59 protein-coding genes and 2 tRNA genes (2 of these 61 only partly in view) are annotated in these 55,712 nt (G+C 69.1%); 27 read left to right on the top strand and 34 right to left on the bottom strand.

Translation table 11 applies throughout. The annotated features are described in order from the left end of the window. Position 1: a 1-nt sliver of a TetR/AcrR family transcriptional regulator gene (locus tag N1032_RS03215; protein WP_259537397.1), read on the top strand. 587 nt of this gene lie to the left of the window's left edge; just 1 of its 588 coding nucleotides falls inside the window; its start codon lies off the left edge, out of view; the stop codon is cut by the window's left edge — 1 of its three bases falls inside, at position 1. A 33-nt stretch (positions 2-34) separates the two neighbouring features. Here the strand turns inward: N1032_RS03215 and N1032_RS03210 are convergent, their stop codons facing one another. Beyond that, the gene (locus tag N1032_RS03210; RefSeq protein ID WP_259537395.1) at positions 35-1,306 is read right to left on the bottom strand and encodes a GNAT family N-acetyltransferase; all 1,272 of its coding nucleotides are present in this window, start codon (positions 1,304-1,306) and stop codon (positions 35-37) included. Positions 1,307-1,341: 35 nt separating this feature from the next. Beyond that, a complete protein-coding gene (locus N1032_RS03205) occupies positions 1,342-2,961 on the bottom strand; it encodes a hypothetical protein (RefSeq protein WP_259537394.1) in 1,620 nt (539 codons plus the stop codon). 182 nt (positions 2,962-3,143) lie between these two features. Here N1032_RS03205 and N1032_RS03200 point away from each other — a divergent pair, with 182 nt between their 5' ends. Next, on the top strand, positions 3,144-3,554 hold the full coding sequence (locus tag N1032_RS03200; protein WP_259537393.1) for a nitroreductase family deazaflavin-dependent oxidoreductase: 411 nt from the start codon (positions 3,144-3,146) through the stop codon (positions 3,552-3,554). A gap of 87 nt (positions 3,555-3,641) precedes the next feature. Here the strand turns inward: N1032_RS03200 and N1032_RS03195 are convergent, their stop codons facing one another. Next, entirely contained in the window at positions 3,642-3,926 is a 285-nt protein-coding gene (locus N1032_RS03195) for a GNAT family N-acetyltransferase (RefSeq protein WP_259537390.1), read from the bottom strand. 50 nt (positions 3,927-3,976) lie between these two features. Then, positions 3,977-4,282 carry a hypothetical protein gene (locus N1032_RS03190; protein WP_259537388.1) on the bottom strand — a complete coding sequence of 102 codons (306 nt, stop codon included), beginning with the start codon at positions 4,280-4,282 and terminating at the stop codon, positions 3,977-3,979. A gap of 113 nt (positions 4,283-4,395) precedes the next feature. On the opposite strand from N1032_RS03190, the gene N1032_RS28245 reads away from it, so the two are divergent. After that, positions 4,396-6,180 carry a helix-turn-helix transcriptional regulator gene (locus N1032_RS28245; RefSeq protein ID WP_310795912.1) on the top strand — a complete coding sequence of 595 codons (1,785 nt, stop codon included), beginning with the start codon at positions 4,396-4,398 and terminating at the stop codon, positions 6,178-6,180. On the opposite strand, the gene N1032_RS03180 is transcribed toward N1032_RS28245, so the two are convergent. The 5 genes from N1032_RS03180 to N1032_RS03160 all read right to left on the bottom strand — a co-directional run bounded on the left by N1032_RS03180 (position 6,177) and on the right by N1032_RS03160 (position 9,435). Then, positions 6,177-6,878, bottom strand: a complete 702-nt coding sequence (locus N1032_RS03180) for a hypothetical protein (RefSeq protein ID WP_259537387.1) — start codon at positions 6,876-6,878, stop codon at positions 6,177-6,179. The two genes, N1032_RS28245 and N1032_RS03180, sit on opposite strands and share 4 nt — an antisense overlap. Before the next feature lies 1 nt (position 6,879). Beyond that, positions 6,880-7,524: a hypothetical protein gene (locus N1032_RS03175; RefSeq protein ID WP_259537386.1), complete on the bottom strand. Its 645-nt coding sequence runs from the start codon at positions 7,522-7,524 to the stop codon at positions 6,880-6,882. A 91-nt stretch (positions 7,525-7,615) separates the two neighbouring features. Beyond that, positions 7,616-9,064 (bottom strand): pyridoxal phosphate-dependent decarboxylase family protein, encoded by a 1,449-nt coding sequence (locus tag N1032_RS03170; RefSeq protein ID WP_259537385.1) that lies wholly within the window; start codon positions 9,062-9,064, stop codon positions 7,616-7,618. Between the two features lie 17 nt (positions 9,065-9,081). After that, complete coding sequence (locus tag N1032_RS03165; protein WP_259537384.1) at positions 9,082-9,315, bottom strand: hypothetical protein; 234 nt, start codon at positions 9,313-9,315, stop codon at positions 9,082-9,084. Between the two features lie 48 nt (positions 9,316-9,363). After that, positions 9,364-9,435: transfer RNA gene (locus N1032_RS03160), tRNA-Arg, on the bottom strand. 90 nt (positions 9,436-9,525) lie between these two features. On the opposite strand from N1032_RS03160, the gene N1032_RS03155 reads away from it, so the two are divergent. Together N1032_RS03155 and N1032_RS03150 are read left to right on the top strand one after the other, a co-directional pair. Beyond that, entirely contained in the window at positions 9,526-9,924 is a 399-nt protein-coding gene (locus N1032_RS03155; RefSeq protein WP_259537383.1) for a PPOX class F420-dependent oxidoreductase, read from the top strand. Next, positions 9,908-10,519: a TetR/AcrR family transcriptional regulator gene (locus N1032_RS03150; RefSeq protein ID WP_259537382.1), complete on the top strand. Its 612-nt coding sequence runs from the start codon at positions 9,908-9,910 to the stop codon at positions 10,517-10,519. The genes N1032_RS03155 and N1032_RS03150 overlap by 17 nt, the downstream gene beginning before the upstream one ends. Positions 10,520-10,571: 52 nt before the next feature. Here the strand turns inward: N1032_RS03150 and N1032_RS03145 are convergent, their stop codons facing one another. The 3 genes from N1032_RS03145 to N1032_RS03135 all read right to left on the bottom strand — a co-directional run bounded on the left by N1032_RS03145 (position 10,572) and on the right by N1032_RS03135 (position 13,347). Continuing rightward, positions 10,572-11,069, bottom strand: a complete 498-nt coding sequence (locus N1032_RS03145) for an HNH endonuclease (RefSeq protein WP_259537381.1) — start codon at positions 11,067-11,069, stop codon at positions 10,572-10,574. Positions 11,070-11,413: 344 nt separating this feature from the next. Continuing rightward, complete coding sequence (locus tag N1032_RS03140) at positions 11,414-12,430, bottom strand: C40 family peptidase (RefSeq protein ID WP_259537380.1); 1,017 nt, start codon at positions 12,428-12,430, stop codon at positions 11,414-11,416. Between the two features lie 224 nt (positions 12,431-12,654). Beyond that, positions 12,655-13,347, bottom strand: a complete 693-nt coding sequence (locus tag N1032_RS03135; protein WP_259537378.1) for a metal-dependent transcriptional regulator — start codon at positions 13,345-13,347, stop codon at positions 12,655-12,657. Between the two features lie 91 nt (positions 13,348-13,438). Here N1032_RS03135 and serC point away from each other — a divergent pair, with 91 nt between their 5' ends. Next, a complete protein-coding gene (gene serC, locus N1032_RS03130; protein WP_259537377.1) occupies positions 13,439-14,557 on the top strand; it encodes a phosphoserine transaminase in 1,119 nt (372 codons plus the stop codon). A 94-nt stretch (positions 14,558-14,651) separates the two neighbouring features. On the opposite strand, the gene N1032_RS03125 is transcribed toward serC, so the two are convergent. Next, on the bottom strand, positions 14,652-16,028 hold the full coding sequence (locus tag N1032_RS03125) for a DUF3027 domain-containing protein (RefSeq protein ID WP_259537376.1): 1,377 nt from the start codon (positions 16,026-16,028) through the stop codon (positions 14,652-14,654). After that, positions 16,028-16,408 carry a cold-shock protein gene (locus tag N1032_RS03120; protein ID WP_259537375.1) on the bottom strand — a complete coding sequence of 127 codons (381 nt, stop codon included), beginning with the start codon at positions 16,406-16,408 and terminating at the stop codon, positions 16,028-16,030. The genes N1032_RS03125 and N1032_RS03120 overlap by 1 nt, the downstream gene beginning before the upstream one ends. 77 nt (positions 16,409-16,485) lie before the next feature. Between N1032_RS03120 and N1032_RS03115 the strand changes: the two genes are divergently transcribed. The 5 genes from N1032_RS03115 to N1032_RS03095 all read left to right on the top strand — a co-directional run bounded on the left by N1032_RS03115 (position 16,486) and on the right by N1032_RS03095 (position 23,000). Next, positions 16,486-16,749, top strand: a complete 264-nt coding sequence (locus tag N1032_RS03115; RefSeq protein ID WP_259537374.1) for a hypothetical protein — start codon at positions 16,486-16,488, stop codon at positions 16,747-16,749. Continuing rightward, positions 16,746-18,767 (top strand): helicase-associated domain-containing protein, encoded by a 2,022-nt coding sequence (locus N1032_RS03110; protein WP_259537372.1) that lies wholly within the window; start codon positions 16,746-16,748, stop codon positions 18,765-18,767. Before N1032_RS03115 ends, N1032_RS03110 begins: the two co-directional genes overlap by 4 nt. A gap of 27 nt (positions 18,768-18,794) precedes the next feature. Then, the gene (locus N1032_RS03105) at positions 18,795-20,438 is read left to right on the top strand and encodes a DNA repair helicase XPB (protein WP_259537371.1); all 1,644 of its coding nucleotides are present in this window, start codon (positions 18,795-18,797) and stop codon (positions 20,436-20,438) included. A 116-nt stretch (positions 20,439-20,554) separates the two neighbouring features. After that, complete coding sequence (locus tag N1032_RS03100) at positions 20,555-21,244, top strand: response regulator transcription factor (protein WP_022897448.1); 690 nt, start codon at positions 20,555-20,557, stop codon at positions 21,242-21,244. Between the two features lie 37 nt (positions 21,245-21,281). Next, the gene (locus tag N1032_RS03095; protein ID WP_259537370.1) at positions 21,282-23,000 is read left to right on the top strand and encodes a sensor histidine kinase; all 1,719 of its coding nucleotides are present in this window, start codon (positions 21,282-21,284) and stop codon (positions 22,998-23,000) included. A gap of 415 nt (positions 23,001-23,415) precedes the next feature. Here N1032_RS03095 and groL read toward each other — a convergent pair whose 3' ends face one another. The 6 genes from groL to N1032_RS03065 form a co-directional block, all read right to left on the bottom strand. Then, positions 23,416-25,035 carry a chaperonin GroEL gene (groL, locus tag N1032_RS03090; RefSeq protein WP_259537369.1) on the bottom strand — a complete coding sequence of 540 codons (1,620 nt, stop codon included), beginning with the start codon at positions 25,033-25,035 and terminating at the stop codon, positions 23,416-23,418. Positions 25,036-25,146: 111 nt separating this feature from the next. Next, the gene (locus N1032_RS03085; RefSeq protein ID WP_259537368.1) at positions 25,147-26,211 is read right to left on the bottom strand and encodes a DUF3048 domain-containing protein; all 1,065 of its coding nucleotides are present in this window, start codon (positions 26,209-26,211) and stop codon (positions 25,147-25,149) included. Positions 26,212-26,304: 93 nt separating this feature from the next. Further along, on the bottom strand, positions 26,305-26,508 hold the full coding sequence (locus N1032_RS03080; RefSeq protein ID WP_259537366.1) for a cold-shock protein: 204 nt from the start codon (positions 26,506-26,508) through the stop codon (positions 26,305-26,307). Positions 26,509-26,703: 195 nt separating this feature from the next. Further along, the gene (locus N1032_RS03075) at positions 26,704-27,276 is read right to left on the bottom strand and encodes a LytR C-terminal domain-containing protein (protein WP_259537364.1); all 573 of its coding nucleotides are present in this window, start codon (positions 27,274-27,276) and stop codon (positions 26,704-26,706) included. 16 nt (positions 27,277-27,292) lie between these two features. After that, a complete protein-coding gene (locus tag N1032_RS03070; RefSeq protein ID WP_259537363.1) occupies positions 27,293-27,595 on the bottom strand; it encodes a DUF3263 domain-containing protein in 303 nt (100 codons plus the stop codon). Between the two features lie 64 nt (positions 27,596-27,659). Beyond that, a complete protein-coding gene (locus N1032_RS03065; protein ID WP_259537362.1) occupies positions 27,660-28,133 on the bottom strand; it encodes a GNAT family N-acetyltransferase in 474 nt (157 codons plus the stop codon). Positions 28,134-28,188: 55 nt separating this feature from the next. Here N1032_RS03065 and msrB point away from each other — a divergent pair, with 55 nt between their 5' ends. From msrB to N1032_RS03035, 6 genes are all read left to right on the top strand, one after another. After that, positions 28,189-28,590 carry a peptide-methionine (R)-S-oxide reductase MsrB gene (msrB, locus tag N1032_RS03060; protein WP_259537361.1) on the top strand — a complete coding sequence of 134 codons (402 nt, stop codon included), beginning with the start codon at positions 28,189-28,191 and terminating at the stop codon, positions 28,588-28,590. A 2-nt stretch (positions 28,591-28,592) separates the two neighbouring features. Continuing rightward, positions 28,593-29,144 (top strand): nitroreductase family protein, encoded by a 552-nt coding sequence (locus N1032_RS03055; RefSeq protein WP_259537360.1) that lies wholly within the window; start codon positions 28,593-28,595, stop codon positions 29,142-29,144. Positions 29,145-29,267: 123 nt separating this feature from the next. Beyond that, positions 29,268-30,449: an MFS transporter gene (locus N1032_RS03050; RefSeq protein WP_259537966.1), complete on the top strand. Its 1,182-nt coding sequence runs from the start codon at positions 29,268-29,270 to the stop codon at positions 30,447-30,449. Between the two features lie 69 nt (positions 30,450-30,518). Then, positions 30,519-30,965 carry a GNAT family N-acetyltransferase gene (locus N1032_RS03045; protein ID WP_259537359.1) on the top strand — a complete coding sequence of 149 codons (447 nt, stop codon included), beginning with the start codon at positions 30,519-30,521 and terminating at the stop codon, positions 30,963-30,965. A 369-nt stretch (positions 30,966-31,334) separates the two neighbouring features. Then, positions 31,335-31,982 (top strand): hypothetical protein, encoded by a 648-nt coding sequence (locus N1032_RS03040; protein ID WP_259537358.1) that lies wholly within the window; start codon positions 31,335-31,337, stop codon positions 31,980-31,982. 135 nt (positions 31,983-32,117) lie between these two features. Next, positions 32,118-32,531 carry a tyrosine-type recombinase/integrase gene (locus N1032_RS03035; protein WP_259537356.1) on the top strand — a complete coding sequence of 138 codons (414 nt, stop codon included), beginning with the start codon at positions 32,118-32,120 and terminating at the stop codon, positions 32,529-32,531. 40 nt (positions 32,532-32,571) lie between these two features. On the opposite strand, the gene N1032_RS03030 is transcribed toward N1032_RS03035, so the two are convergent. Both N1032_RS03030 and N1032_RS03025 read right to left on the bottom strand, forming a co-directional pair. Next, positions 32,572-32,647, bottom strand: a tRNA-Thr gene (locus tag N1032_RS03030). A gap of 57 nt (positions 32,648-32,704) precedes the next feature. After that, positions 32,705-33,616, bottom strand: coding sequence for a DsbA family protein (locus tag N1032_RS03025; protein ID WP_259537355.1), 912 nt, complete (start codon positions 33,614-33,616; stop codon positions 32,705-32,707). 186 nt (positions 33,617-33,802) lie between these two features. Here N1032_RS03025 and N1032_RS03020 point away from each other — a divergent pair, with 186 nt between their 5' ends. The 3 genes from N1032_RS03020 to N1032_RS03010 all read left to right on the top strand — a co-directional run bounded on the left by N1032_RS03020 (position 33,803) and on the right by N1032_RS03010 (position 37,369). Beyond that, positions 33,803-34,903 (top strand): ABC transporter ATP-binding protein, encoded by a 1,101-nt coding sequence (locus tag N1032_RS03020; RefSeq protein WP_259537354.1) that lies wholly within the window; start codon positions 33,803-33,805, stop codon positions 34,901-34,903. 99 nt (positions 34,904-35,002) lie between these two features. Next, the gene (locus N1032_RS03015; RefSeq protein WP_259537353.1) at positions 35,003-36,304 is read left to right on the top strand and encodes a DUF4032 domain-containing protein; all 1,302 of its coding nucleotides are present in this window, start codon (positions 35,003-35,005) and stop codon (positions 36,302-36,304) included. 33 nt (positions 36,305-36,337) lie between these two features. Continuing rightward, complete coding sequence (locus tag N1032_RS03010; protein ID WP_259537352.1) at positions 36,338-37,369, top strand: methionine synthase; 1,032 nt, start codon at positions 36,338-36,340, stop codon at positions 37,367-37,369. An 11-nt stretch (positions 37,370-37,380) separates the two neighbouring features. Here the strand turns inward: N1032_RS03010 and rlmB are convergent, their stop codons facing one another. The 4 genes from rlmB to N1032_RS02990 form a co-directional block, all read right to left on the bottom strand. Beyond that, a complete protein-coding gene (gene rlmB, locus N1032_RS03005; protein WP_259537351.1) occupies positions 37,381-38,436 on the bottom strand; it encodes a 23S rRNA (guanosine(2251)-2'-O)-methyltransferase RlmB in 1,056 nt (351 codons plus the stop codon). Next, positions 38,429-39,847, bottom strand: a complete 1,419-nt coding sequence (cysS, locus tag N1032_RS03000) for a cysteine--tRNA ligase (RefSeq protein WP_259537350.1) — start codon at positions 39,845-39,847, stop codon at positions 38,429-38,431. The genes rlmB and cysS overlap by 8 nt, the downstream gene beginning before the upstream one ends. Positions 39,848-39,908: 61 nt before the next feature. Next, complete coding sequence (gene ispD / locus N1032_RS02995; protein WP_259537348.1) at positions 39,909-41,099, bottom strand: 2-C-methyl-D-erythritol 4-phosphate cytidylyltransferase; 1,191 nt, start codon at positions 41,097-41,099, stop codon at positions 39,909-39,911. Between the two features lie 22 nt (positions 41,100-41,121). Continuing rightward, entirely contained in the window at positions 41,122-41,604 is a 483-nt protein-coding gene (locus tag N1032_RS02990) for a CarD family transcriptional regulator (RefSeq protein WP_066040922.1), read from the bottom strand. 126 nt (positions 41,605-41,730) lie between these two features. Here N1032_RS02990 and N1032_RS02985 point away from each other — a divergent pair, with 126 nt between their 5' ends. Further along, positions 41,731-42,309: a hypothetical protein gene (locus tag N1032_RS02985; protein ID WP_259537347.1), complete on the top strand. Its 579-nt coding sequence runs from the start codon at positions 41,731-41,733 to the stop codon at positions 42,307-42,309. A 47-nt stretch (positions 42,310-42,356) separates the two neighbouring features. Here the strand turns inward: N1032_RS02985 and N1032_RS02980 are convergent, their stop codons facing one another. Further along, complete coding sequence (locus N1032_RS02980) at positions 42,357-43,037, bottom strand: response regulator transcription factor (protein WP_259537346.1); 681 nt, start codon at positions 43,035-43,037, stop codon at positions 42,357-42,359. Next, on the bottom strand, positions 43,034-44,110 hold the full coding sequence (locus N1032_RS02975) for a sensor histidine kinase (protein ID WP_310795911.1): 1,077 nt from the start codon (positions 44,108-44,110) through the stop codon (positions 43,034-43,036). The genes N1032_RS02980 and N1032_RS02975 overlap by 4 nt, the downstream gene beginning before the upstream one ends. Positions 44,111-44,398: 288 nt before the next feature. Here N1032_RS02975 and phoU point away from each other — a divergent pair, with 288 nt between their 5' ends. Then, complete coding sequence (gene phoU / locus N1032_RS02970) at positions 44,399-45,058, top strand: phosphate signaling complex protein PhoU (protein WP_259537343.1); 660 nt, start codon at positions 44,399-44,401, stop codon at positions 45,056-45,058. Between the two features lie 81 nt (positions 45,059-45,139). Here the strand turns inward: phoU and N1032_RS02965 are convergent, their stop codons facing one another. Next, positions 45,140-45,895, bottom strand: a complete 756-nt coding sequence (locus N1032_RS02965) for a phosphoglyceromutase (protein WP_259537342.1) — start codon at positions 45,893-45,895, stop codon at positions 45,140-45,142. Between the two features lie 44 nt (positions 45,896-45,939). Between N1032_RS02965 and N1032_RS02960 the strand changes: the two genes are divergently transcribed. Next, positions 45,940-46,770, top strand: coding sequence for a class I SAM-dependent methyltransferase (locus tag N1032_RS02960; protein ID WP_259537341.1), 831 nt, complete (start codon positions 45,940-45,942; stop codon positions 46,768-46,770). 32 nt (positions 46,771-46,802) lie between these two features. Here N1032_RS02960 and N1032_RS02955 read toward each other — a convergent pair whose 3' ends face one another. The 5 genes from N1032_RS02955 to N1032_RS02935 form a co-directional block, all read right to left on the bottom strand. Continuing rightward, positions 46,803-47,231: a hypothetical protein gene (locus N1032_RS02955; protein WP_259537340.1), complete on the bottom strand. Its 429-nt coding sequence runs from the start codon at positions 47,229-47,231 to the stop codon at positions 46,803-46,805. Between the two features lie 37 nt (positions 47,232-47,268). Beyond that, positions 47,269-48,366, bottom strand: a complete 1,098-nt coding sequence (locus N1032_RS02950; protein WP_259537339.1) for an FUSC family protein — start codon at positions 48,364-48,366, stop codon at positions 47,269-47,271. Positions 48,367-48,368: 2 nt separating this feature from the next. Then, positions 48,369-49,571 carry a CAF17-like 4Fe-4S cluster assembly/insertion protein YgfZ gene (gene ygfZ / locus N1032_RS02945; protein WP_259537338.1) on the bottom strand — a complete coding sequence of 401 codons (1,203 nt, stop codon included), beginning with the start codon at positions 49,569-49,571 and terminating at the stop codon, positions 48,369-48,371. A gap of 8 nt (positions 49,572-49,579) precedes the next feature. Beyond that, positions 49,580-50,281, bottom strand: a complete 702-nt coding sequence (locus N1032_RS02940; RefSeq protein WP_259537337.1) for a nitrobindin family protein — start codon at positions 50,279-50,281, stop codon at positions 49,580-49,582. Positions 50,282-50,399: 118 nt separating this feature from the next. Beyond that, complete coding sequence (locus tag N1032_RS02935; protein ID WP_259537336.1) at positions 50,400-50,666, bottom strand: hypothetical protein; 267 nt, start codon at positions 50,664-50,666, stop codon at positions 50,400-50,402. Positions 50,667-50,732: 66 nt separating this feature from the next. Between N1032_RS02935 and N1032_RS02930 the strand changes: the two genes are divergently transcribed. The 4 genes from N1032_RS02930 to N1032_RS02915 all read left to right on the top strand — a co-directional run. Beyond that, entirely contained in the window at positions 50,733-51,425 is a 693-nt protein-coding gene (locus tag N1032_RS02930) for a response regulator transcription factor (RefSeq protein WP_259537335.1), read from the top strand. Then, complete coding sequence (mshD, locus tag N1032_RS02925; protein WP_259537334.1) at positions 51,394-52,293, top strand: mycothiol synthase; 900 nt, start codon at positions 51,394-51,396, stop codon at positions 52,291-52,293. The genes N1032_RS02930 and mshD overlap by 32 nt, the downstream gene beginning before the upstream one ends. A gap of 118 nt (positions 52,294-52,411) precedes the next feature. Further along, complete coding sequence (locus tag N1032_RS02920; protein WP_259537332.1) at positions 52,412-54,673, top strand: glycosyl hydrolase family 8; 2,262 nt, start codon at positions 52,412-52,414, stop codon at positions 54,671-54,673. 123 nt (positions 54,674-54,796) lie between these two features. Continuing rightward, positions 54,797-55,712 carry the beginning of an RNA degradosome polyphosphate kinase gene (locus N1032_RS02915; protein WP_259537330.1) on the top strand. It continues 1,265 nt past the right edge of the window, so the window shows 916 of its 2,181 coding nt (coding positions 1-916); the start codon lies at positions 54,797-54,799; its stop codon lies off the right edge, out of view.

Raw genomic sequence — 55,712 nt, 5'->3', positions numbered from 1 at the left:
AGGGCGCGGCATCCGCTGCTCGGCGGAGCCGGCGTCAGAAGTGCGTGATGCCGTAGACGGGTCCGGATGCCGCCAGCAGCACACGCAGGCGCAGCGCCGCTCCCGGCGTGAGCTCGACCAGTTGGCCGGCCGCGGCGAGCACGACCGGGTCGGCGCCGCCGAGATAGAGCGATCCGAGCACGGAGGCGTCGAGACGCACGTCGGCGGCCGCGTCGGGGTCGCGTTCGACCGAGGCTCGGCCGCCCGACACGGTGAGCCGGAACGTGCCCTCGGCGTGCCCGAGCGCATCGTCGACGGAGAACACGATCTGGCCGTCGTTGACGTAGCCGCGCGCCTCGAACGCCGCCACCACGTCGAGCACCCGCAGCCACAGCCAGTCGTCGACGCTCGTGGTGGAGACCAGCCGCCAGTCGCCGACCGCCCAGCGCAGCGGGTCGTCGGCGGGCGCGGCGGCGTAGGTCACGATCTCGGTGAGGTCGATCGCGCCGAGCAACTGCCAGAGGCCGAGGTAGGCGTCGTGGTTCTGCGCCACGAGATCGACGATCTCGAGCCGGTGCGGCGTGGCGTCCCAGCCGGAGTGCTTGTAGGTGACGTAGCCGTCGATCGCGCCGTCGTCGTCGTAGTGCAGCGCGCCGCGAATCGTCGCGTCGGGCTCGCCCTTCTCGCCGTCGACCCCCGAGATGCGGCCCCAGTAGCGGGCGTGGCGGTCGACCGAGCCGATCTGGCGCTCATGGAAGCCGGCGAAGATCGCCGGGCCGAGGGTCTGCAGGTCGCGGGCGTCGACGAGCTCGCATCGCCCCTTCGGCTCGGTCAGCAGGCGGAACCGCTGGTCGGTCGCCACCGAGACGGAGTGCACCCAGGTCGCCACGCCGAAGCCGAACCGGCGGTAGATGGTGGCTTCGGAGACGGTCAGAATGGCCACGGCATACCCGGCGGCCCGCGCGCGTTCGAGGTCGTCGGTCATCATGCGGCGCAGGATGCCCCGCCGCCGATGGGTCGGCCGCACCGTGACCGCCGAGATGAGGTGGGCGGGGAGCAGTTCTGGCCCGCCCACGTTGAGCGTGCGCTCGAACGACGCGAACGTCGCCACCGGGTAGTCGGCCCCGAGCGATTCGGCCGGGCGATCGACGGCGTAGACCCCGGTGAGCTGCTGGGCATCGTTCACCATGTTGGCGATCGACACGTCGACCGTCTTGTCGCCGAGGCGTGGCTCGTGGAACCCCTGCGTCTCGGCCTGAAGCCAAGCGCGGGTGGCCGCGTCGTCAGCGGCGGGAAAAGTGCGGTGTTCGTAGTCGGTGGTGCCCATGCCTCCACGCTAGGGGATGGCACCGACGCCCGGCGTCAGACCCCGTTCGCGGTGTCGCGGCCGGGCTCCGTCGCCGTCGCGTCCGCTGCCTCTGCGTCGTGTACTGCGCCCACCTCGTCGGCCGAGTCTGCTGCGCCTGCCGCGTCGGCCAGGTCTGCCCCCTCCGCGGTCTCTGCTGTCTCTGCCGTCTCTGACAGGGCTAGCACCTCCGCGGCTTCGGCGGCCTCGGCTTCCTCCGCCGCCTGAGCCGCCTCCGCGGCATCCGCCACCTCCGCCCGCACGCGACGAGCCTTCGACACCCACCCCGCGACCGAGCCGATCGGCACCCGCAACGCGTTCGCGACCCGCTCGACCGTCTTGCCGCCGTCGAGCACCGCGGCGACGGCGAGCTGTTCCACCGACGAGAATCGCGCGTGCGAGGGCGCTCCGGATGCCGCGGCGGCAGTCGTCCCGGCCCCACCGCCGTCGGCCTTCCCGGCCCCGGCCTTGTCCACCACCGTGTCGTCGGCCCGGTCTCGTCCACCAGCGACCCGCGCGCCTCCCCCACCGCCGGCTTTGCCCGCGACCGAGCCTCGCCCACCACCGCCGCCGATGTCGCCCGCGACCGAGTCTCGCCCGTTGCGAATGTTCGTCACGACAGCGCCCTCTCCGCCACGGATGTCACTGACGACAGCGTCTTCCCCGCCGGCGATGTCGCTGATCAGAGCGCCTTCGTCGGCGCCGCTCTGAGTCGGGCTGTCGCCATCGGCGCTCGCGCTGGCTTCCTCGTCACCGTCCACGCGAGCCGTGCCACCGGCAGTCGCCCGTGCCAGAGCCGCCCGGCGTGCCCGCGTCTCGCGGTCGGCGCCTCGAGTCCAGGCCCCCAATCCGATCCGCGCCCGTCGTCGCGCCGCCCGCGAGGCGTCCCCGAGCGCGACGCCCCCGGCCGCCCCACCCGCGCCCACCTCGTCGTCAGCCACACCACCCTGGGTCACCCCGAGCTCGCTCACATCACCATCGGCCTCGCCGCCGAGCTCCACCCCGCCGACGGCCGCATCCGAGCCGACCACCTCGCCATCGGCCACATCACCCTGAGCGACCCCGAGCTCGCCCACATCGCCCTCGGCCTCGCCGCCGAGCTCCGTCCCATCGGACGCCGCATCCGAGCCAACCGCCTCGCCATCAGCCACGCCACCCTGGGTCACCCCGAGCTCGCTCACATCACCATCGGCCTCGCCGCCGAGCTCCACCCCGCCGACGGCCGCATCCGAGCCGACCGCCTCGCCGTCAGCCACTCCGCCCTGAGCGACCCCGAGCCCAGCCTCCTCACCAGAGCCCTCGGCCGCGCCGCCAGCTGTCGTCCCCGACACCCACTCAGCACCGACGCCCCCAGACGCATCGGCGTCGCCCGAACCACCGGCGAACTCCGCGCCGACCACGCCGACCGACGCCACCCCGGCCGCTTCCGCCGCACCACCGCGCACCCCCGCCAGCTCGCCGTCGAGCTCCGAGACGAGCACATCGACATCCTCGTCGTCGTCGAACTCCGCCACGCGCCGCTCCGCCGACACGTCGGAGACGTCGAGCACGAGCAGCACGCGCGACGGATGATCACGCCGCCATGTCGCAAGAAATCGCGCGAGGTCGTCGTTCAGGGCGGAAAGTTCGTCGGGCATCGGGTTGCCGCCTGACTTTCGGGCAGATGGAGCACGGATCCGGTGGGTGAAGCTGGGTCGAAATCGTGGGTGCGGCGCGGGTCACGCCCGATTCCTGGCCTCAGTGTAGTAACCGGCGAGCTTTCCTCGCAGCTTTTGGCGCGAATTGCGGCACGACCGCCGGGCCGCAGTAACGTGGGCACGTGAACGACTTCACCGAACGCGTCATCTCCGAGTTCCGGGCCAACGGCGGCAACGTCACCACGGGCGGCTTCGGCGACAGCCTCGTGCTGCTGCACACCAAGGGCGCAAAAAGCGGCGCTCCCCGCCTCGCCCCGGTGATGGGCATCGCCCAGCCCGACGGATCGTGGCTCGTCTGCGCATCGAAGGCCGGCGCCCCCGACAACCCGGCGTGGTTCGCGAATCTGCTCAGGCATCCGGATGCCGCCATCGAGACCGGCTCGGCCACCGTCGACGTCACGGCAGCGAATCTCACCGGCGCCGAACGCGACGTCGCGTGGGCCCAGTTCACCGACCGCTCGCCCGGATTCGTGGCCTACCAGGAGCGTGCCGGCGACCGCACCATCCCCGTCGTGCGGCTCACGCCCCGCTGAGAACGCGCCCGCCGAACGGGCCACCGAACCCCGCGTTAACGATTGGTGGAGAGGGCCGAAGCCCTCCCCACGCACCAGTGTAGCGCGTCAGCGACTCAGCAGTCCGGCGCGTTCCGGATGCTTCTCGAACCAGTCGCCGACATACCAGCACATCGGAACCACGCGGTAGTCGGTGGTCGATTCCACGTCGTCGATCGCGAAGGCGACGATCTCGCCGGCATAGCCGTGCCCGCGCTGCTTCGGATCGGTGAAGGTGTGGGTGAACGAGATGCTCCCCTCGTTCACGACGTAGTCGACGGCGCTCACCATGGCGCCGTCGACGCGCAGGCTGTAGCGGTTGCGCTCGGTCTCGTGCAGGAATTCCCGTGCCATGCTCCCACCCTACGTCGCCCCCGCTCGCGCGGGCAGGGCAAGCGCGTCGCTCAGCGACGCGTGATCGCCCCGAGATACACCCAGCACGAGTTCGACGACCCGTCGGCGTTGTTCCACACGATGCGCACGGCCTTCTTGTTCCACTCCACCGCCTCGGCCTGCACTTTGACCTTGCCCGCGGTGACGGTGACCCACGCTTCGACCGGGATCGGCGCCTCGGGCTGCACCGGCTTGTCGATGTCGGCCTGGGTGACCACGAGCGGCAGCGACTCGAACTGCGGCCGCAGGCCCGACTCCTCGACTTTGCGATTCATCCGCCGGTCGATCTCGTCGCCATACCGCCTGTTCGTTCCCATGGTCACAGACTAGAACATATGTTCGAATGATCGCAGCCGACCAAGCACGCACCGCACGTCGAACTCCTCCGCGAGTAGGCTGAGCGCATTGCCGGGTCATCTTCGGGGGAACTGTGAACGGGCGTCTTGATCGGGGTGTCGAACGCGAACGCGACGCCTTCACCACCATCGAACTGCTCTGGCGTCGAGGGGATGTCGCCGAGGCGGTGATCGCCGCGTGCACGCTCTCGGCCGAAGCCGAAGCCGAAGCCGAAGCCGAAGCCGACGGGCCGACCGACAGCGACGTCGACGAGACGACGGAGGCCACCGACACCCAACCCGGCACGGGCACCCCCTGGCGCGACGCCCTCCTCCTGCGCGGCTGCGAGCTCGCGGTGCTCGGCCGCCGCGTCGACCTGCTCGCCGCTGAACCGCGCATCCGCTCGCTGCCCGACGGCGTCGTGCGCAACGCCGTGCTCGCCATCCTCGCGCTCGGCGACGCGAACCTCTCCCGCGGCCGTCAGCTGGCCTGGTCCGCGCTCGACGCGCCCGATGCCGGCCCGCACGACGAGGCCGACGCCGTGCGCGTCGCCACCCTGGTCGAGCTGGCCATGGCCACGTCGGCCGCCGGCCACTGGACCGACTGCCTGCGCACCGTCGCCGCCGGCCGCCGACTGCTGGCCTCGATGCCCCCGTCGGCCCGCCGAACCCGCACCGAGTTCGACCTGACCGGGCTGGCCGCCGTCGCCGAATGCCACACCGACGGCGCCGGCGACGAACTGATCGCGCTCAAGGCCCTGATCGCCGAGCCGCGCTCACGCAACGCCCTCACCGAAGACCACGCCCTGGCCCTCATCTGCCTCGGCAGCGTGCAGCACATTCTCGGCAACTGGGGCGAGGCCTCGCTCGACCTCGCGCGCGGCCTGCGCCTCGTGCCCGACGATCGCAGCGCCCTGTCGGTGCACGCGGCGGTCGAGCTGTGCGTCGTGCGCGTTCGGCAGGGTCGGTGGGCGGATGCCGCCCAGATCGCCCGTGGCATCACCGGCTCGTTCGACGCCATCGACCGCTCCTGGCTGGCGCCCTCGATCGTGGCGGTGCAAGGGCTGCTCGCGGCGATCCACGGCGACCTCGCCCGCGCCCTCGCGCTGCTCGACGACGCCGCCGCACTGGCCGGCGACCGACCCACCCACCTTTCGACGTTCGTCATCTTCCACGGCCGCGTCTGCGCGGCGATCGCCCAGAACGACTGGGCCAAACTGCACCAGCTGCTCGACGACGCCGAAGACCCGGGCTACCGCCGGCCCTTCAGCAGCGACGAGTGGAACGCGCTGCGCCTGCTGGCCGCCTGGCACGTCGGCAACACCGTCGAGCAGCACCGCCGCTTCACCGAATGGGGCCTCTTGCCCACCGCCGCATCGAACCCCTACTACTGCACCTTCGCGAACATCGACGCCGAGGCCCGCGGCGACGAGACCGAGGCGACCGCGCAGATGCAGCGCGCCCTCGACACCGTCGCCCACGACTGCGACCCGCTCGGCCGCACCTGGGTGAGGATCGTGGCCGGCACCTACTTCTCGCGCCACGGCGACCCCGTTCGGGGCCTCGCCGCCTACGAAGACGCACTGAGCGAACTCACCGAGCTCGGCGCCTCGGCCTACGCGCGGCTCTGCGCGAACATCATCGCGCAGACCACCGCCGAGCTCGAGCGGGCGCATGCGAGCGACGCCCGCGGCACGCTGACGGCGCAGCAGCTGCGCGTGGCCGAACTCGTCGCCGAGGGCTACACCAGCGTCGAGATCGCCCAGATTCTGCACGTGTCGAGCAAGACCGTCGACTTCCACGTCGGCAACATCGTGCGCCGGCTCGGCGTCGGCAGCCGGCGTGAGATCGCGCGTCGGCTGCGACCCCGGGCGCGCTAGCCGCTCGGCAGGTACTGCAGCAGCAACGCGAGCACGTCGGCGGCCTCGGCCGACTCGGGCGTCTTATAGAGGGGTGACACCGTCGACAGCCAGTAGCCCTCGGCGGTGAACACCTCGAGGTCTCCGGCGAACGCGCCCCCGGCCACCACGGCGTAGGCGTCGACGCTCGGGCCCTGGCCGCCGAGTTCCACCGGGGTGCTCTCGGCGGCGACGGATGCCTGCGCGGCCGCCAAATCGTCGGGCGACGGCTGCGCGACCGCGAAGCTGAGCGTGGCACCCGAGCCCGCGTCGCTCCAGCCGCACACCATGCCCCCGAGCGAGACGATCTGCTGCGTGAACGACCCCGGGTCGGGAGCGAACTGCGGCTCGGCGAAGAGCTCGGAGTCCACCGCCATGATCACGTCGGCCACCTCGGGGTCGTCGCAGGCGAGATCGATCACAGGCGCCGCATCCGTCGTCGACCGCGCCGCCGTGTCGGTCGCCGGCACGCCTGTGGCCGGTGAGGCCGGCGCAGCGGTCGCGCCGCGGCTGGAGTCGTGGCCGGAGTCGTGGCCGGCGTCGCTGGCAGCACCGGCGGCGGAGGCCGGCGAATCGCTGCCGCCGGCCGACACCGCGCATCCGGCCGACGACAGCGTCACGAGGCAGAGCGCCGCGACACCCGTCGCCGCCCGGATGCCCGTGGCTCGCGAGGCGCGCACGTCAGCCGGCCGGCAGAGCCTGCAGCACGGCGGAGACGATCGGCTGGGCGGCTTCGGCCGACGTGAACAGCGGCGACACGGTCGACACCCAGTAGCCCGCCGGGGTGAACACCTCGATGTCACCCGTGAAGGTGCCGCCGCCGTTCGCCGTGTAAGCCTGGATGCCCGAGCCGAACGCGTCCGTCGCGGTTCCGGCGCCGCCGCCGAGGGCGGTCTCGGCCGTGGTGAGGTCGTCGGTGGGCGGCTGCGCGACCGCGAGGGTGAGGGTGTTGCCGGTCGAGGCGTCGGTCCAGCTGCAGCCGATGCCGCCGTAGGAGACGATCTCGGCCGCATACGACCCGGTGGCCGGCGTGAAGCTCGCGTCGGCGGCGAGCCCCGCGTCGAGGGTGGCGACCACCTCGGCGGGCAGCAGGGTGTCGCAGCTTCCGAACGACGCCGACGACGGGGCGGCCGAGCCTCCGGATGCCGTGGCCGTCTCGGTCGGGCTGGGCTCGGGTGCGGGCGCTTCCGTGGCCGCCGGCGCGGGAGCGTCGGGCTCGGCCGGCTGGGCGTCGCCGGCGCAACCGGAGAGCGCGAAGACCGCAGCGGCGGTGGCGACGACGACGCCGAGACGCAGGCGGGAGAGGTGCAGGGTGCGGTTGGACATGCTGGTTCCTTCGAAACGAATGTGATGGGCAGCGCACGACGTGCACGCTCACGGTATTCGTCCGCCGCGCGGGGACCACTGGCGAAAACTACTAGCTTTTCGCTCCGGTATCGGCTTCGGAGGCGGCCACGGCGCCATCTGCTGCGGCATCCGCTGCGTCGACGGCGGCGATGGCCCGGGCGACGGCGTCGACCGACGCCGCCACGTCAGCGGCATCCGTCGACCAGTTGCTCACCGAGACGCGCAGCACGGCGCGACCGGCCCACGACGAGCCCGACATCCACACCGTTCCGTCGACGATGAGCGCCTGGGTCACGGCGCGGGTTCGCTCGTCGGAGCCGAACGCCAGCGAGATCTGGGTGAACACCACGTCGTTGAGCACCTCTACGCCGGGCACGGCCGACAGACCTTCGGCGAGCGCGCGGGCGTTCGCGGCCAGCCCCTCGACGAGGGCGATCACGCCGCTGCGGCCGAGCGATCGCAGAGCCGCCCAGACCGGGGTGGCGCGGGCGCGGCGCGAGAGCTCGGGCACCTTGTCCATGGGGTCGGCGATGCCGGCGTCGTCGCGGATGAAGTAGCTGGTGTGAGCCGTGAACGCCGACTGCAGGGCGCCGGGCCGCGCGACGATCGCGACGCCGCAGTCGTAGGGCACGTTGAGGGTCTTGTGCGCATCCGTCGCCCAGGAATCGGCCTCGGCCAGCCCGTCGAGCGCGTCGGCCCACCGCGGGCTCGCGGCGGCCCACAGTCCGAAAGCGCCGTCGACATGCACCCAGGCCTGGTGCTCGTGAGCCAGGCGGATGGACTCGCGCATCGGGTCGAACGCCCCGGAGTGCAGGTTGCCGGCCTGAAGGGCCACGATGATCGGGCCGTCGGCGGCGTCGAGGGCGGCCTCGAGCGCGTCGGGGCGAATGCGGCCCTGGTCATCGGATGCCACGGCCGTCGGTTCGCCGAGCCCCAGGTAGCGCAGCGCCAGCTGCACCGAGCTGTGCACCTCGGCGCCGACCAGCACCGTGACCTTGGGGGCGCCGTTGAGACCGCCCTGATTGACGTTCCAGCCGACGGCCTCGAGCACGGCGCCGCGCCCGGCGGCCAGCCCCACGAAGTTCGCCGTGGTGCCGCCGGTGGTGAAGCCGACGGTGCTCGTCTCGGGCAGGCCGAGCAGCTCGAGCAGCCACGCGCCCGCGCGTTCTTCGATGGCCGCGGTGGCGGGGGTCGCGAAGCGGAGGCCGTTGTTCTGGTCCCACGCGCTCACCAGCCAGTCGGCGGCGAGCGCGGCCGGCAGCGTGCCGCCCATCACCCAGCCGTAGAAGCGGCCCGATCCGATGGCCATGAGCCCGGGCTCGGCCAGGCGGGCGAGTTCGTCGACCACGTCGGCAGGGTCGGTCGGATGCTCGGGCAGCGGCCGCGCGAAGGCGGCTTCGAGCTGTTCGATGCCCTCCCGGGGCTTCACCGGCCGGCCGGCGAGCGACTCCAGCCACTCGTCGGCGTGCCGCGCCGCCCGTGCGAGCGGTGCGCGATATTCGTCGGGAGACAACGGCACGCGCTCACCTTACGCCGTCAGAGCACGCCCAGAACAGCGTCTCGACGCAACTGATCGTGAGTGGCGTGGAACTTGCCGTCGGGCGTGAACCAGGCCTCGCGCCCGGCCGCGTTCGGGTCGTTCTCGACCACGACAGGCCAGTGCTCGCGGATGTTCTTCACGTAGTAGCGCAGCTCACCACCCACGGTGCGCTTCGTGAGCTTGTCGGAGTTCTCGAGTTGGTCCTGCGTCGGGCCGTCGGGCGTCGTCATGCCTGACATCGTAAACGACGCCTGTGGCGGAGGTCGAGCAACCTGCGGTGCCCCTGGAGGGACTCGAACCCCCAACCCTTTCCTTAGGACGGAACTGCTCTTCCATTGAGCTACAGAGGCTGACCGGGGCAAGTTTATCGGGTCGCGCCTGATGACAGGCCGAGGCCACGGAGCTAATCTGTCAGTAAGTGATTACTTATGGAGCAGACCATGACTGATACAGCGAGCTCCAGCCAGACCGACTGGACGAGATGGCGCACCATCCAGCTGCAGACCCGCCGCCGCGACGGCCGGTGGGTGGCGACGCCGGTGAGCCTCGTCGTGGTCGACGGGCACGGCTACTTCCGCACCTACGACCAGGCCGGCAAGGTCAAGCGAATGCGCAACTTCGCCGACGTGCTCGTGGCACCGAGCAGCCTGGCCGGCACGCCCCGCGCCGCACCCGTGGCCGCGACCACCCGCCGGCTCGACGGCGCCGAAGCCGAGCTCGCCCGCAACGGGCTCGCCCGCCGCTATCCTCTTCTCCACAGGTGGATGGTGCCCTGGCTGCACCGCCGGAAAGGCTGGACGACCGTGCACTACGAACTGATCCGTGCCGACATCCGCTAGCGGTGCGGCTCGCGCCCGGGTGCTCGATGCCGCGATGTCACTCTTCGGCCGGCAGGGCTACCGCGCCACCACGATCGCGCAGATCGAGCGCGCCGCCGGCCTCAGCCCCGGCGCCGGCGGCCTTTACCGCCACTTCGCCAGCAAACGCGCCGTGCTCGAAGCGGGCGTCGATCGGCAGATCGAGAACGCTCCGCCGCTCACCGCTTTCTTCGAGCCGTCGTCGGCAACGGGCGCTCCGGATGCCGCGTCCCGGGCGCACTTCGTCGCTGTCGCCCGCGCGGCGCTCCGCCGACTCGACGGCGAAGGCGACGTGAATCGCCTGCTGCTGCGCGACCTCGCCGACTTCCCCGACCTGCGCGACCGAGTGCGCGACCACGAGCTGCGCCAGGTGCACGGTGCCCTGGCCGCGTGGTTGCAGTCGCAGGCATCCGGAACCGACGTCGACATCGACGCACTCGCGGCCGTGCTGATGTCGGCCGTGAGCCACTACTGGATCATGACCGACGCGCTCGGCGACTACCCGCTCGACGTCGACGAAGAGCGGTTCCTCGCCACCCTCGCCGACGTGACGGCGCGGATGCTCGGGCCGGCCTGACTCCCGCCCCCGCGAGCCCCGCGGGAGGGGCGCCGAAGCACTCTCGGTGCGCTCAGGCTGCGTCGGCCAAGAACATCTCCCACTGCGGCTCGGCCCGCTCGGCGCCCTTGATCGACCAGCCGGCCTGGTGCGGCATCCGGGGTGCGAAGCGCAGCGACCAGCCCATCTCGGCCGGCGTGCGATCGCCCTTCACGTTGTTGCAGCGCAGGCAGCAGGCCACGAGGTTCTCCCAGGTGTCCTTGCCCCCGCGCGAGCGCGGCTGCACGTGATCGATCGTGGTGGCTGAGGCGCCGCAATACCCGCAGCGCTGCGCGTCACGGCGCAGCACGCCCCGGCGCGACACCGGCATCATCCTGTTCATCGGCACCCGCACATAACGGGTGAGCAGGATGACCGCCGGCCGTTCGTAGGCACCAGAAGTGCCGAAGACCGGATGCTCGTCGTCGCTCGCCAGCACGCGCGCCTTCTCGTTCAAGACGAGAACGAGCGCCCGCTTGAACGAGACGACCCCGAGCGGTTCATATCCTGCGTTGAGTACCAGTGTTCGCATGCTCTCCCTTTCGAAGAGACCTGGACGGCTTCCAGGTGTTCGATGACTCACATGTCGACGACGCCGCCGGGAGACGAGCAGACAACAAAAAAGGCGCCGTCACAATGACAGCGCCTTGCATGCAGAACCAGCTATCTGGCTCTGACTCAGTCCACTCGTGTGCCTGCGCACGAGCAGCAGAAGGCTATCCGTGGTGCGGATGCTCCTACCCTGTGACATCAGGCTCTCCAGATCTCGAGGTCGATCAGAGCCCCAGAGTACGACACAAACGGCGTGCCACAAATTCGTGGCACGCCGTTTCATGAGTCGGTAACGAAGTGTTTACACTCCGCGGGAGGATGCGGCTACACGATCCTGACGAAGTAGTAGCTGCCCCAGACCGGGCGGTGCTCGACATAGCGGCCCCAGTCGGGCGAGTCGATCATGCCGCCGTTGCCGTCGTAGATGCCCACGTGGCCGATCGGGTAGATCATCAGGTCACCGGCCTGCGCGTCTTCCGGAGCGATCGGGATGCCCATGGCCGCCTGGTTGCTCACCGTGCGCGGCAGGTAGATGCCGAACGCGCCGAAGACGTACTGCGTGAGACCGTCGCAGCCGAAGCTGGTGTCGGGGCTTGCGCCGCTGCCGTAGGGCACGACGCCGACGAACTGCTCGGCGAACGCCACCACGGCGGCACCGCTGTAGGAGCCCGACGGCGGGTTCACCGTGAAGGCGCCCGACGTGGCGGTGGCGCTCTTCGCGGCAGCCGCACTCGCGGCGGCGTTGGCGGCCTCGGTGGCCGCGACGGCGGCTGCGGCCGCTTCGCGCGCGGCGGCGAGCTCTTCGCTCGTGGGGGCCTTGTAGTTGTCGCGGCTGACCGCCAGGGCGGCAGAGGCGTCGGGAACCTCGAGCGTCTGCGCTCCGCTCAGCGACGTCTCGGTCGCGACGGTGCTGTCGAAGTTGCCGCCGCCGCCGAAGGCGTATGCCGGAAGCGCCATGGTGGCGATGAGACCGGCTGCGAAGGTCATGACGACCGCGCTGACCGCACCCTTCTTCGTGGGCTTCTTGAAGCGGGGCATCCGCACGGCCGGAAGGCGGCGAGCGGGCGCCGACGCGGGCACCACGATCTCGAGCGCCTTCGCTGCGGGCGGGGCCTCGGCGATGACCGGCGCGACGAGCGCCAACTCTTTGCCGGTGCCGGCGGTCGTCTCGGTCGCGACATCCTCGACGCGGCCCGCGGCGGCTTCTGCGGCACGAGCCTCGCGTTCGCGCCACTCACGGCGCGACAGAGGCTGAGCTTCGGATGCTGCTAGGGGTGTCTCGGGTCTATTCGGGTTTTCGGGGTTTCGTCCAGAATCGGGCGACTCACCATATGGGGCCAAAATTAAATCCTCCGGCACCTCTCGCAGCTAGGGTACTGCTCCCGTCCACACCGAATTGCGTGCGTAGTCAGTGACCAAGAGACGGGAATCGAGGTGTCTTGGCCCGCGTTCACGACCGTCAGGTGGTCGACGAACTCGTTAGAGAATACGGGAGGGAACGGGCTTTGTCACTTCGACACCGGCCTTTGTTAACAATTCTGTAACGCCCGCGTCGGCATCCGCATTTAGATACCAACGAATATATGGCTTGCGACCTCGTTGGGCAGTTCGAGACCTTCGCCGAAACCCTCAACCTCGACTAGAACGTAGGAGCCGGCCGGCGAGAAGGCGGCCGCGTTGCCCGGGACGATGCCCGCCTGCTTCAGCTGCAGCAGGAGTTCGGGGTCGACCTGGGCGGGCTCGCCGAGGCGGCGGATGGTCTTCGTCTGCGGACCCACGGCGCCGTGCACCAGCGTGACGATGTTGACCACGCCCTTGGTGAATGGGATGGCGGCGGCGTCGCCGAACGCGTCGAGGCCGGGGATCGGGTTGCCGTAGGGCGACTCGGTCGGGTGGTCGAGCATGTCGAGGATGCGGCGCTCGACCTGCTCGCTCATCACATGCTCCCAGCGGCATGCCTCGTCGTGCACGAGCTCCCACTCGAGGCCGATGACGTCGCTCAGCAGGCGCTCGGCGAGGCGGTGCTTGCGCATGACCGAGATGGCCTTGCGGCGGCCGACCTCGGTGAGTTCGAGGTGACGATCGACCGAGACCACCACGAGTCCGTCACGTTCCATGCGGCCGACGGTCTGCGACACGGTGGGGCCCGAGTGGCCGAGCCGCTCCGAGATGCGGGCACGCAGAGGATTGATGTTCTCCTCCTCGAGCTCGAGGATGGTGCGGAGATACATCTCGGTGGTGTCGATGAGATCTGCCAATGAATGCTCCTATGCCCTGTGAGGCGTACCTAACCCAGCCTACTGTTTCGCCGCGCGGCCCGGGTCGGTGCGCCTGGATACTATGGACATCATGGCCGAGATCCAGATCCCCACCGCTCTGCTCCCCGTCGACGGCCGTTTCGGCTGCGGCCCTTCGAAGGTGCGGGCCGCACAGCTCGAAGACCTCGTCACGCGCGGCGCCTCGCTGCTCGGCACGAGCCACCGCCAGGCGCCCGTGAAGAACCTCGTCGGGTCGGTGCGCGAGGGGCTCTCCACCCTGTTCTCGGCTCCGGAAGGCTACGAGGTGGTGCTCGGCAACGGCGGCTCGACCGCGTTCTGGGACGCCGCGTCGTTCGGCCTCATCGAGAAGCGCGCCGAGAACCTGTCGTTCGGCGAGTTCGGGTCGAAGTTCGCGGCCGCCGCCGGGGCGCCGTGGCTCGAGGCCCCGCACGTGGTGAAGACCGAGGCCGGCGCCCGCGGCGACATCGAGGTCGTCGACGGCGTCGACGTCTACGCGTGGCCGCACAACGAGACCAGCACGGGCGTCATGGCCCCCGTCACGCGCGTTCACGGCGACGCCGGCGCTCTCACCGTCATCGACGCCACGAGCGCCGCGGGCGGCATCGACTTCGACGCGGCCGAGGCCGACGTGTACTACTTCGCGCCGCAGAAGAACTTCGCGAGCGACGGCGGGCTGTGGCTGGCATTGTTCTCGCCGGCGGCGCTCGAGCGGGTCGAGACGGTCGCCGCTTCGGGGCGCTACATTCCCGAATTCCTCAGCCTCAAGAACGCGGTCGACAACTCGCGGCTCAACCAGACCCTGAACACGCCGGCCATCGCCACCCTCGTGCTGCTCGAGAACCAGATCGACTGGATCAATGGCAACGGCGGCCTCAGCTGGGCGTCGGCCCGCACGGCCGAGTCGTCGTCGGCCCTCTACGACTGGGCCGAGGGCGTCTCCTACGCGCGCCCCTTCGTCGAGAACCCCGACCACCGCTCACAGGTGGTCGTCACGATCGACTTCGACGATTCGATCGACGCCGCCGCCATCGCCAAGACGCTGCGCCAGAACGGCATCGTCGACACCGAGCCCTACCGCAAGCTCGGCCGCAACCAGTTGCGCGTGGCCACCTTCGTGGCGATCGAGCCCGACGACGTGCGCGCCCTGATCAGCTCGATCGAATACGTCGTGGAGCACCTCTCCGACTGAACGCCGCCGCGGGCGCGCTCAAAAAGCTGCAAATAACGAGGACCGACGTCGTATACGGCGTCGGTCCTCGTTATTTGCAGCTTTTTCGGTCAGGTCACCGCCCGGAGGCTGGCCCTTCCGCGTGCGGATCGAAGTCGTCGCCCTCGTCGTCGCCGAATTCGTCTTCGTCAGACCCGTCGGACTCATCGTCATCGTCGTCGTCGTCGGACTCGTCGTCGGACTCGTCATCGTCGTCGGACTCGTCATCGTCGTCGGACTCGTCATCGTCGTCGGACTCGTCATCGTCATCGTCGGCCGCGTCGGCGAGCTCGTCGTCGTCGAGAACGTGGTCGTCGAGATCGAATTCGGCGCGGTCGTCGAGCACGTCTCCGTCGACGTCGCCGTCGTCGAGGTCGTCGTCGGACTCGTCGTCATCCGACTCGTCCAGATCCTCCTCGTCGAGTTCGTCGTCGTCGTCGTCATCGTCGTGCGAATCGGCGGCGATGGCAGCCGCGAGTTCTTGCGCCAGCGTGTATTCGGCCAGGCGCTCCGACCACGGCACCCAGTCGGGCGCGATCAGCGCGTCGGCGCCGGGTAGCATCTCGACCTCGAGCACGGTGGGCTCCGAGTTCTCGTCGATGCGCGAGAGCGTCACGGTCCAATGCCAACCCGGATACCCGGCCAGCCTCGACTCGAACATCAGGCTGAGCACGTGGTCGTCTTCGGCGATCGATCCGACCGGGGGCCCGATGGTCATCGCCGGCGTGATCTCGAGCAGGGCCGAGCGCGCCAGGTCGACCGACGCCAGCAGCACCTGATCGGTCTGAGGCTCCGGCTTCTCCTCCACGACGACGTCAGGCTCTTCTCGGCCGTCAGCGAACCCCTCGACCTCATCGACGGCGTCAACACCGGCTTCGGTGACATCTTCTTCGTTCGGCTCAGCCTCGACATCGACGACCGTTATCCCGGCGACAATCCCGTCCGACTCGCCGGCCTCGTCCCCGTCAGCGCCGCCGGCGTCGACAACGACCTCGACAACCTCGACAAGCGAGTCGATCTCGACAGCACCGTCAACCGTCTCGATCTGGACCACATCGATCTCGACCACGTCCACCTCGACCGCCGCGTTCCCGTCGACAACCGCACCGGAACCGGCTACGGCATCCGCATCAGACACGGCATCCCATCCGATTGCGTCACTCGACGCATCCGCAGCGGCACCGGCCTCGGTCAGCGCATCCGCGTCGCCGTCGCTCGACGCCTGGTCCTCGGCCTCGACAGCCGCGCTCTCGCCGACGGCGTCATCCGCGTCGGACACAGCATCCGGCTCGACTCCGTCGCTCGACGCGGACGCGTCGCCATCGCTCGACGACTCGCCGCCGGCAACACCCGCGTCAGCGGAGTCCCTCTCGCCCGGCCCCGCATCCGCGGCCCGCGCGAGCTCCGGCGACTCGGCCGGAGTGGCGCCCTCGCCGGGTTCGTCTGTGGACACTAGGCGTCCAGCTCGTCTGCGACCTTGCGGAGCAGAGCGGCGATCTTGCGGCTGTGCGCGTTGTCGGGGTAGCGGCCGCGCTTCAGGTTGGCGCCGATCGAGTCGAGAACCTTCACCAGGTCTTCGACGATCACGGCCATGTCGTCGGCCGGCTTGCGGGCGAGCTTCTGCAGGCTCGGCGGAGCCTCGAGAATGCGCACCGAGAGCGCCTGCGCGCCACGCTTGCCGTCGGCGATGCCGAACTCGAGCTTCGTGCCGCTCTTCACCGATGCTCCGGCAGGCAGGGCTGACGCGTGCAAAAAGACTTCTTGACCGTCATCGGAACTGATGAAGCCGAAGCCCTTCTCGTCGTCGTAGAACTTGACCTTGCCGGTAGGCATCGTGGATCTCCTCGTGTAATCGGCCCGAATACCGCTCGGGGCCACCTACTAGCCTACCGGTGCGTATCCTTAGTGTCGTGAGTGATACCGAGCAGACCCCTGCCAGCCGCATCGAGCGTTCACTGACGTTCGCCGTCGTGACGGTGCTGGGGTTGTCGGTGCTCGCCATCATCGCCGTGCTGATCGCCGGTGCCGCCTCGATCGACCTCTCGGGCAACTCGCTCTGGACGACGATCGCCCTGCTGCCCGTCATCGGCCTGCCGATCGGCTTCGTGCTGATGCTCATCCTCCTCGTTCTCAGCATGCGCCGCCGGGCGCGCGACGCTCGCGGGAGTCGATGAGCGATTCGCTCACGCTCGCCCGGCGGCTCAGCGCCCTGGATGACGACGCGCTAACCGCACTCCTGGTGACCCGGCAGGTCGCGACGAGAGAGGTGCGCGATTTCTTCGACCTGGCCGACGCCCTGCTCGACCCGGTCTCGGTGCGGCTCGCGCTGCGCTCGCTCGATCGGGCGACGATCGAAGCGCTGGCCGAGGGCTCGACGCCCGCCGACCCGACGCCGATGGTCGAGCTCGGTCTGGCCCATGCGGTTCCGGATGCGCCAGGCGGCATCCGCGCCTACGCTGCGGTTGAAGACGCCGCGGCTGCAGTGCTCGCCCGAGCCGACTCGGACGCGGACGCCCCCGGCGCCCCCGCGAGCACCGACGCCGACGCCGACGCCGACGCCGAGCCTATTGACCCCGCCGGGCCCGCCGGACCCGCCGCCGAACGACCCGCTGGCGGGGTACCCATCCCCTCCGCCACCGCGCCGAGCGACCGCGCCCTGGCGAGCGAGCGCGCCTTCACCGCCCTCACCGCCATCTCGGAGCTCGGCCAGCAGTTGCGCTCCGCCCCCGTGCGCATCCGTGCCCGCGGCGGCGTCTCGGCCACCGACGACAAGCGACTCGCCGCTCTGCTCGGCGTCGAGCCGGCCGTGGTCACCGACCTGATCGACATCGCGGTGGCGGCCGGCCTCGTCGCCGTCGAGGCCGACAACCTGCTCTCGACCACCACCGCCGACGCCTGGAGCCTGCTGCCGAGCGGCGAGCGCTGGCTCGAGTTGGCGCGCGCGTGGCTGCACGCACTCCCCGAGCCGGTGCAGCGCGTGCTCGCCGCCGGGGCCCCCGACTGGTCGGGCGGGTCGCGCCTTCGCACGAGCTTCGCCGCGAAATTCCCGGCCGCCGACCCCGCGATGCGCGCCGCCCTCGGCCACGTCGACACGGTGGGCGAACTCCTCGGTCTGGCCGTCGACGGGCGATCGACGGTGTTCGGCCGCGCCGTGCTGGCCGGCCCGTCCGACACCGCCGAGGCGGCCTCCGCGGTCGAGGCCGAACTCCCGCCGGAGGTCGATCAGGTCTACCTCCAGCACGACCTCTCGGTCATCGCCCCAGGCCCCCTGGTGCCCTCGGTCGACGCCCGCCTGAGGCTGCTCGCCGACATCGAGACCCGCGGCGTCGCATCCGCCTACCGCATCTCGCAGCAGAGCATCGACCGGGCACTGGCCTCGGGCGAGACCGAGCTGTCGCTGAGGGAGTTCCTCGCGCGCACCTCGCTCACCGGCCTGCCGCAGGCCGTCGACTACCTGATCGGCGAGGGCCGCCGGCGCCACGGCCTCGTGCGCGTGCGTCGACTCGACGGCGCGACCTCGTCCGGCGCCATCGCACCGGGCCAGGCCACGGGCGACCCCGACACCGGGGGCGACCATGCCCGTCCCGACCACGACCCCCACACCAACCACACCCGACCCGACCCCGCCGCCAGCCCCTTCTCGCCCGACACCACCTCGTTCGGCGCGCGCACCGAGATCCGCACCGCCGACGACACCCTGCTGCGCGCCATCGCCATTGACCAGGCGCTCAACCCGCTCGGCCTCCGCCGCGACCGCGAGGGCGCCCTGTCGACCCGGGTCGACTACGCCGCCGTCTACTGGATGCTCGTCGACGCACGCTACCCCGTGCTCGCCGAAGACGCCTCCGGCGACGAACTCGTCATGCGCCGGGCCCGCGTGCTGCCCTCCCGCCCGGTCGTCGACGACGCGCCAGTCCCTGCGGCCATCGCCGACCTCGTGCTGAGGCTGCGGGCGTCGTCGGCGCAGTCCGCTCCCGATGACGCCTCGGCCTGGATCGGGCGGCAACTCGACAAGGCCGTGCGCACCCGCACACCGGTGACCGTCGACGTGCGCATGCCCGACGGCAGCACCACGCACCTCGAGGTCACGCCGCTCAGTCTCTCGAACGGCCGCCTTCGTTGCGTCGACGTGCGCGCCGGCGTCGAGCGAACGGTGCCCGTGGCGAACATCCTGCAGGTCACGACCAACTGACAGCAGGTCGCCGTAGACTCGTCTGTTATGCCCGACGGCCCTCTCATCGTTCAAAGCGACCGCACCGTACTGCTCGAAGTCGCCCACCCGGAAGCCGAATCCGCACGCCACGAACTCGCGGTGTTCGCCGAACTCGAACGCGCTCCCGAGCACGTCCACACCTATCGCATCACCCGGCTCGGGCTCTGGAACGCGCGCGCGGCCGGGCACTCGGCCGACGAGATCCTGGCCACCCTCGAGCGGTTCTCGAAGTTCGCCGTGCCGCAGACCGTCACCATCGAGATCGTCGAGACCATCGGCCGCTACGGCAAGCTCGTGATCGAACGGCAGCCAGAAGGCGTGCTGACGCTGAGATCGACGGATGCCGCCGTGCTCGCCGAAATCACGCGCGCCAAGAAGGTCGCCCCACTCCTCACGGCGCGGCTCGACGACGGCACCTGGAGCATCGAGCCCTGGGCCCGCGGCCAACTCAAGCAGGAGCTCATCAAGCTCGGCTGGCCGGCCGACGACCTGGCCGGGTTCACGCCCGGAACCCCGCACGAGATCGCGCTCGACGAGAGCGAGTGGCATCTGCGCGACTATCAGCAGAAGGCGGTCGACAACTTCTTCGAGCACGGCTCCGGCGTCGTGGTGCTGCCGTGCGGCGCGGGCAAGACCTTGGTCGGCGCCGGCGCCATGGCGACCGTCAAGACCAACACCCTCATCCTCGTGACCAACACCGTCTCGGCGCGCCAGTGGCGCAGCGAACTGTTGAAGCGCACGACACTGACCGAGGAGGAGATCGGCGAATACTCCGGTCTCGTCAAAGAGATCAAGCCCGTCACCATCGCGACCTACCAGATCCTCACGTCGAAGCGAAAGGGCAACTACGCCCACCTCGAGCTGCTCGACGCCCTCGACTGGGGGCTCGTGGTCTACGACGAGGTGCACCTGCTGCCCGCCCCGGTCTTCAAGCTGACCGCCGACCTGCAGGCGCGGCGCCGCCTGGGCCTCACGGCCACGCTCGTGCGTGAAGACGGGCGCGAGTCCGACGTGTTCAGCCTGATCGGGCCGAAGCGGTTCGACGCCCCGTGGAAGGAGATCGAGGCGCAGGGGTACATCTCGCCGGCGAACTGCTTCGAGGTGCGCGTCGACCTGCCGTTCCAGGAGCGCATGACCTACGCCGCGGCTGCCGACGACGAGCGCTACCGCCTGGCCGCCACGGCGCCGGCGAAGCTCGACGCGACCCGCCAGCTGATCGAGCGCCACCGCGGCGAGCGCATCCTGGTGATCGGTCAATACCTCGACCAGCTCGACGAGCTCTCCCGCGAGCTCGGGGCGCCCCAGATCACAGGCGCGACGCCGGTCGCCGAGCGCGAGCGCCTGTTCCAGGCCTTCCGCGACGGCGACGAGAAGATCCTCGTGGTCAGCAAGGTGGCGAACTTCTCGATCGACCTGCCCGAGGCGAGCGTCGCCATCCAGGTCTCCGGGTCGTTCGGCTCGCGGCAAGAAGAGGCGCAGCGCCTCGGGCGCCTGCTGCGGCCGAAGGAGTCGGGCCTGTCGGCGAGCTTCTACACCCTCGTCGCCCGCGACACCGTCGACCAGGAGTTCGCCCAGAACCGGCAGCGGTTCCTGGCCGAGCAGGGCTACGCCTACAGCATCGTCGACGCCGACGCCCTCGAAGCCGCCTGAGCCGAGGGGACGCGCGGGTGCGACGGCGCTGACGGGCGACACCGTCCAAGCCGGCTGATGGTCCGCGCCCCAAATTCTCTCAGGTTTCGCCCAGTGAACCCGCAGATAATGGGTGCATGACCGGCCCTCGCATCCTGATCGTCGACGACGAACCGAACATCCGCGACCTCCTCACCACGAGCCTGCGATTCGCCGGCTTCGCGGTGCGAGCTGTCAGCAACGGCGCGCAGACCATCTCCGCCGTTCTCGAAGAAGAGCCCGACCTCATCATCCTCGACGTGATGCTGCCCGACATGAACGGCTTCGGCGTCACCAAGCGGCTGCGGGCGGCGGGCTACACCGCCCCCATCCTCTTCCTCACCGCGAAAGACGACACCGAAGACAAGATCACCGGCCTCACCGTCGGTGGCGACGACTACGTCACGAAGCCGTTCAGCCTCGACGAGATCGTGGCGCGCATCAAGGCCATCCTCCGCCGCACCATGCAGGCCGACGAAGACGCCATCATCCGCGCCGGCGAGCTCACCATGGATCAGGACACCCACGAGGTGTTCGTGGGCGACGCCGCGATCGAGCTCTCCCCCACCGAGTTCAAGCTGCTGCGCTACCTGATGCTCAACCCCAACCGCGTGCTGTCGAAGGCTCAGATCCTCGACCACGTGTGGGAATACGACTTCAACGGTGACGCCGGCATCGTCGAGAGCTACATCTCCTACCTGCGCCGCAAGCTCGACGCCCACACCGAGGAGTCGCTCATCCAGACCAAGCGCGGCTTCGGATATATGCTGAAGGTCAGCAAAGCCTAAGCTCCGCCGCATGGCGGCGCGCTAGCCTTCTCTCCTGATGCACAACGCGATCCTGAAGCAGTGGAACGCCATCTCCCTGCGCACCAAGATCACCGGCGTCACGGTCTTGATGCTCACCTTCGGCCTCGTCGTGTCGGGAGTCGGCACGATGATCGTGCTGCGCACCTATCTGCTGCAACAGGTCGACAGCCAGCTCGACACCGCGGCCAAAGACCCGTCGCCGTTCCTCGGCCCGGATGCCTCGCCCGATTCGTTCCGCATCGAAGACATCACCTCGGCCCCGAGTGACTTCTTCGTGGGCCTGCTCGACGCGTCGGGCAACCTGATCGTGAGCAACTGGGGCGACCGCCCCGAGGGTTCGATGCCCGAGGCGCAGATCTCGCTCGACACGTCGAACCTGCTCGAGGGCAAGGTCTTCAACGTCGAGTCGGGCGACCAGCGCACGCAGTGGCACGCGGTCGCGACCACCGTCTATCTGTTCGGGGGCGACGGCTCGCTCGGCAACGTGGTCATCGCCAAGTCGTTGGCCGAGACCGAGAAGACCACCGCCACCTATCTGTCGATCTTCCTCGCCTTCGGCGTGGGTGTCGTCATCCTGGGCGCCATGCTCACCCGTCTGCTCGTGACGTCCACCTTCGGGCCGCTGCGAGAGGTCGAGCGCACGGCGGCCGCGATCGCCGACGGCGGCGACTTCAGCCGGCGCATGTCCGACACCACGCCCAACACCGAGGTCGGGCGACTCAATCGCTCGCTCAACACCATGCTGTCGCGCATCGACAGCGCTTTCGCCGACCGGGCCCGCACCATCGACCAGATGCGACGGTTCGTGGGCGATGCGTCGCACGAACTCCGCACACCGCTCGTGTCGGTGCGCGGCTACGCCGAGCTCTACCGCATGGGGGCCCTGCAGACCCCCGAAGACGTCGCCCAGGCCATGGACCGCATCGAGAAAGAAGCGATCCGCATGGGCACGCTGGTCGAAGACCTGCTCGAGCTCGCGCGCCTCGACGAGACCCGCCCGCTGCAGCTCGCCCCGGTCGATCTCGTGCCCCTCACCATGGACGCCGCGCTCGACGCCCGCGCCGCCAGTCCCGGCCGCATCGTGTCGGTCATCACCCCCGAGGGCCCGTCGTCGGTCTTCGGCCCCGGCGTCGACAGCGGCGACCCGACCGACGAGAATCCGGATGCCGCCGACCCGGCGTCACCGCCCACCAACGCCACCCGCCCCATCGCCTTCGCGAACGCCACTCTGGCTCGCCTGCGCCGGCGCCCCAGGCCGACTCCGGTGCCGGTCGTTCCCGGCGTGCCAGCCGCCGAGCCCGCGCCGGTCGCGGCGCCCGTGGTCGAGACGCGCCCGATCGTGCTGGCCGAGGAGAACAAGATCCGGCAGGTGCTCACGAACCTCATCGGCAACGCTCTGCGCTTCACCGACGCCGACAGCCCGATCGAGCTCGCGGTGCAGGTCGACGACGAGCGCCGAGTGGCCATGGTCGACGTGATCGACCACGGCGAGGGCATCCCGCCGCAGATCCGCGAGAAGATCTTCCAGCGGTTCTGGCGCGCCGACTCCTCGCGCACGCGCGAGACCGGCGGCAGCGGCCTGGGGCTCGCGATCGTGTCGTCGATCATCGCCGCCCACCACGGCACCGTGCAGGCCCTCGAGACGCCTGGCGGCGGTGCGACCTTCCGCATCACGCTGCCGCTCATCCCCGCCGGCGCGCCCCCCACCCCGCCGCCCACGAAGATCCTCAAGTAGCGGCAGCGGTGCGGGCCCCCTCCCGCCCCGCCGACAAGTCCCATTCCGCTACAAAAGCCACCCACAAACACCGAAAAGTGACTTCTCGGCGAAATGCGCGAGAGCGGGCCACGCGCGCGGCGCAGCCGGCGCGGCGGGCGCCAGCGCCCGCCCCTGCCCGTGCCCGCGCCCGTCGGCGCCCTCCCGCACACACTCCCGCTCGCGGTCCCGCAGCCGAGAAGTCACAAATCGCTGCAGAAACCACCCACAGACACCGAGAAGTGACTTCTCGGCGAAGGGAGCGCCTGCAGCAGCCGCCGAGAAGTCACAATCCGCTGCAGAAACCACCCCCAAGCACCGAGAAGTGACTTCTCGGCGAAGGGGTTAAACGACAAATGGGCGGCCCCGAAGGGACCGCCCATTTGTCGTTCGGTGACTAGAAGTCCATGCCACCCGTGGGGTCGCCGGCCGGAACCGGGTTGCGCTCGGGCTTGTCGGCGACGACGACCTCGGTGGTGAGGAAGAGGCCCGCGATCGAGGCTGCGTTCTGCAGCGCCGAGCGGGTGACCTTGGCCGGGTCGATGATGCCGGCGGCGATCAGGTCGACGTATTCGCCGGTCGCGGCGTTGAGGCCCCAACCGTAGGCGAGGTCGCGCACCTTGGCGGCGACGACACCGGGCTCGAGACCGGCGTTGAAGGCGATCTGCTTCAGCGGAGCCTCGATGGCCACCTTGACGATGTTCGCGCCGGTCGCCTCGTCGCCCTCGAGCGTGAGGTTCTCGAACGCGGTCTTGCCGGCCTGGATGAGAGCGACGCCACCACCGGCGACGATGCCCTCTTCGACGGCGGCCTTCGCGTTGCGAACGGCGTCTTCGATGCGGTGCTTGCGCTCCTTGAGCTCGACCTCGGTGGCAGCGCCGGCCTTGATGACCGCCACACCACCGGCGAGCTTCGCGAGGCGCTCCTGGAGCTTCTCGCGGTCGTAGTCGCTGTCGGTGTTCTCGATCTCGGAACGGATCTGAGCGACGCGGCCGGCGATGGCTTCGGGGTCTCCGGCGCCTTCGACGATCGTGGTCTCATCCTTGGTGATGACGACCTTGCGGGCCTGGCCGAGCAGGTCGAGGGTGACGTTCTCGAGCTTGAGGCCGACCTCCTCGGAGATGACCTGGCCACCCGTGAGGATCGCGATGTCCTGCAGCTGCGCCTTGCGGCGGTCGCCGAAACCGGGAGCCTTGACGGCGACCGACTTGAAGATGCCGCGGATCTTGTTCACGACGAGCGTGGCCAGAGCCTCGCCATCGACGTCTTCCGCGATGATGAGCAGCTGCTTGCCGGTCTGGATGACCTTGTCGACGATCGGCAGCAGGTCTTTGATGTTCGAGACCTTCGAGTTGACGATCAGGATGTAGGGGTCTTCGAAGACCGCTTCCTGGCGCTCGGGGTCGGTGACGAAGTAGGCCGACAGGTAACCCTTGTCGAAGCGCATGCCCTCGGTGAGCTCGAGCTCGGTGCCGAACGTGTTCGACTCCTCGACCGTGACGACGCCCTCTTTGCCAACCTTGTCGATGGCCTCGGCGATGATGGCGCCGATCTCGGGGTCGGCGGCGGAGATCGACGCGGTCGCGGCGATCTCTTCCTTGGTCTCGATCTCTTTGGCGTTCTTGATCAGCTCGGCCGAGACAGCCGCGACGGCCTTCTCGATGCCCTTCTTGAGGCTGATCGGGTCGGCGCCGGCGGCCACGTTGCGGAGGCCTTCCTTCACGAGCGCCTGAGCGAGAACGGTGGCCGTGGTGGTTCCGTCGCCGGCCACGTCATCGGTCTTCTTAGCGACCTCTTTGACGAGCTCGGCACCGATCTTCTCGTAGGGGTCGTCGAGCTCGATCTCCTTGGCGATGGAGACGCCGTCGTTCGTGATGGTGGGGGCGCCCCACTTCTTCTCGAGCACGACGTTGCGGCCGCGCGGGCCAAGCGTCACCTTGACGGCGTCAGCGAGGATGTTCAGGCCACGCTCGAGGCCACGACGGGCCTCTTCATCGAAAGCAATGATCTTTGCCATGTGTGTTTCTCGTCCTCCCTGGACGTATTTCAAAGATTCAGTGGATTAGCACTCAGACTTCACGAGTGCTAAAGCAATACTGGCACTCGGGATGCCCGAGTGCAAGTGAGATCACGCCGCGCCGGGCGTGACGGTGACACTGCCGCCGTCGTTCGGAACGAGTTCGACCCAGGTGTTGCCGGGGGCCAGGCGCACGGTGGCGCCGAGGTCGTCGACCAGCCGGATCGGCGAGGTCGCGGCATCCTTCGTCCACGTCGCGTGAACCGTCTTTCCGCCGGTCGAGACCCAGGCCTCGCCGCTCGCGACGAGCATCGCCATGGGCACCTCGGCGTCGTAGGGGTACTGCTCGTCGACCCGCAGGGTGACGACGTTGGTCGCGGAGAGCTGGCCGCCCTGGGCGTCGAGGTCGGGCGTGCCCTCCTGCAGACGGAGGAATTTCGCGGAGGGCGCATCCCAGATCCAGCTCGGGTAGCGCTCGTCGGAGAAGACGAGGGAGAGGGAGGAGGTCGGCGTGCCGGAGACGGCCGCGGTCGACGACGCGGTGTCGACCGAGTAGGCGAACTGCTGTGCCGGCGCGGCGAGGTCGAGGTGCTGGCTGACGAGCTCCTGCGCTTTCACGACGACGTCGTGGGGGCTGTCGCGCCCATCGATGCGGTAGAAGGTCGACTCGGTGTCGCTCTGACCATGGATGGCGCTGTAGACCGGTGCCGCGCGCATCATGTCGACGAACTGCTCCTGGCCGCCCGAGAACGCGACGATGCCGCCGAACGACGAGAGGATGTCGGGATCCATGGGCCGGATCGACCGCACCGGCCCGATCAGGTCGGGGATGTCGGACTGCCAGATGGCGACGTAGCGTGTCAGGCCGCCCTCGACGAGCTCCTCGAACACGATGTCGGTGCGCTCGAGCCCGATCTGCGGGCGCGCGTCTTCGTGGTTGTCGATCTTGGCCGCGAGCGACGGACTCGTCAGCGAGCCCTCCGGCACGAGGTCGCCCCGCAGCGGGGCCGGCACGGTGGGGGCGGGAGTCTGGTAGTCAGAGGTGCCGGCGGCCGTCGGCGTGACCGCCGTCGGCGCGGCGGCCGGTTGCGTCGTGCAGCCCGAGAGGGCGATGACCGACGCGACGACCGCTGTCCCGAGCACGATGCGCTCGGCACCCCTTCGTCGGCTGGTCACGCCCCACAGGATAACGCTGCGCGCCGCGCCGCGTGGCGCCCGACACGAGGCGCTGCCGGTGCTGCCGGTGCCGCCGCCTGCGCCCCGGAACGCTCAGGCAAGTCGAACGGACTCGGCCTGCGGCCCCTTTGCTCCGGTGCCGACCTCGAACACGACCTGCTGGCCCTCTTCGAGCACCTTGTAGCCGGCCATGTCGATCGCGGAGTAATGGACGAAGACGTCCTGTCCGCCCCCCTCGACAGTGATGAAGCCGTAGCCTTTTTCAGCGTTGAACCACTTCACGGTTCCGTTCGCCATTGTTACTCCCAAGTGCAGTGTTTCTGTAGAAGTGACACAGTTGCCACGACCATTTCCAGATACTAATCGCAGAAAAACGGCGCACAACGGCTCGAATGGAGATTTCGCCAGATCGTGACCGCAACTCAACACGAATGAAACACGCGCGAAATATTGCGGTCGAGAAAGCCCTTTCGAGGGCGTTTCGCGGGGGTCTCAGCCCAGCGGCTCTTCGAGCCCGGGGCCGGCATAGTCGGTGCCGAGCACCACGGTGAGAGCAGCGCCGGGAAAGCTCGTCGAGAGTTCGGTGGCGGCGGTGCCGAGCGCCTGCGCGAGGCCCAGGGCGGCGCCCTCGTTGGCCGGGTCTTCGTAGTAGACGGTCGTGGTGGCGAAGTCGGTCGAGCTGGCGTTGGCCATCGTGCCGACGTTCCAGCCGGCGTCGATCGCGGCCTGGCCCACCCGGCCGGCCAGCCCCACGTTCTCGGTGCCGTTCAGCACGGTCACCGAGAGGGTGCCGTCGGTCACCGGCGTGACCACCGGCGTCGGCGTCGGGGTCTCGGATGGCGCGGCCGAACTGGTGCCGCCACCGCCGAACGCGTCGTCGAACTGGTTGTTGTCGTTGATCACCGTGAGGTAGGTCACCCCGGCACCGACGAGCAGAGCCGTGGCGAGCGCCGCCCAGGCGAGCACGATCCACCCGCGTCCGCGCGGTCGCGGGCCCCGGTGGGCGCCCACGCGGTCGCGATGGGCGGGCAGGTGGTCGAAGGTGTCCTCGGGAAAACGGGCCATGGGTCTTGATCAGGTCCTAGTCGTCGCGCGACAGCAGTCGAGCAGAACGCGCGGCCAACCGCGCATCCCGCACCCGCTGAAGCCTCTTGATGAGCATCGGATCGTGCGCGAGAGCAGACGGGGAGTCGATCAGCGCACCGAGAAGTTGATAGTAGCGGGCCGACGAGAGCCCGAATTCCTTGCGGATGGCTTGCTCCTTGGCGCCGGCGTGCTTCCACCAGCTGCGTTCGAAGCGCAGGATGCGCGCGTCACGCTCGCCGAGGGGCGCGATCGACGGAGCGGTCGACGAGGGGACGGCCGATTCCTCTGCGGCAGCCATGCATCCGCTCCTCTCCTGCAGATCGCCCCGGCGGGCGTTTTTCGTCATCATATGGGCGGTCGCCTCAATGAGACCCGATAGCCACGGCGGGCCGGTACATCGACACGTGGCTGATGCCGGCTTCGTCGTAGGGCTCGCCGAACGCCTCGAACCCGAAGCGGGCATAGAGCGGCGCTATGTAGGTCTGGGCGTGTAACAGCATCGCCTCGTCGCCGAACTGCTCGATCACCGACGTCAGCAGCCGCTGGGCGAGTCCGCGGCCGCGGTGCTGCGGATGCACGACCACCCGGCCGATGACGCGTCGGGCGTCTTCGTGCTCGGGGTGGGCATCCGTCAGCACCCTCAGGCAGGCGATCACGTCACGGCCCTCGGCTAACCAGAGGTGCAGCGTCTCCGGCTCGGCGTCTCGCCAGTCGAGCTCGGATTCGTCGACCTTCTGCTCCACGAAGAAGACGTCGGTGCGCAGCTTCAGCAGACCGTAGAGCTCGTCGGTGGTGAGCTCGCTCCAGCGCTTCTGAACAGGGGAATCGGCAGACACCGTCCAGAGTTTACTGGGATGATTGTCAACTGATCCTGAGAACCGAGGAGACCCGATGACCTACCGAGTGGACAAGTCCGACGACCAGTGGCGCGAAGAACTCTCGAGTGACGAGTTCGCCGTGCTGCGGCAGGCCGCGACCGAGCGGCCGTGGACGGGCGAGTTGCTCGACGAGAACCGCGAGGGCGTCTACAGCTGCAAGGCGTGCGGCGCCGAGCTGTTCCGCAGCACCACGAAGTTCGACTCCCACTGCGGGTGGCCGAGCTTCTACGACCCGTCGGGCTCCGACGCCGTCGAGCTCATCGAAGACCGCTCGCTCGGCATGGTGCGCACCGAGGTGCGCTGCGCCACCTGCGGCTCGCACCTCGGGCACCTGTTCGACGACGCGCCGCAGACGCCCACCGGCGACCGCTACTGCATGAACTCCGTGTCGCTCTCGTTCGAAGCGGCCGAGTAGGCGTGCCCGGCGTCAAAGAGGCCATGCTGCGCCGGCGTTCGTCGTCGAAGGTGACGGATGCCGCCCCGAACCACGCCGAGGTGGCCGCCTACGTGGAAACGGCCGGCCAGCTCGCCGACCACAGCGGTCTGCGCCCGTGGCGCGTGATCGAGATCCGCGGCGACGCGCGCAACACGCTGGGCGACGCGCTCGCCAAGGCCGACGGGGCGAAGGGCAAAGACGCCGAGAAGTTCCGCGGCAAGGCGCACCGGGCACCGCTCGTGCTCGCGATCGTCGCGTCGTTCAAGCCCAGCCACAAGGTGCCGCACTGGGAGCAGGAGGCCGTGGCGGCAGGCGTCGCCCACGGGCTCACGCTGCTGCTCGACGACGAGGGCTGGGGTGTGTTCTGGCGCAGCGGCGAGCTGACGCGCACCGATGCCGTGCGCTCGGCCCACGAACTCGGAAAGTACGAGGAGCTGCTCGGCTGGCTCTATGTCGGCGGCCTGCCCGCCGGAGGCAAGCGCGATCGGCCGAAGGGGCGCATCCGGGTCGGGGACCACCTGTCGGTGCTCTAGCATTAAGGCACTGTGACGGAACTGGATCTCGCTCCAGTCAACGAAGACTCACCCCTCGCCTCTCCGCAAGACACGGATGCCGGCCCCTCCGGCGTTTCCGGCGTCAGCCCGCTCCGCCAGTGGCTGGCCATCGTGGCCCTCGCTCTGGGCGGGTTCGGCATCGGCGTGACCGAGTTCGTCACGATGGGTCTGCTGCCGAACATCGCGCAAGACCTGCTGCCCGCGCAGTACGCCGCCGATCCCTCGGCCGCGAACGCCTCGGCCGGCTACCTGGTGTCGGCCTATGCGCTCGGCGTGGTGATCGGGGCTCCCACGATCGCGGCCCTCGCAGCACGCTGGCCGCGCAAGCGGTTGCTGATCGCCCTCGTGGCGGTGTTCGTGGTGGGCAACCTGCTGTCGGCCGTGCTGCCGTCGTTCGGGCTCGTGCTGGCAGCCCGCTTCTTCAGTGCGCTGCCGCACGGTGCCTACTTCGGCATCGCCTCGCTGGTCGCGGCCTCGCTGATGGGCCCCGACAAGCGGGCCCGCGGGGTGGCGTTCGTGCTCGGCGGCCTCACCATCGCCAATGTCGTGGGAGTGCCGTTCGGCACCTATCTCGGCCAGACGTTCGGCTGGCGCAGCGCCTACCTGCTGGTGGCGGTCATCTTCGCCCTCACGCTCGTGGCCATCGTCGTGGCGGTGCCGTTCCGGCCCGGTGACCCCACGGCGACCATGCGCAACGAGCTCAGCGCGTTCACCCGCCTGCAGGTCTGGCTCACCCTGGCCCTCGGCTCGATCGGCTTCGGCGGGGTGTTCGCCGTGTACACCTACGTCGCCCCCGTGGTCACCGACGTGACCGGCCTGGGGGAAGGGTTCGTGCCCTGGGTGCTCGTGGTGTTCGGCATCGGCATGACCATCGGCAACTTCGTGAGCGGCTGGCTCACCGACCGCTCGGTGAAGCGCTCACTGATCATCAACATCGTGGGGCTCGGGCTCTCGGTGCTCGCGTTCGGCCTCACGGCGCAGACCGAGGTCGGGCTCGTGGTGTCGGTGTTCTTCGTAGGCGCGTTCGCGGGGTCGTGCTCGCCGGCCATCCAGACCCGACTGATGGATGTCTCGCACAACGCCCAGTCGATCGCCGCGGCCCTCAACCACTCGTCGCTCAACATCGGCAACAGCCTCGGCGCCTTCCTCGGCGGAATCGTCATCGCCGCCGGCTTCGGCTACCTCTCCCCCGCCTTCGTCGGCGTGGGCCTCGCGGCGCTGGGCTTCGTGGTGCTGTCGATCTCGTTCGCCATCGACCGCCGCCGCCGCGCCCAAACCCGCTGACGGACCGACCCGCTGACCGGCTGATCGCGGTTGACCAGCCGGTTGAGGCCGGGGCCGTAGGGTGTGCGCATGACCGTGCGCCCCGCGACCCTCGACGACCTGCCCGAACTGGCGGCCTTGTTCGACGCTTATCGCGTCTTCTACGGCCTTGCCGGCGATCAGCCCGCGGCCGAGGCCTACCTCGACGAGCGGATGCGCCGAGCCGACTCGATCGTGCTCGTCGCGCCGGCGGCATCCGGCGGTCTCGACGGGTTCACGCAGCTCTACCCGTCGTTCTGCTCGCTCGAGCTCGCGCCGATCTTCGTGCTCTACGACCTCTTCGTGCGACCCGAGGCACGCGGTGGCGGGGTCGCGCGATCGTTGCTCGAAGCCGCCCGCCGGCTCGGCGTAGACGCGGGCGCGGCCCGTCTCGAGCTCTCGACCGCCCGCACCAACACAACGGCTCAGCGCCTCTACGAGTCGCTCGGCTGGCAACCCGACGAGGAGTACCTGCACTACGAACTGCCGCTGCGCTGAGTGGCTGCCGCGCAGGGCGGCGGATGAGGGCCGGCCACGGGACTCGAACCCCACGACGCATCGCGTCGTGCGTCACTCAAGGCGACCATGCTGCCGCGCAGGGCGGCGAGTGGGGCCGGCCACGGGACTCGAACCCGTAACCCCCGCTTGCTCTCAGCAGTATTCATGGGTGGTCAAGCTACATCACTTTAAGTCTGCGGATCCCCGTATTCAAAGGGAACGGAAGCAGCTCACATTCACGCTTGGTCATTCACCGTTGATCTACAGTTGGACCTGATCATGACCAGATCATGACCAGAGAATCTTCGACTCGGTACGACTCGAGCGCGGTGCGGGATTGATCTCGCAAGCTTCGCTACGATCGCCCCCATGAGGCGCATTCCCCTGTCCGTCGTCTTTGTCGCCTGCGCATTCTTGCTGAGCCTTACGATTCTGGCTTTCGTAGGAATTCGCACCAGCTCAGATTGGAGCACGTTCGTTCCAGACCTAATCACGGGAGTCGTGGGGGCAGGGGCGATTGCCTCGCTAATTGCTTGGGTGCAACACTCGTCGGATGTGCGCCGCGCTCGATCAGACCGAGTGACCGCAGCTTATGAACGACTGTTGGAAGCTATAGCCGAACTTCGTAAGACTGACCTTTCGCCGTCGAATGAGATCTCGGCCCTTAATACCCTCGGAACGAGGATGATCCAGTTCACAGAAGTTGTCTCGACTCGCGATGACGAACTATCTGGGTGGCTTGAGGCGGAACGACAGCTTGGACTCTTCTACGCGCAGCAAGGAACGAATTCGCTGCAGGCTGCTGGTCAAGTGTCCGTAGACACGCATCTAGATCTCATTGCGCCATATCTGAGATGGACGGCCGAATTGGGGAATAACGTTCGATTTTGGCGAACCGGAAAACTTAGTGCCGCTGAGATGTCCGAACAGGCTAAAAAAATCGAATCGAAGCTGCGTCGTGAGAATGCGTGGCGCGAGGATGCCTTGCCGTGGCGTCAGAAATTAGCAGACCCCTGAAAGCCGGCGGGAGCATCGTCCCCCACTCGAGCGATTCCATGAGCTTCACAGGGTGCCGGACACAACTGTGAGTGCCTCCTCAGGGGTGACTCCATCCCGCGAGCACATGACGCGTCTGACTCTCTAGCCGGCAGCATGCCGCTCGTTGGGTTCCTCGTGGATGAGATCAAACCCCTCATCGACGGCCACAAAGGCACTGACTATGTTTTCCGCACAGTGTCGGGTGATGCTATTCACGACCACAACTGGCGGACCCTGGTGTGGACAAAGGCGGTCGCGGGGGCCGGCCTTGACGAGCTGGGGATAACGCCGCACAAACTGCGTCACACCGCCGCGAGTATGGCAATTGCCGCTGGCGCAGACGTGAAGCTAGTGCAGCGCATGCTCGGTCACAAAGATGCCACAGAGACCCTGAATACATACGGTCATCTGTGGCCGGATCGGCTAGATGAAGTCACGACCGCGCTGGAAAAGGCCCGGTCGAAGGCACTAAGCAAGAGCAAGAAGAATGCTCATGATGAGCAAATCATGACAACGGACGTTACCTGAGTCGAAAGTGACCTGCAGAACGGCGGAAAGAGGCGGAAGATGGGGCCGGCCACGGGACTCGAACCCGTAACCCCCGCTTTACAAGAGCGGTGCGCTACCAATTGCGCCAGGCCGGCTGGTGGGACACCTCATTCTAGCCATGGCCGAACGAGCGCCCAGGTCGACGCGGCGGGTCAGCCCGCCGGGGTGGGCGTGGGTGTCGGGGTGGCGGTCGAGTAGGCCTCGCCCGCGACCTGCACCACGAAGCTCGAGAACGCGTCGGCGTCGTCGAGCGCACCCGAGTACTTCTGGCCGTTCACGAGCACGGTGGGCGTTCCGGTGACGGCGGCCTCGTCGGAGTTCGGCAGCGGCCCCTTGAGAGCGCGCGAGGTCGCGTCTTCGAGCCAGCTCCAGAAGGTCTTGTCGTCGATGCACGCGTCGATGTCGTCGGTCGCCGTGGCGCCCGCCTGGCTCACGAGGTCTTTGAGGGTGTCGTTGTCGAGGCCCTCGGTGCTCTCGGCCGGCTGGTTCGAGAAGAGCAACCCGTTGAAGGCCCAGAACTGGTCGGGCGAGTAGTTCGCCACGCATGCAGCGGCGTTGCCCGCACGGGTCGAGTACTTCGTGCCGAGCGACGAGCGGTCGAGGATGGTGAGCGGATGGATCTCGACGGTGGCCGCACCGGACTGCACGAGCTCGCCGATCTGCTCGTTGTTAGTGGCCTCGAACTGGCCGCAGAACGGGCAGAGGTAGTCGACGTACATGCGGATGTCGATGACTCCGGATGCGGGGTCGTTGACGGTCGGCACCGGGTCTTCACCGGCGGCGAGCGCGGGCGTCGGCACGGCCTTGAAGTCTTGACCGATCTGGATTCCGTCGCTGGCCATGTTGAGCGGGCCGGGACCGGCGGGCTTCAGGGTGGAGGTGATGACGAGGGTGATGCCGACGATGATGGCGATCACCACGACGCTCAGCGAGCCGATCAGGATGACCCGGTTGCGGATGTCCTTCTTGCGCTGCTCTTCACGCAGCTGCTTCGCCTTCTCGCGCGCCGCCTCGCGTCGCTGATTCTTCGTCAGACGCGAGTCGTCGGATCCGCCAGTGGTCATGCGTGAATGCTCCGTGGGCTCTGAGAATGGGACACAACTTCTCAATGATAGTAGGAACCGATTCTGAGAGATCCCCGGTCCGGGCTCGTGCCATAATTGCCCCTGGGTCTTCGACGAAGCAGGCCCTTGTTAATCCATCACAACGGATCGTCCGGCACGTACCTGCCGGTGAAGGAGAAATGAATCATGGCATCAGTCACGTATGACAAGGCGTCCCGAATCTATCCGGGATCGACGCGTGCATCCGTCGACAAGCTCGACCTCGAGATCGCCGACGGCGAGTTCCTCGTGCTGGTCGGGCCCTCCGGCTGTGGCAAGTCCACGTCGCTGCGCATGCTCGCCGGCCTCGAAGAGGTCAACGAGGGCCGCATCCTGATCGGCGACCGTGACGTCACCGACATCCCGCCGAAAGACCGCGACATCGCGATGGTCTTTCAGAACTACGCCCTCTACCCGCACATGACCGTCGCCGAGAACATGGGCTTCGCGCTCAAGATCGCGGGCGTCGGCAAAGACGAGCGCGCCACCCGCGTGCTCGAGGCCGCGAAGCTGCTCGACCTCGAGCCCTACCTCAGCCGCAAGCCGAAGGCGCTCTCCGGTGGTCAGCGTCAGCGCGTGGCCATGGGCCGCGCCATCGTGCGTCAGCCCCAGGTGTTCCTCATGGACGAGCCGCTGTCGAACCTCGACGCGAAGCTCCGCGTGCAGACCCGCACTCAGATTGCTAGCCTGCAGCGCCGTCTCGGTGTCACGACGGTCTACGTCACCCACGACCAGACCGAGGCGCTCACCATGGGCGACCGCATCGCCGTGCTGAAAGACGGACTGCTGCAGCAGGTCGGCACCCCCCGCGACCTCTACGAGAAGCCCAACAACGTGTTCGTCGCCGGCTTCATCGGCTCGCCCGCGATGAACCTCTTCCACGCCGACCTCGCCGACACCGGCGTCAAGTTCGGCACCTCGATCGTGCCGGTCGACCGCGAGACCCTCGCGAGCACCACCGGCACGAGTGCCACCATCGGCGTGCGGCCCGAAGACATCATCCTCTCGGCCGTTCCCGGCGAGGGCCTCGAGGTGACGGTCGACCTGATCGAGGAGCTCGGCGCCGACGGCTACCTCTACGGCCACTCCGAGATCGACGGCAAGCGCACCGACATCGTCACCCGCGTCGACGGCCGCTCGCACCCGTTCGTCGGCGACAAGGTCTACCTCACGGCGGCACCGAACCACGTGCACCTGTTCGACCTCGAGTCGGGCGAGCGCCTCGGCAACAAGGCGGTCGTCAGCTAGTCTGCCCGCCCTGACCGTTCTAGACTCTGCCGTGGCCCTCGAAAGCCACGGCAGAGTCGTTTCACCCGACGATCGCCCCGATCAGCACCTGGACGAACCATGAGCGCCTCCCTCAACATCACCTCGGCCACCGTCGACCCCGGGCTCCTCGATCTGCCGTGGAACCTGCCGCTCGACGAGTGGCCCGACAAGTACATCGCTGCCCTGCCGAAGGGCATCTCGCGGCACCTCGTGCGCTTCGCGCACCTGTCGGGGCACGTCATCGCCATCAAGGAGACCACCGACGAGATGGCGAAGCGCGAGTACGACATGCTGCGCACGCTGCAGCGGCTCGACGTGCCGTGCGTCGATCCGCTCGCCGTGGTGACGAACCGCGCCGACGACGAGGGCGATCCGCTCAACTCCGCGCTCGTCACCCGGCACCTCAAGTTCTCGCTGCCCTACCGCGCCCTGTTCTCGCAGACCCTCCGCCCCGACACCGCCACCCGCCTCGTCGACGCCCTCGCGGTGCTGCTCGTGCGCCTGCACGTGATCGGCTTCTTCTGGGGCGACGTCTCGCTGTCGAACACGCTGTTCCGTCGCGACGCGGGCGCGTTCGCCGCCTACCTCGTCGACGCCGAGACCGGTCAGCTGTATGAGGGCGGCCTGTCGAACGGCCAGCGCGAGAACGACCTCGAGATCGCGCGCGTCAACATCGCCGGCGAACTGATGGATCTCGAGGCCGGCGGCCGGGTCGACGAAGAACTCGACCCGATCACCCTCTCGAACGGCATCGTCGCGGCCTACCGCTCGCTCTGGAAGGAGCTCACCGGCTCCGAGTCGTTCAGCTCGTCGGAGCGCTGGCGCATCAACGAGCGCGTCGACCGCCTCAACGACCTCGGATTCGACATCGAGGAGCTCGCCATCAAGACCACCGAGGGCGGCACGACCGTGCGCATCCAGCCGAAGGTGGTGGATGCCGGCCACCATCAGCGCCGTCTGCTGCGGCTCACCGGGCTCGACGCGCAGGAGAACCAGGCCCGGCGTCTGCTCAACGACCTCGACTCCTACTCGGCGAAATACGGCCGCAAGGACGACGATGACGAAATGGTGGCCCACGAGTGGCTCGCCCGGGTGTTCGAGCCCGTCATCCGGGCCATCCCACGCGACCTCAAGGGCAAGCTCGAACCGGCCGAGGTGTTCCACCAGCTGCTCGAGCACCGCTGGTTCATGAGCCAGGAGCAGTCGCGCGACGTGCCGCTGGCTGAGGCCGTGACCTCCTATGTCGACAACGTGCTGCGCCACCGCCGCGACGAGGCCACGGTGGTCGGCCCGCCGACCGAGGCGATCACGCTGCCCGTCGCGGTGCAGGGCGAGCCCGCGCCCGAGACCTCGGCGATCGATTGGCGTCTGAACGTCTGAGCCCCGCAGGCCACCCGGATCTAGAGTGGCTCCATGCTCTTCCCTACGTCTCTGGTCGGCAGTTCACCGCAGCCCGAATGGCTGATCGATCGCGCGAAGCTCGCCGGCCGCTTTCCTCCGCGGGTGCGAGCCGCCGAGCTGTGGCGCATCCCCGCCGAGCACCTCGACGAGGCTCTCGATGACGCCACCGCTCTCGCGATCGCCGAGCAGCAGGCCGCCGGGCTCGACATCCTGACCGACGGCGAGATCCGGCGCGAGAGCTACTCCAACCGCTTCGCCACGGCGCTCGACGGCGTCGACATCGACAACCCGGGCAGCGCGCTCGACCGCAGCGGGCATCCGAACCCGGTGCCGCGCGTGGTCGGCCCGATCCGGCGCAACCGCCCGGTGGAGGTCGCGGATGCGCGTTTTCTGCTGGCGCGCACAACGGGCACCGGCGCCACCACGAAGATCACCCTGCCGGGCCCGTTCACCATGTCGCAGCAGGCGCAGAACGACTACTACCCCGACCAGGCCGAACTGGCGATGGCCTACGCCGACGCCGTGCACGACGAGATGCTCGACCTGTTCGACGCCGGCATCGACATCGTGCAGATCGACGAGCCCTACATGGAGGCGCGCTCGGCCGCCGCGCGCGACTACGGGCTCGAGGCACTGAACCGCGCCCTCGAGGGCGTGACCGGAACGACCGCGGTGCACATCTGCTTCGGCTACGCGGCCATCATCCACGACCGGCCCGCCGGCTACTCGTTCCTGCCCGAGCTGTTCGGCTGCACCTGCGACCAGATCTCGATCGAGACGGCGCAGTCGAACCTCGACGTGTCGGTGCTCGCGGGCCTGGGCGACAAGAAGGTCATCCTCGGCGTGATCGACCTCTCCGACCCGGAGGTCGAGAGTGCCGAGACGGTCGCCGCCCGCATCCGACGGGCGCTCGAGTTCGTGCGACCCGACCAGATCGTGGTGGCGCCCGACTGCGGCATGAAGTACCTGCCGCGCGAGAGTGCCGCGGGCAAGATGCGCGCGATGGTCGCCGGTGCCGCGCTGGTCAGGCGCGAGGTCGGCTGACCCGACGCGCGCTACTTGCCCTTGGTGGCGCGCTGCCGCGCGATCTCGTAGAGCGTGACGCTCGCCGCGATGCCGGCGTTGAGCGACTCGGTGCCCGATGAGATGGGAATGGACACGATGGCGTCGCAGGTCTCGGTGACCAGGCGCGACAGGCCCTTGCCCTCGTTGCCCACGACGACCACGATCGGTCCGCTCGCGAAGTCGAGCCCGGGCAGCGAGACGTCGCCGTCGCCGTCGAGGCCGACCACGAACACGCCCGCGGCCTTGAACGCCTTGAGCGTCTGGGTCAGGTTGGAGGCCATCGCCACGGGGGTGCGTGCAGCGGCGCCCGCCGAGGTCTTCCACGCCGACGCCGTGACGCCGACCGATCGCCGCTGCGGCACGATCACGCCCTGCCCGCCGAAAGCGGCGGTGGAGCGGATGATCGCCCCGAGGTTGCGCGGGTCGGTGATGCCGTCGAGCGCCACGAAGAGCGGCGTCTGGCCGCGGCGCTGCACCTGGTCGAGCAGCGTCTCGGGGTGGGCGTATTCGTAGGGCGGCACCTTGAGGGCGAGGCCCTGGTGCACCGAGTCGTGCCCCGACAGGCGGTCGAGCTCGGGGCGCATGACCTCCATCACCGGGATGCCGCGCTTGTTCGCGAGCGACAGCGCCTCTTTCACGCGCTCGTCGACCTCCACGCGGAACGCCACGTAGAGGGCCGTCGCCGGGATGTGCGCGCGCAGCGCCTCGACCACCGAGTTGCGGCCGGTCACCATCTCGCTGTCGTCGGCCTTCTTCACCCGACGCGCCGGCGCGGGCCGGCTGCCGCCGTACTGCTGCGCATCCTGAGCCCGCTCGTTCGACGACCGCGCGCCCGGGCGAGCCTTGCCGCCAGCCGCCGCGTAGCGCTCTCGCGCCGCCTTGACCTTTCCGGCGGGGTGGTAGGGCCGGTCTTCGGCCTTGGGCGTGGGCTTCTTGCCCTCGAGCGCCTGACGGCCCTGGCCTCCCGACCCGACCGCCTTGCTGCCCTTGGTGCCCTTGCGAACGGCGCCGGCCCTCGAGGGGCGGCCTGTTGATGATTTAGCCATCGAGACTCCAGTGCGCGCCACTCGGCGTGTCTTCAATCGAAATTCCGGCTTGTCCGAGTTCATCCCGGATGCGGTCCGCGGTGGTGAAGTCGCGGGTCTTGCGTGCCGTCTCCCGATCGGAGACGAGTCGTTCCACCAGCGTAGCGAGTGCGCGCTCGGCGACACCGTCTTCGCCGGATGCCCATTCGGGCGAGAGGGGGTTGATGCCGAGCACCTCGGTCATGGCGAGCACCTGACCGAGCAGGGCTGCGGTCTCGGCGAAGTCCTCATCGTCGAGCGCGGCGTTGCCGCGACGCACGGTCTCGTGGATGACCGCGACGGCCTGGGGCACGCTCAGGTCGTCGTCCATCGCCTCGCGGAACTCGTCGGGGATGACGAGCTCGGCCGTGCCGGCGAACCGGGTGTCGGCGAGCCGGCGTTCGGCACGGTCGAGAAAGCCCTCGATGCGCGCGACGGCGGCCTCGGCCTCTTCGAGTGCGCCTTCGTGGTATTCCAGGGTCGACCGGTAGTGCGCGGCGCCGAGGTAGTAGCGCAGCACGACCGGTTTCGCCGACGCGATGAGCTCTGAGGCGAAGATCGAGTTGCCGAGCGACTTCGACATCTTCTGCCCGGTCACGGCGACCAGGCCGTTGTGCAGCCAATAGTTGGCGAAGGCGTCACCCGCGGCCCGCGATTGCGCGAGTTCGTTCTCGTGGTGCGGAAAACGCAGGTCTAGCCCGCCGCCGTGGATGTCGAACTGGGTGCCGAGATACTTCGTCGACATGGCCGAGCACTCGATGTGCCATCCGGGTCGCCCGGCGCCCCACGGGCTCGACCAGGCCGCCGTGAGCGGCTCGCCCTCTTTGTGGCCTTTCCACAGGGCGAAGTCGCGCACGTCTTTCTTGCCCCGGGAGTCGGAGTCGGCGGCCGGCGCCATGTCGTCGAGCTTCTGGTGGGTGAGCTCGCCGTAGTCGGGCCAGCTCGCGGTGTCGAAGTAGACGTCGCCGGTGCCGTCGTCGGTGGCGTAAGCGTGACCGCCCTCGATCAGGCGGGTGATGATGGCCTGCATCTCGGGGATGCTCGCGGTGGCGCGGGGCTCGTAGGTGGGCGGCAGCACGCCGATCGCGTTGTAGGCCGCGGTGAACTCGAGCTCGACGCGGTAGGCCAGGGCCCACCACTCCTCGGTGCTGCCTTCGGCGTTCAGCAGGATCTTGTCGTCGATGTCGGTGACGTTGCGCACATAGGTGACGGTGAACCCGCAGTAGGAGAGCCAGCGCCGCAACTGGTCGTAGGCGAGCGCCGACCGCAAGTGCCCGATGTGCGGCGACGACTGCACGGTCGGACCGCACACGTAGATGCCGACGTGCCCGGGAACCAGGGGCACGAAATCCACCAACGCGCGGTCTTTCGAATCGAACAGTCTCAAAGTCACTGCGCTAGTTTACCGGGGGCGCCGTGCTGCGCGCGGCGTCCCCGGGTCGCGCCGTGCCAGGTCAGGCGGTGATGGTGAGGGTGACGAGGGCTGTGGCGATGGCGGTGAGGCCCTCGCCACGGCCGGCGAAGCCGAGGCCGTCGGTGGTGGTGGCCGAGACGCTCACCGGGGCGCCGAGGAGGGCGCTGAGCAGGGCGTCGGCCTCGGCCTTGCGGGGTGCGAAGCGGGGGCGGTTGCCGACGAGCTGCACCGAGACGTTGCCGACGGTGAACCCGGCCGCGGCGAGGATGTCGCGGGTGCGGCGCAGGAAGACGTCGCCGTGGGCGCCGGCGAGCTCGGGGGCGGACGTGCCGAAGCGGCTGCCCAGGTCGCCGAGCCCGGCGGCGCCGAGCAGGGCGTCGCAGATGGCGTGCGCCACCACGTCGCCGTCGCTGTGACCGGCGAGCCCCGCTTCGCCCGGCCAGTGCAGGCCCGCCAGCCAGAGCTCGGCGTCGACGTCGAAGGCGTGGGCGTCGACGCCGAGGCCGGTGCGGATGCTGGTCTGGTTCATGCCCTGTCTCCGAAGGAGGTCGTCGGCGCGCTCGAGGTCGTCGGCGGTGGTGATCTTGAAGGCCCGGGCGTCGCCCGGCACCACGGCGACCGGATGCCCGGCCTCACGCACGAGGGCCGCGTCGTCGGTGAAGTCGCCGGCCGCCCGGGCGTAGGCCTCCACGATGTGTGCGCGAGGAAAGCCCTGCGGCGTCTGCACGGCCACGAGCGTCGACCGGTCGACCGTCGCCTGCACCACCCCGTCGTCTCCGACGGACTTGATGGTGTCGGTCACCGGCAGACCGGGGATGGCGCCGTTGCCGCTCGAGCGCACCGTCGAGACCACCCGGTCGAACACCGCCGACGGCGTGAATGCGCGCGCCGCGTCGTGCACGAGCACGATCCCGGTGCCCTCCGGCAGCACGGCGATGCCGGCCGCGACCGACTTCTGCCGCGTGTCGCCGCCCGGCACCACGATCACGGGCGCGCCCCCGGCAGCGGCGAGCGCAGCCCGGGCGTCGGCCACGAGCGCGTCCGGAACCACGACCACGACGGTCGCCGTCTCGGACATTCCCGAAACGGCATCCATCGATCGCTCGAGGATACTCCGGCCCGCGATCTCGACGAAGGCCTTGGGGCGCGCGCGGCCGAGCCGGGTTCCGGAGCCGGCCGCGACGACGATCACGGCGACCGCCGGAACGGTCTCACCGTGGTGGGACTCCACGTGCTGTGCGCCGAGGCGCGGGTTAGGAGGCCAGCACTTCGTCGAGAACCAGCGAGGCCTTCTCCTCGTCGGTCTTCTCGGCGAGCGCCAGTTCGGAGATGAGAATCTGGCGGGCCTTCGCGAGCATGCGCTTCTCGCCGGCCGACAGACCACGATCTTGGTCGCGGCGCCACAGGTCGCGAACGACCTCGCTCACCTTGATGACGTCGCCCGACGCGAGCTTCTCGAGGTTGGCCTTGTAGCGGCGCGACCAGTTCGTGGGCTCTTCGGTGAACGGCGCACGCAGCACCTCGAACACCTTGTCGAGACCCTCACGGCCGATGACATCGCGAACGCCGACCAGGTCGACGTTGTCGGCGGGCACCTCGATCGTCAGGTCGCCCTGCGTCACACGGAGTTTGAGGTAGATCTTCTCTTCGCCTTTGATGACCCGGGTCTTCACCTCGGAGATCGTTGCGGCTCCGTGGTGGGGGTAAACGACAGTTTCGCCAACCTCAAAAAGCATGAATGGATGTCCTTCCGTGACCTCTAGGATACCACAGGGGCTATGTGGTAAGGGTGTCCTTACCCGCCCTCCGCAGCCCGCTCGTTGTAGGCTGAACTCAAAGCGTTTACGACTCTGGAGGGTCTTGTGAGAGCTCGGTTGGCGGCATCCGTTCTGGTGGGTGCCCTCGTCGCATTCGGCACTGCCGGGTGCGCGTTCATCACGCCCCAGGCCACCACCGAGATCGTCGAGACCTCCGACGGCGTGAACGCCGACCTCGGCGACGTCTCGGTGCGCAACGCCACCCTCATCAGCGAAGACGGCGCCACCGCGAGCCTGCTCGTGTCGTTCGTGAACCGCAGCGTGTCGACCAAGCAGGTGCTCGTGCAATACGAAGACGCCTCGAGCGGCGAACGGGTCACGGAGAAGGTGTTCGTCGACGGCAACGGCGCCATCACGAGCTTCGGCGGCGCCGACTCCGAGCAGATCGTGCTCACCAACGTGTCGCAGCCCGGCAGCCTGTTCCCGCTCTACTTCCAGTACGGCGGCGAAGAGGGCAAGCAGGTCATGGTGCCCGTGCTCAACACCTCGCTGCCCGAGTACTCCGACCTGGCGCCGACACCGGTGCCGAGCGCCACCCCGTTCGCGACGCCGACCCCCACGCCCGACGTCTCCGTTCCGGCCCCAGCTCCCACCGCCTCGGCCGAACCCGCGCCCTCGGAGTGACGCCTGCCCGGCGCCCCTGAGGGCGGTCCGGCCCGCGCGACCCGGGCTCAGCCCTCGAAGCGGTAGCCGAGCCCGCGCACGGTCACGAGCAGAGTCGGCTCCGACGGCACGGTCTCGATCTTCGACCGGATGCGCTTGATGTGCACGTCGAGGGTCTTGGTGTCGCCGAAGTAGTCCGATCCCCACACCCGGTCGATCAGCTGACCGCGGGTCAGCACCCGGCCGGCGTTGCGCAGCAGCAGCTCGAGCAACTCGAATTCCTTCAGCGGCATGGCCACCTCCTTGCCGCCCACGGCGACGGTGTGGCGCTCGACGTCCATCGACACCGGTCCGGCCTTGAGCAGCGGCTCGGCCGCGTCGAGCACCTCGAGCTGACGCCGCATCACGGCCCGGATGCGCGCGAGCAGTTCACGGGTGGAGTAGGGCTTCGTGACGTAGTCGTCGGCGCCGAGCTCGAGCCCCACCACGATGTCGATCTCGGAGTCCTTGGCCGTCAGCATGATGATCGGAACCGAGGAGCGGGTGCGGATCTCGCGGCACACCTCGGTGCCCGGGATGCCGGGGATCATGAGGTCGAGCAGGATGATGTCGACGCCGCCGCGGTCGAACTCGCTGATCGCGCTGGGGCCGTCGGGGGCCACGGTCACGCCGTAGCCTTCGCGCCGAAGCAGATAGCTGAGCGGCTCGCTCAGCGCGGCTTCGTCTTCGACCAGCAGGATGTGGGTCATCGTTTGTCTCCTTGAGCGGCTGCTTTGGCCTTGACGGCCTCCGGCAGCCTGATGGTGAACGTGGAACCTTGTCCGACCTGCGACCAGGCACGGATGTCGCCACCGTGGTTCTGCACGACGTGCTTCACGATGCTGAGCCCGAGCCCGGTGCCGCCCGTGTTGCGGGAACGCGCCTGGTCGACACGGAAGAACCGCTCGAACACGCGCGGCAGGTCTTCTTCGGGGATGCCGATGCCCTGGTCGGTCACGACGAGCTCCACGACGCCTTCGTCGTGGTGCACGCCGATGCCGATGCGGGAACCGTCGGGCGAGTACTGCAGGGCGTTCGAGATCAGGTTGTTGAGCGCCAGGGTGAGCAGCGCCTCGTCGCCCATGACGGCCACGTGCTTGGCGCCGCCGACGGCCAGCGTCATGCGTCGCGCATCCGCCACCACGTGATTCTGGTCGACGGCCGAGGCGACGATCTCGTCGAGGTCGATGCGCTTCGCCGAGGCGAGGATGTCGGTGGCCTGCAACCGCGACAGCTCGATGATCTCGCGGGTGATCTGCGACAGCCGGATGGCCTCGGTGCCCATCTGCTTCGCGAACCGGCGCACCTGATCGGGGTCGTCGCTCGCGGGCTCGAGCGCCTCGGCCAGGAGCGAGATGGCGCCGATCGGGGTCTTCAGTTCGTGGCTGATGTTCGCGATGAAGTCCCGACGGGTCTCTTCGAGGCGGTAGGCGTCGGTGCGGTCTTCGGCGAGCACGAGCACGTAGCGGCTGCCGAGACGGGCCACCTGCACGTCGAGGTGGATGCTCGCCTCACCGAACGGGCCGCGCGCGAGGGTGATCTCCTCGTTGATCGACTCTCCGGCGCTGCGCACCTGGGCGACCAGGTCGAGCAGTTCGTCGTGCACCAGCAGCTGATTGACGACGAGCCCGTAGTTGTAGGCCATCTCCGACGCCTTCACCACGTTGTTGGAGGGGTCGAGCACGAGGCCGGCGAAGTCGAGAGCGTCGATGACCTGCTCGACTCCGTCGGGAACCGCCGTCGAGCCCACGGTGACCGCGTTGTTTCCCCGCCGTTCAGCCATGTGAAGGAGGACGACGAAACCTGCTCCGACGGTGAGGCCGAGTGCCACAGACAACAGCACCAACCAGCCTGTTTCCATAGCAACTACACTAGTGAGTCCACTGGGGCGTCAGGCCGCCGTTGGCGCCGCACGGCCTTCGCTTCCACGAGTGTTCAGCTTCGCGGCACCTCGCGTTAACCTGGCCCCCAGAGGATGGAAAGGTCGCCTGCCGATCGCGTCGCAGTCGTCGCGCGCACGGGTGTTCCACACTACGACGTATCCGCCGTACCGAAGAAAGGACCCCTCCGCATGCGAGAGGTATTCCAGCAAGAGCTGCGCGAGGTTCAAGATCGTCTCGTTCAGATCTCCGAGCTCGTGACCGTGGCCATCACGAACGCCACCACGGCGTTCAACGAGTCGAACGTCACGCTCGCCGAGACCGTGATCGCCGAAGACCCGAAGATCGATGCCCTGGCGGCGAGCCTCGACGAGCTCGCGATCGGCATTCTCGCGCTGCAGCAGCCGGTCGCCCGCGATCTGCGCATCGTCGTCACCGCGCTGCGGGTCAGCTCCTCGCTGGAGCGCATGGGCGACATCGCCGAGCACATCGCCCAGCTCGCCCGCTACCGCTACCCCGACAAGGTCGTGAAGAAGAGCCTGCGACAGACCTTCGCCGAGATGGGCCGGCTCGACGTCGAGATCGCCAAGAAGCTCACCGTGCTGCTGCGCACCGAGGATGTCGCCCTGGCCGACGAGATGCGCAATGACGACGACAAGATCGACGAACTGCACGTGAGCGTCTTCGACGCCGTTCTCGGCTCGCACTGGAAGGGCGAGGCGGTCGACACCGTCGACGTCACGCTCGCCAGCCGCTACCACGAGCGCTTCGCCGACCACGCCGTCTCGATCGCCAAGAAGGTGCAGTACCTCGCGACGGGCGAATGGCCCGGAGCCACCCAGAACGCCTGACGCGTCACCTCCCGTTCACCTCGGGAGACGAAGAAGCCCCCGGCCCTCTCGCGAGGTCGGGGGCTTCTCACTGCCTTCGGGCTACTTCTTCGCGCCCTGCGCGGCGACGGCCGCGGCGCCGGCCGCGGCGGCCTCGGGGTCGAGGTACTCGGCCGGGCCGAGGGGCGCGAACGCGGCATCCAGTTTGTAGACGAGCGGGATGCCGGTGGGGATGTTGAGCTCCGCGATCTCGTCGTCGGAGATGCCGTCGAGGTGCTTCACGAGCGCGCGCAGCGAGTTGCCGTGCGCCGTGACGAGCACGGTCTTGCCGAGCGCGAGGTCGCCCTGAATATCGCTCTGCCAGTAGGGCAGCATGCGCTCGATGACGTCTTTGAGGCACTCGGTGCGGGGCACGTCGTCGCCGAGGTCGGCGTAGCGCGGGTCGCCGACCTGCGAGTAGGGGTCGTCGTCGGCGATGGGCGGCGGCGGCACGTCGAACGAACGGCGCCAGAGCTGGAACTGCTCGGGGCCGTACTCGGCGAGGGTCTGGGCCTTGTCTTTGCCCTGCAGCGCCCCGTAGTGGCGCTCGTTGAGCCGCCACGAGCGCTTGACGTCGATCCAGAGCCGGTCGGCGACGCCGAGGGCCAGGTTAGCGGTCTGGATGGCGCGGGTGAGGCGCGACGTGTAGAGCACGTCTGGCAGCAGACCCGAGGCCGCGAGCAGCTCGCCCGCGCGCTTCGCCTCGCCGACGCCGACCTCGCTGAGGGGCACGTCGACCCAGCCGGTGAAGAGGTTCTCTTGGTTCCAGGTGCTGTTGCCATGGCGCAGCAGGATCAGGGTGTAAGGCTCTGTAGGCATGCTCCAATCCTATTGCGGGCCGGGCCGCGTGATTGGATGGGGGAATGCCGATCGGCGCGATCACCCGCGGAACCACCAACACCAACCGGCTCCGCCGCGTCGACCGCTGGATCAGCACCCTTCCCGTGCTGCGGCGCACGGCCGACCCCCTCGTGGTCGACCTCGGTTACGGCGCGAGCGGCGTCACCGCCTTCGAGCTGCAGGCCCGGCTCGCGAAGCACCGGCCCGACGTTCACGTGCGCGGCCTCGAGATCTCACCGGAGCGCGTCGCCACCGCGACCGCGCAGCTGAAAGACGTGCGCGACGGCCGCAGCCCGTTCGCCCGTGACGCCCGGGTCGACTTCGGTCTCGGCGGCTTCGAGGTGCCGCTGCCGGCCGGTCGACTCGCCGCCGTGGTGCGCGCCTTCAACGTGCTGCGGCAATACGACGAAGACGCGGTCGCGGATGCCTGGCGGCTGATGGTCGGTCGTCTGCAGCCCGACGGCGTGCTGGTGGAGGGCACCTGCAACGAGCTGGGGCGGGTGAGCAGCTGGGTGGCGGTCGGCCACGACGGGCCCCGCACCCTCACCGTCTCGCTGCGCCTCACCGACCTCGAGCATCCGTCGATCGTGGCCGAGCGGCTGCCGAAGGTGCTCATCCACCGCAACGTGCCCGGCGAGCCGGTGCACCGGCTGCTCACCGACCTCGACCGATTCTGGCAGCACAACGCCGGTCTCGGCACCTACGGCCCTGGGCAGCGCTGGATCGCCACCGCCGAGGCGATGCGGTCGAACGGATGGCACGTGTCGACCCCGCGGCGCCGGTTGCGCCTCGGCGAACTCACCGTGGCGTGGGCCGACGTCGCCCCGCTCGGCTACGAGTGGGCGGGTGCCTGAGCGGCCGACGAGCCCACTCCCGTGAGCCCGCGCTACTTGATGGGAACGGTGACCTCTTTGTCGCCCACGCGCACCACGAGGGGTTCCGTCGTGGTGACGTCGTTCGGCGTCGGGAACGTGGTGGTGTGCGGCACGTAGTCCATCGTGCAGATCTGGTCGGCGGGCTGCGCCACCGGCACGATCTCGACCACGTTGCCCTCGCCGGCCGGGTCGATCACGTTCAGCCGACTGCCGATGACCGGGCAGGTCGAACTGCCCGAGACGGCCACCGCGATGCTGTCGCCCTCGTTGAGCCAGAACGCCTGGAGACCGGAGTCGTCGGGCTCGGATTCGCCCGCGATCTGCTCTTCGCCGGGCAGGCCCGAGAAGTTCGCCATCGGGCCGGGGAGCGTGCAGCCCGTCAGCACGAATGCGAAGGCGAGTGCTGGAATGGCGAGCAGGGCTGACTTTCGCATCTTCATGGCTTTACGGTATCGGAACCCGGGAGGGTTTCGCCCCTCATTTGGTGATGTCGGGCAGGGCCCGGCGCGCCTCGTCGAGGGGCATGCCGCTCGCCGCCAGCAGATCGAGCACGAGCGGCCTGAGCGAGAGCACCACGGATGCCTCGGAGAACGGTTGACCGGGGGTGAGAGTGCGCGGATCGAGCGTGATCGCGATCAGCACGAGACTCTGCCGCACGAGCGGCCGCAGGTCGGGCCGGTCGATGCTCTGGGCGAGCATCGACGTGGCACTCTGGATGCCCGCCACGGCATCGGCGAGCTGGGGCCGGGGCGTGTCGTCGGCCAGGGTGCTGAGGCGGCGGCTCACCACGCGCAGGTTGCGGGCGGCGTGATCCATGTTCAGCTGCATCACCTGCAGGTCGGCGAGCTCCTGCCGGTGCCGGCGCAGGAACGGCGAGATGCGCGAGATCGCGACCGCCGAGTCGAGCGAGGCCTTCCACTGCTCGGTCAGCGCCTGCGTCTCGCGGGCCTTGCTCAGCACGAACTCGGCGGTGCTGCGGTCGCCGAGCCGCAGCACCGTGACGAGCGACGTCACGATCGCGTCGAAGGCGGCGAAGAACCGCAGTGCCTCGCGCCGCGCGGCCCGGCGCGGGTCGCGCGGCAGCAGCGCCGTGCTGGCGAGCGCCACGAGCCCGCCGATCACGGCGTCGGCGGTGCGCGTGAACGGGCCGCCCGGCGGGATGGGCATGAGCGACACCAGCGCCGCCTGCACGGCCGCGACGATCGGCAGCCCCGGCACCGGCGACAGGGCACGGGCGAGCAGCAGCGTCAGCAGCATGGTGAGCGCGAACTGCCACACCCCTTGGCCGAAGCCCAGCAGGATGACCTCGCTCAGCACGATGCCGATCGTCATGGCGATGGCCGTCTCGAGCACCCGCCGCGGCCTCGCGTCGAGCACGAGTCCGAGGCTGGAGAGCGTCACGGTGACGGCGACGATGGGGTATTCATGACCGAGCAGGTAGCGCGCGAGCACGTAGGCGACCGTGACCGCCACCACGAGCTGCAGGATGGCCGGCAGGCTCGCGCCCGAACGCTCGACGCCGCCGGATGCCGCAGCGCGCCACCGCTCACGTCGGGAGGCAGACGGGTCGCTCACACTCAGCGGGTGCGGGCGCCCAGTCGCGGAAGCCTGGGGACGCGGCCGACGGCGGCACCCGCTTCGGGCGACACGATCGACTCGGCCGTCGCGGCAACGTCACCGTCGGCCGTGCGCACGACGAGCGGCGCGTCGGGGTCGACCTGACGCTTCACCACGGCGAGCGCGATCGGGCCCCATTCGTGGTGGATGCCCACCGAAGTGACATGGCCCACGGCGTCGGCCGGGGTGCCGGACTGCGCAGACCGGATGTCGCCCGGCACGCCGGCGAACACCTCGTCGCCCGCGGCCGGCAGCACCGCCTCCGAGCCGTCGAGGTGCAGGAACACGAGCCGCCTGGGCGGGTGGCCGAGGTTGTGCACCTTCGCCACCGTCTCCTGGCCGCGGTAGCAGCCCTTGCTGAGGTGCACGGCCGAGCGCAGCCAGTCGAGCTCGTGCGGAATCGAGCGCTCGTCGACCTCGGTCGACAGGCGGGGGCGCCACGCGGCGATGCGCAGCGCCTCGGCGGCCAGCAGGCCGGCGACGGCGAGCTCTCCCGAGGTCACGGCATCGGCGAGCGCCGGCAGCGACTCGCGCGGCACGAGCGTCTCGCGCCACCACCAGTCGGCGCCCGGGTGGTCGGTGACCTCGGCGTACTGCACTCCCCCGGCCACGACCTCGGGCCACGGGTCGGCCCAGGTGAGCGTCACGCCGTTGCCCGACGCGGCCACGTCGAGAAGGGCGGCCGGGGCGGAGGCGTCGGCCGACGAGGCCAGCCAGCCGATGGTCGCGAACTCCTCGGTGCGGTCGGCGATCTCGACCCGCAGGGTGAACCTCATGCTGGCGAGCCACGTGGCCAGCGGAGCGGTCTCGTCGGCGTCGACGAGCAGCCAGGCCGTCTCGCCGTCGTCGAGCACCCGGATGGCGTGCTCGATGCGGCCGTTGGCGCCGAGCAGCAGCGTCTCGGCCGACTCGCCCGCGGCGAGCGCACGGATGCTCTGGCTGGTGACCGAGTCGAGCCAGGTCAGCCGGTCGGGGCCGCTGACCGAGATGACACCGCGGTTCGAGAGGTCGACGACCGCGCGCACGGCTCGGCCCGCGGCATCCGGCCCGGCAGCGAGCATCCGTTGTTCGACGAGGGGGTTGCCGTAGTGCGACGCGATGCCGGAGTCGGCACCGGATGCCGCGACGGCGCCTGTGAGCGAGAGGAACGGTGAGGCGGCCAAGAAGCCCTTCAATCCGCCTTCGCGAGGCGCGCCGAGGCGTGAGTGCGAAGACTCTGGCCGAGGGCGGCGATGTCCCACGCCCACAGCAGGTGGTTGTCGACCAGGCCGTAGAGACGGGTGGCCGCGGAGTATTCCTTCGCCGACTGGGTGCGCACCACGGCGTCGGTGGCGAGGTCGATGCGAGGGCCCTTCACCTGACCGAGGTAGAGCTCGCTCACGCCGGTGGGGTGCACGATCGACACCTCGATGTCGAAGCCGTCGGACGAGTTGCGGAGCGCCTCGACCGACTGGGCCGTGTTGAACGGCCGGGGGCCGACCCCGGGCAGCATGCCGGGGCCCACGTCGCCCTCGATGTGCAGGCGGCTGAGACGCCAGTAGCCGGTCTCGGCGGTGAGCGGGATGGGCGGCGTCTCGTCGCTGTCGTCGGTCTTCTCGCCGAGCAGCCAGGTGTAGGAGCTGTAGTTGAGGTAGGGCAGGCCGTCGTGGCTGAAGCTGATGCGCTGGCCGAATTCGCGGGAGACGCGCGCGCCGGCACCGGGCTCCCCGGCGGCTTCACCGCCGGTCGCCGAGTCGGCATCGCCCGTGCCCTCAGCGCCCGGATCGCCCTCGTCGCCGATGGCGTAGTCGATGACGCCGGTGCCCTCCCAGACCCCGATCAGCCATGACAGAGGAACGAGCTCGGCGGGCAGATCGGTGGGGATCTCGATCATCGTCAGCGCTGGCCGCGGAACAGCTTGTAGATGACGACACCCGACACCCAGGCGATTGCGAGACTCGCAAGCCCGAGAAGGCCGATGAACAGGAGTTCGAGCGCTACGTAGGACATGGTCAAAGCTTAGCGCCCGCGGCGAAGGCGAGCGGCCCCAGCACCACGGTGGCGACGGCGAGGATCAGCACCGCGCCGCCGAGGCTCGCCGAGACGCGGTTCACGAAGCCCTTGCGCTCGGTGACCACGAGCTGGATTCCGAAGGAGAGGAGCAGCGCCAGACCGAGCACGACCGGCATGAACACGAGGAACGAGGCCGGTGAGACGAACAATCCCACGGCCACGACGGCGAGGATGGTGAGAATCCATACCGGGACTACGCTTCTCATGAGCAGACTCATACCCGACATTCTGCCCGATAGTATGTACCGCAGGCGTTCTCTGGAGGATCTTACGTGGCGCAGTTGTTGATCCTGACCTCTGCGGTCGACCGAGAGGTGTTGCCCGCTCTCTCTCTGCTGAGTCACCGCACACGACAGATTCCGGCCGAACCCTCCCAGCTCGTCAACACGCCCAACAGCGATCTCATCTTCGTCGACGCCCGCCACGACCTCGCCAGTGCGCGGTCGCTCTGCAAGATCCTCAGCACCACCGGCATCGGGGTTCCCGTCGTGCTCATCCTCACCGAGGGCGGGCTCACCGCGGTCAGCGCCGAGTGGGGAGCGGCGGATGTCGTGCTCGAATCCGCCGGGCCCGCCGAGGTCGACACGCGCATCCGTCTTGCCATCGGCCGCCAGGTGCAAGACCAGTCGACGTCGAAGATCCAGGCCTCGGGCGTCGTGATCGACGAGGCGAGCTACTCGGCCCGGGTGCACGGTCGCCCGCTCGACCTCACGTTCAAGGAGTTCGAGCTGCTGCGCTTCTTCGCGATGCACCCGTCGCGGGTGTTCACGCGCGAACAGCTGCTCAGCGAGGTGTGGGGCTACGACTACTTCGGCGGCACGCGAACCGTCGACGTGCACGTGCGGCGGCTGCGCGCGAAACTGGGCGACCTCGAATCGCTGATCGGCACCGTGCGCAACGTGGGGTACCGCTTCAACTTCTTCGAGGACGACAATGAGCGACTCGCTCACTCTCTCAATCAGTAGCCCCGACGACGCTCGCGAACCCTTTCTGAGGCTCGTCGCCCGGGCGGCGCTGGTCGACGGCCAGCAGCCGTTCAACGACCAGGCCCTCGTCGACGCGGGCAAGGGCACCCGGTCGTTGCTGCTCGCCGAGCGATCGACGACCGTCGTGGGCGCCGCCATCGTGGGCCAGGGCGAGCTCGAGTTCGTGATCGACCCGGAGTGGCGCGAAGAGGGGCTCGGGCGTCAGCTGCTCGACATCCTGCTCGCCAACCGGGGGCGCGGGGCCGAGCCGCTGCGGGCGTGGGCGCACGGCGACCATCCGGCCAGTCGGCGTCTCGCCGCGACCCACCGGTTCGACGCCATCCGCACCCTGCTGCAGCTGCGCCGCGAACTGCCCGCCTCCGCCGGACCCGAGACGGCGTTGCCCGAGGGCTTCACGCTCTCGAGCTTCCGCGGGGGAACGGATGCCGACGACTGGGTCGACCTCAACGCCCGGGTGTTCGCCGACCACGCCGAACAGGGAGCGATGACCACCGAAGACCTGCGGTTCCGCATGTCGGAGCCGTGGTTCGACCCCGACGACTTCTTGCTGCTGCGCGACGAGCGCGGGCGACTCATCGGCTACAACTGGCTGAAGGTCGAGCCCGACGACGAGCGGGTGGGCGAGATCTACGTGATCGGCATCGACGAGGCGCACGCTGGGCAGGGGCTCGGCCGCTACCTCATGAACCGGGGGCTCGCCCGTTTGATCGAGCGGGGCTGTGCGCAGGCCGCCCTGTTCGTCGACGCCGACAACACCCGGGCGGTGGCACTGTATCGGTCCCTCGGGTTCACCGACCACACGATCGACGTGCAGTACCAGCAGCGCGTGGTGCCGGCGCGGCGCTGAGCGAAGGCCGCCCCGGTGTCGTGCTCGAACGGGGGTAGTGCGCTCACCGGCGGGGTCTGCCTAGACTGAGGTATTCTCGGCGACATCGCCGCACACTCCCCGAAGCGAGGTGCCTGACGTGATCGACACCCGCTCGCGAGGCCGACGTCTGGCCGAATGGATCGTCGCGGGCCTCGTGCTCGCCCTGCTGCTCGGCGGGATGGCCCCGCTGTCGGGCGCCTCCTCGGCATCCGCGGCGGTGCCCGACCCGCGGCGGCCGTTCGGGTCGCACCTGGTGAACCTGCCGTCGGGCTCGGCGACGGCGCCGGGCGGCCGCACGGCGGCAGATGCCGACGTGCGGGCCGCCTACGACGCCTGGAAGAAGCGCTACCTCAAGGCCGGCACCCCCACCGTCTGCGGCACCGACACGTATTACGTCGACGCCTCCTCGGCGACCGGTTCGATGGTGGTGTCGGAGGGCCAGGGCTACGGCATGGTGATCACCGCCCTCATGGCCGGCCACGACGCGAACGCCCGCGCGCAGTTCGACGGGCTCTACCGCTACGTGCTCGACCACCCGAGCGAGGTGAACCCCGAGCTGATGGCCTGGCACCAGGGCGCCGACTGCGCGAGCTTCCCGGGCGACGCGGGCTCGGCGACCGACGGCGATCTGGATGTCGCCTACGGGCTGCTGCTCGCCGACACCCAGTGGGGCAGCTCCACGCCCGGCTCGTTCGACTACCGCGCCGAGGCCGTCTCGTTGATCGCCGCGATCGGCGCCAGCGAGATCAATCCCACCACCCGCCTGCCGAAGCTCGGCGACTGGCCGGAGTCGGGCACGCCGTTCTGGTTCGCGACGCGCAGCTCCGACCTCATGATCGACCACTTCGTCGCGTTCCAGAACGCGACCGGCGACGCCCTCTGGGGCCAGGTGGCCACCGCTGCTGCCGCGCTGGTGACGACGATGCAGGGTCAGGCGACGGCGACCGGGCTGCTGCCCGACTTCATCGTGAACACCAATGCCACGCCCAACCCGGCGCCGGCGAACTTCCTCGAATCGGCCAACGACGGCAACTTCTCCTACAATGCGAACCGGGTGCCCTGGCGGCTGGCGTCGGCGGCTCTGCTCACCGGCAACGCGGCCGCGCGCACGGCGTCGGTGAAGATCGCCGACTGGGTGCAGACCTCCACCGGCAGTGATCCTACGAACATCCGCGCCGGCTACACACTCACCGGCACGCAGCTGGTGAATTACGGCGACATCGCGTTCAGCGCGCCGATGGCGGCGGCCGCGGCTGTGCCGACCGCGACCGGCGCCGACCAGAGCTGGATCGAAAAGATCTGGAGTTCTGTGAAGACCACGGTGACCGGCGCAGCCTCGGCCGGGTATTACAGCGACACCATCGGGCTGCAGGTGATGCTGCTGCTGTCGGGCAACTTCTGGCTGCCCGACACGAACGCGGCGACGGGCGCCGGCGGGGTCGTGCCGATCGGCGGGGCGGACCGCTACGCGGTGTCGGCCGGCGTCTCGGCGCAGACCTTCGTGCCCGACCGCGAGACGGTGTACATCGCCTCGGGCGAGGTGTTCCCCGACGCACTGTCGGCGTCGGCCGCGGCCGGCACGGTGGGGTCGCCGGTGCTGCTCGTGGCGCGGGACTCGATTCCGGCGGTGATCGACGTCGAACTCAGGCGACTCGACCCCCTCAACATCGTGCTGCTCGGAGGAGCGAACACGATCAGCGCCGGTGTGGAAGCTGCTCTCGCCGGTTACATCGACCCGGGCGGATCAGTGCAGCGGGTCGGAGGCGCCGATCGCTACGCCGTCTCGGCGGCTCTCTCGGTGAAGACCTTCCCCGGCGGAGCAGCGGTCGCCTATGTCGCGTCGGGGCAGGTGTTCCCCGATGCCCTCGCGGGCGCGGCAGCAGCCGGCGGGCAGAAGGCGCCCGTGCTGCTGGTGTCGAAGGACTCCGTGCCTGATTCCGTGGCCGCAGAGCTCGACCGGCTGAATCCCTCGCGCGTGGTGCTGCTCGGCGGAACCGCGACCGTCTCCGATTCGACCAAGAACTCCATCGCCTCCGCCGCCGGGGTGTCGACGGTGCAGCGCATCGCCGGCGCCGATCGCTTCGCCGTCGCCGCGGCGATCTCCACGGCCACGTTCCCGGCGGCCGCCACCCGCACGGTCTACGTCGCCTCCGGAGCGGTCTTCCCCGACGCGCTCTCGGCATCGGCCGCCGCGGCGAAGGAGCACGCGCCGGTGCTGCTCGTCACCCGCGACTCGGTGCCGGCCTCGATCGTGGCCGAGATGCAGCGGTTGCGTCCCACCCGTCTGGTTGTGCTCGGCGGCCTCAACACGGTGTCGCCCGAGGTGGTCGCGCAACTCGGCGCCCTGATCTACGGCTGAGTCGGGGTGGAGCACGAGGTGCCGGATGCCTCCTGTTCTGCACAGGCCGCGGTGGCGGCATCCGTCATCCACCGTTTACGTCGGGCGATGCCCGCGGTCACGCCCGGGTGACATGATGTTCAGATGGACGACGACATGATCTCGCTCGACGCCGGTGTTGTCACAGACTTCGACGACGATTACGACGAACTGGCCGTGACCACGAGCGGCCCCCCGCTGCCCGAGGGCCGCTACCTCGACCGCGAGCTCAGCTGGCTGGCGTTCAACAACCGGGTTCTCGAACTCGCCGAAGACCCCACCCTGCCGGTGCTCGAGCGGGCGAACTTCCTGGCGATCTTCGCATCGAACCTCGACGAATTCTTCATGGTGCGGGTCGCCGGCCTCAAGCGGCGCATCCTGACCGATCTCGCGGTGCCCACGAACGTGGGCCGCCGGCCCACCGACGTGCTCGACGACATCTCGATCCGCGCACACGAGCTGCAGGCCCGGCACGCCGACACGTGGCAGAACGCGGTGAGTCCGGCATTGGCCGAGGCCGGCATCCGCATCGTTCGCTACAGCGAGCTCGACGAAGCCGACCGCGCCAACCTGCGCGAGATCTTCTCGCAGCAGATCTTCCCGGTGCTCATGCCGCTGGCGGTCGACCCGGCGCATCCGTTCCCCTACATCTCGGGGCTGTCGCTCAACCTGTCGGTGCGCGTGCGCAACCCGAAGAACGGCAAAGAGGAGTTCGCGCGGCTCAAGGTGCCGCAGGTGCTCAACCGGTTCATCCGGGTCGACCAGCGCGAGACGGTCACCGACCTGCGGTTCATCCCGCTCGAAGACCTCATCGCCAATCACCTCGGCGACCTCTTTCCGGGCATGGAGGTCGTGGAGCACCACGTCTTCCGCGTCACCCGCAACGAAGACGTCGAGGTCGACGAAGACGAGACCGAGAACCTGCTGCAGGCGCTCGAGAAAGAGCTGCTGCGGCGGCGTTTCGGCCCGCCCATCCGGCTCGAGATCACCGACGACATGGATCCCGTGACCCTCGAGCTGC

This window comes from Herbiconiux daphne (assembly GCF_024979295.1).
In the GTDB taxonomy this organism is placed as follows: domain Bacteria; phylum Actinomycetota; class Actinomycetes; order Actinomycetales; family Microbacteriaceae; genus Herbiconiux; species Herbiconiux daphnes.
This window is presented reverse-complemented; position numbering and strand designations above follow the sequence as displayed.

Bases quoted from the DNA above. Each gene is read 5' to 3' on its own strand.
- N1032_RS03210 (WP_259537395.1), bottom strand. From the start codon at position 1,306: ATGGGCACCACCGACTACGAACACCGCACTTTTCCCGCCGCTGACGAC.
- N1032_RS03205 (WP_259537394.1), bottom strand. From the start codon at position 2,961: ATGCCCGACGAACTTTCCGCCCTGAACGACGACCTCGCGCGATTTCTT.
- N1032_RS03195 (WP_259537390.1), bottom strand. From the start codon at position 3,926: ATGGCACGGGAATTCCTGCACGAGACCGAGCGCAACCGCTACAGCCTG.
- N1032_RS03190 (WP_259537388.1), bottom strand. From the start codon at position 4,282: ATGGGAACGAACAGGCGGTATGGCGACGAGATCGACCGGCGGATGAAT.
- N1032_RS03175 (WP_259537386.1), bottom strand. From the start codon at position 7,524: ATGTCCAACCGCACCCTGCACCTCTCCCGCCTGCGTCTCGGCGTCGTC.
- N1032_RS03165 (WP_259537384.1), bottom strand. From the start codon at position 9,315: ATGACGACGCCCGACGGCCCGACGCAGGACCAACTCGAGAACTCCGAC.
- N1032_RS03155 (WP_259537383.1), top strand. From the start codon at position 9,526: ATGACTGATACAGCGAGCTCCAGCCAGACCGACTGGACGAGATGGCGC.
- N1032_RS03145 (WP_259537381.1), bottom strand. From the start codon at position 11,069: ATGCGAACACTGGTACTCAACGCAGGATATGAACCGCTCGGGGTCGTC.
- serC (WP_259537377.1), top strand. From the start codon at position 13,439: ATGGCCGAGATCCAGATCCCCACCGCTCTGCTCCCCGTCGACGGCCGT.
- N1032_RS03120 (WP_259537375.1), bottom strand. From the start codon at position 16,408: ATGCCTACCGGCAAGGTCAAGTTCTACGACGACGAGAAGGGCTTCGGC.
- N1032_RS03110 (WP_259537372.1), top strand. From the start codon at position 16,746: ATGAGCGATTCGCTCACGCTCGCCCGGCGGCTCAGCGCCCTGGATGAC.
- N1032_RS03105 (WP_259537371.1), top strand. From the start codon at position 18,795: ATGCCCGACGGCCCTCTCATCGTTCAAAGCGACCGCACCGTACTGCTC.
- N1032_RS03100 (WP_022897448.1), top strand. From the start codon at position 20,555: ATGACCGGCCCTCGCATCCTGATCGTCGACGACGAACCGAACATCCGC.
- N1032_RS03095 (WP_259537370.1), top strand. From the start codon at position 21,282: ATGCACAACGCGATCCTGAAGCAGTGGAACGCCATCTCCCTGCGCACC.
- groL (WP_259537369.1), bottom strand. From the start codon at position 25,035: ATGGCAAAGATCATTGCTTTCGATGAAGAGGCCCGTCGTGGCCTCGAG.
- N1032_RS03080 (WP_259537366.1), bottom strand. From the start codon at position 26,508: ATGGCGAACGGAACCGTGAAGTGGTTCAACGCTGAAAAAGGCTACGGC.
- N1032_RS03075 (WP_259537364.1), bottom strand. From the start codon at position 27,276: ATGGCCCGTTTTCCCGAGGACACCTTCGACCACCTGCCCGCCCATCGC.
- N1032_RS03070 (WP_259537363.1), bottom strand. From the start codon at position 27,595: ATGGCTGCCGCAGAGGAATCGGCCGTCCCCTCGTCGACCGCTCCGTCG.
- msrB (WP_259537361.1), top strand. From the start codon at position 28,189: ATGACCTACCGAGTGGACAAGTCCGACGACCAGTGGCGCGAAGAACTC.
- N1032_RS03045 (WP_259537359.1), top strand. From the start codon at position 30,519: ATGACCGTGCGCCCCGCGACCCTCGACGACCTGCCCGAACTGGCGGCC.
- N1032_RS03040 (WP_259537358.1), top strand. From the start codon at position 31,335: ATGAGGCGCATTCCCCTGTCCGTCGTCTTTGTCGCCTGCGCATTCTTG.
- N1032_RS03035 (WP_259537356.1), top strand. From the start codon at position 32,118: ATGCCGCTCGTTGGGTTCCTCGTGGATGAGATCAAACCCCTCATCGAC.
- N1032_RS03025 (WP_259537355.1), bottom strand. From the start codon at position 33,616: ATGACCACTGGCGGATCCGACGACTCGCGTCTGACGAAGAATCAGCGA.
- N1032_RS03020 (WP_259537354.1), top strand. From the start codon at position 33,803: ATGGCATCAGTCACGTATGACAAGGCGTCCCGAATCTATCCGGGATCG.
- N1032_RS03015 (WP_259537353.1), top strand. From the start codon at position 35,003: ATGAGCGCCTCCCTCAACATCACCTCGGCCACCGTCGACCCCGGGCTC.
- N1032_RS03010 (WP_259537352.1), top strand. From the start codon at position 36,338: ATGCTCTTCCCTACGTCTCTGGTCGGCAGTTCACCGCAGCCCGAATGG.
- rlmB (WP_259537351.1), bottom strand. From the start codon at position 38,436: ATGGCTAAATCATCAACAGGCCGCCCCTCGAGGGCCGGCGCCGTTCGC.
- N1032_RS02990 (WP_066040922.1), bottom strand. From the start codon at position 41,604: ATGCTTTTTGAGGTTGGCGAAACTGTCGTTTACCCCCACCACGGAGCC.
- N1032_RS02980 (WP_259537346.1), bottom strand. From the start codon at position 43,037: ATGACCCACATCCTGCTGGTCGAAGACGAAGCCGCGCTGAGCGAGCCG.
- N1032_RS02975 (WP_310795911.1), bottom strand. From the start codon at position 44,110: ATGGCTGAACGGCGGGGAAACAACGCGGTCACCGTGGGCTCGACGGCG.
- phoU (WP_259537343.1), top strand. From the start codon at position 44,399: ATGCGAGAGGTATTCCAGCAAGAGCTGCGCGAGGTTCAAGATCGTCTC.
- N1032_RS02965 (WP_259537342.1), bottom strand. From the start codon at position 45,895: ATGCCTACAGAGCCTTACACCCTGATCCTGCTGCGCCATGGCAACAGC.
- N1032_RS02960 (WP_259537341.1), top strand. From the start codon at position 45,940: ATGCCGATCGGCGCGATCACCCGCGGAACCACCAACACCAACCGGCTC.
- N1032_RS02955 (WP_259537340.1), bottom strand. From the start codon at position 47,231: ATGAAGATGCGAAAGTCAGCCCTGCTCGCCATTCCAGCACTCGCCTTC.
- N1032_RS02940 (WP_259537337.1), bottom strand. From the start codon at position 50,281: ATGATCGAGATCCCCACCGATCTGCCCGCCGAGCTCGTTCCTCTGTCA.
- N1032_RS02935 (WP_259537336.1), bottom strand. From the start codon at position 50,666: ATGAGAAGCGTAGTCCCGGTATGGATTCTCACCATCCTCGCCGTCGTG.
- mshD (WP_259537334.1), top strand. From the start codon at position 51,394: ATGAGCGACTCGCTCACTCTCTCAATCAGTAGCCCCGACGACGCTCGC.